Genomic DNA, 55152 nt, shown 5'->3' with positions numbered 1-55152 from the left:
GGTCGCCATGACTTCCACCCTAACCCTCGTTAGTACGAAATCCGACCTTCTCAGTTGCTTTCTAGGACTAGCTGTGAGTAGGGTTACGAGTCAACGACGTCAACGCGGACAGAATTCCGAGGAGTGCTGGTGGCCAGGGTCAGTGAGGCCGGGTCGCCGGACATTTCCCCCAGAACTCGGATTCTGTCCCGATTCTGCGTTCCGCTCCGCCGTGGCACCCCCCAGCCCGCCCGAGCGGAACGTGAGGGCGGCGCACAAGTCCTGTTGGACTGAGCGACCGCCTCAACCGCGCGGGTGGGCTGGGCCCGGCCCACCCGCGCGGTCCGCCCACGCCGGGACGGCGTTACCGTCGAATTGTCGAACAAAGAACCGCGGAGCGCCGGAAAGGCGTCGTGCCGCTTTATCCGGCTGTCGTCTTATCCGGCTGTCGTCGAACGTCAATCGTCAATATCGAGTCTGCCTCGTCATCGCCCGTTTGTCACGGGCGATCCGGCCGACTTCGCCGAGCTGTCCCGCACCCGTCGACCCCCGGCGGGCGCGCCGGTCGCGCGGCCGCGGTCGGGTGCGCCACCACGAACGTCCACACGGGACTCGCGGGTGCCACCGCCGCCGAGCACATCACTCACCCGGTCGTGGAGCCGCGGGGGTCGGTGCGGTGACCGGTCGTCCGTCCGGAACGGGCGACTGTGCGTTCTGCCGGTTCTGGCCCCACCGAAACGATCACGGTGGGGCCAGAACCGGTGGTACGTCAAGACAAACGCGATGCTAGTCGTACGCGTTGGCCTCGAGCAGAACCAGCAGTCCGGGCGCCGCCAAGCGCTCGACGCCGACCACGGACGTCGTGAAGCGGCTGTTGGACTTGCCGAAGCGGTCGGTGAGCTGTCCCCAGTTCTTGATCAGCTCGTCGACGTCCGTGCTGTACACGGTCAGCCGCACGACGTTGCCGAGGGTCATGTCGGCACCCGAGAGGACAGCCTCCAGGTTGTCGAGAGCTAAGGTCAGCTGAGCCGCCATGTCGCCGGGGTGCACCGGGGTTCCGTCGGCATCCACCGAGTCCTGGCCGCTGCAAATGAGCTGCCTGCGGTAGCCCTCGATGATCTGGGCCTGGTCGAATCCCAACGGACCGGCCCAGGACCAGGGGTTGACTGACGTTCGTTCCATCTAACGCTCCTAAACACCAACAGGTGGTGCGATTGATAACTCAACTGCGCCGGGACTGCGGAACTCCGCGCGCGTACCCGATATCGCACTAGCACCGTAGCACGCTAACGGGAAACGTGTGGGTCAATCACCACCGTCCGGATGAGTCGCGCGGAGCCGAACGTTCGCAATCACTCGATCGGTCGGCCACCGGTGCGGTAGGACAGTTGGTCCGCACCGGTGCGTCCCGTTGGAGGTGAACAGCCGGTGTCGATCAGATGTAGTTGGTGTTGGGCTCCAGCCCGACCAGCACGCGACCGTAGATCTCGGCGTTGACGTCGGGAACCATCAGCGCGTGCAGGCCGTGGGTCTGCATGTCGTTGATGATGCGCTGGATCGGAACCCTGGTGTAGGCCGAGGAGCCGCCGCTGTTGGCGGCGAAGATGTCGGCCGCCTCCTTGGCGAGCCGGAAGGCCGCGCCCACGTCCGCCCGGCAGCGGGCGCGTTCGAGCATCGTCCACTCCTCGCCGGAGGCGGCCTTGGAGTCCACCGTGGTGGCGATCCGCTGGGCGTGGAACTCGGCCTCGTCGATCTTCATGACCGCCTCCGCGACCCGCAGGTGGGTCACCGGGGCCTCGCTCTGGGCCGCGTACTCGGTGTAGGTGAGCTTGCGGCCGGGCAGCCGCTCGAAGAAGAGGTCGCGGACCGCCTTGGCCATGCCGACGGAGATGCCGACGATCGACGCCGCGGACGCGGAGATGAACGGCGGCTGGTAGATCTCCCGGCCGGCGTTGACCTTGGAGACCGACTGGCTGGTGGCCACCATGTAGGCGGGGAGCGTGCGCTCGGTCGGGATGAACAGGTCCTTCGCGGTCACGCCGACGCTCTCGGTGCCGCGGAAGCCGTTGGTGTACCAGTCGTCGCTGATCTCCAGGTCGGACAGCTTGACCGGGCTCATCACCGGGTAGGGCTCGCCGTCGGGCGGCAGCACGATCGCGACGATCTGCTGGTACTGGCCGCTCATCGCGCCGCTGATGCACGGCCAGGTGCCGTTGACCAGGATGCCGCCGTCGACCGGGACGGCGGTCGCGGAGCCGGGTCCGATGGTCGTGCAGACCTGCACGTCGGGGTTCCCGAACACCTCGTCCTGGATCTCGTCGGGGAACAGGCCGATGCCCCAGGTGGAGATCCAGGAGCACGCCACCACCCACGCGGCCGACCCGTCGGCCTGGGCGATCGCGTCGGCGACCTCGACCATGGTGCGGGCGTCGCTCTCGTACCCGCCGTGACTGCGCGGGACCCGCATCCGGAACACGCCCGCGTCGGTCAGCGCCTTGACCGTCTCCTCGTGCAGCCTGCGGTGCTCCGTCGACCACTCGACGTTTGCCCGAAGCGTCGGCGCGATCTCGGACACCCGCCTTACCAGCTCTTCCCGGGACGGGACTACCACAGTTGACATGTCTCTCCCCTACCGGATGTCGGACTCACCTGGAAGGCTCCACCAAGCCGCCCGTTCACGCATCTCCCCAATTGCTGCACACACAGAGTGACTATATTCGGCGTTTGGTACGTCCGATCGGGTGTTGCGCTCCTCTTCGCCGGGAGGTCGACCGGAACCGACGTCCAAGCGTCGTCCGACCAGCGGTTATTCCGCGAACCTCCGCAGAGAGCACGATTGAAGTAGTCGTGAGAAGCCTTCGGGTGACACCATCGAGTACCGCACGATTGAAGTAGTGGGTGTTGGTCTTGCGATGCAACGATCGGGATCAGGCAGTGTCACAGGCGTGTCTTAGCGGCGTGTCTCACTGCGCAAAACCCCCCCGAAGTTAAGTTGGAGGATCGACATGAACCCAGCCGCGTCAGCGGTGGGTCCCAGCCCCCACAAGGGTTGGACGATCGCGCTCGCGTCGCTCGGTTTGTTCATGGCTGCCTTGGACGGGCTGGTCGTGACGACCGCACTGCCGGCCCTGAGGGAAAGCCTGAACGCAAACCTTGGCGACTTGGAATGGATCGTCAACGGCTTCACCCTCGCACTCGCCTGTCTCCTGTTGTTCGGCGCCGCTCTAGGTGACCGCTTCGGTCGCGTGCGCATCTACGCCCTCGGCCTCGCCATCTTCACCGTGTTCTCGGTCGTGGCCGCCCTGTCCCCGGACGTCACGGTGCTGATCGTGGCCCGCATCGGCCAGGGCATCGGTGCGGCGATCCTGATGCCGCTCAGCCTCACGCTGATCAGCGAGGCGTTCCCGCGGGAGAAGCGCGGCGCCGCGATCGGCCTCTGGGCCGCCGTCGGTGGCGCGGCCGTGGCGTTCGGCCCGGTCGTCGGTGGCGCCGTGGTCCAGGGCCTGAGCTGGGAGTGGATCTTCTGGCTGAACGTCCCGATCGGCATCGTGCTGATCCCGCTGTCCCTGATGAAGCTGACCGAGAGCAAGGGCCCGGACGGGAACCTCGACTTCGGTGGCGTGGTGCTGTCCAGCGTCGGCCTGTTCGGCCTCACCTGGGGCCTGATCAAGGGCAGCCACGCCGGCTGGGGCAGCTTCGAGGTCCTCGGCTCGATCATCGGCGGCGTCGTGGTCCTCGCGATCTTCCTCGCGTACGAGGCGCGTCGCCGCAACCCGATGTTCCACGTGAGTCTGTTCCGCGGTCGTGCGTTCTCGGCCGGTGTGCTGGTGAACTTCTTCATGTTCGCCGCGCTGTTCGGCGCGGAGTTCCTGATGGCGCAGTTCCTCATCACGGGTCTGGGCCACAGCCCCCTGATCGCCGGTCTGATGCTGCTGCCGTGGATGGCGACCGCGATGGTCGTCTCCCCGATGGCGGGCTCGCTGTCCGAGAAGTACGGCAACCGGCCGTTCATGGTGGTCGGCCTGCTGCTCTCGGGCATCGGCATGCTGTGGATCGGCCTCATCGCGGAGCCGGGCATGGGTTACCCCATGATCGGTCTCGCGCTGCTGGTCAGCGGTATCGGCATCTCGCTGGTGTTCCCGACGGTCGCCGGCTCGGTGCTCAGCGCGGTCCCGCCGCCCCAGATGGGCATCGCGTCGGGCATGAGCACCATGATGCAGCAGGTCGGTGGCGTGTTCGGCGTCGGCCTGATCGCGACGGTGTTCGCCCAGGGCAACGAGTACGCCTCGTCCGAGGTCTTCGTCGACAACTTCAGCGACGCGATCATGGTCCCGGCCGTGCTGTCCGGTCTCGGTGTGATCGCGGCGCTGGTGTCGCCGGGCCTGGCCGCGGCTCGCGCCGCGATGGCCCGCGTGCACGGTGCTCCGCCGGCGGGCGTCGCTCCCGAGGGTGAGCTGGCCGCCGAGAAGGGCTGATATCCGGCCTTTCCCGACCTGCGGGAAGTCGTAGGTCGAAGGAAGCGGTAGAACGGACGAAGGGGCTGGGTGTCGTCGCCACGGTGACGACACCCAGCCCCTTCGTCGTGGCCGAGGTGGGTGCCGCTCGCGCGGTGTGCCTGCGCGCGTCGGCGCGTGGACGCCACGAGTCGACGTCCGCGCCGAAAACCCCATGGCGTCAAGGACACCAAGGCCCAACGGCGTCAAGGACACCGAGACGCCGACACGGCGAGGACTCCCGCGGCCGCGGCCGCTCTCGGGGAGTCCCCGCCGTGTCGGCGGTGGCTCGAAGGCTTGTCAGGACAGCTTGAACTCGGGCTTGTAGACGTCCAGCCACATGGCCAGGTCGAGGGTCCGCTCCAGGGAGAGCCGGGTCAACCGGTCCACCGCGGTCGGGTCCTGCCCGGTCGCGCCGTCGAGCCAGCTCCGGTCGATCAGCTCGAACACGTCGTGGCTCCGGTGCGTCAGCAGTTCCTTCGCCTGCAACTGCAGTTCCCGGACGTAGAACGGGTCCTGGGTGGAGGGGTAGGGGCTCTTCGGCCGCCAGGCGACCGACTCCGGCAGCATGTGCGCGACCGCGCCGCGCAGCAGGCTCTTCTCCCGGCCGTCGTAGGTCTTCAACGCCCAAGGGGTGTTGTAGACGTAGTCGACGAGCCGGTGGTCGGTGAACGGCACCCGGACCTCCAGCCCGACCGCCATGCTCAACCGGTCCTTGCGGTCGAGCAGGAACCGCATGAACCGGGTGATGTGCAGGTAGAGCATGGTGCGCATGCGGTGGTCGGCGTCGTTGTCCGAGTCGAGCCGGTCGACCTCCGCCGCCGCCCGGTCGTAGGCGTCCTGGCGGTACTCGTCCAGCTTCAGCTCCGCCGCCAGCGCCGGGTGCAGGCCGCTGGTGTCGGTGGCCATCGGGCCCGCGTTGACCGCGATCCACGGCAACGCCCGGGCGCTCTGGATGCCTGGGTCGTGCATGTGCCGGTAGCCGCCGAAGACCTCGTCCGCCGACTCGCCGGACAGGGCGACCGTCGTCCGTTCCCGGATCGCCTTGAACAGCAGGTACAGCGAGAAGTCCATGTCGCCCAGGCTCATCGGCGCGTCGCGCGCGGTGAGCGCGGCCTTGCGGACCTCGGGGTCGGCCAGTTCCTTCGGGTTGAGCACGATGTCGGTGTGGTCGGTCCCGACGTGCTTCACCACGTCCTGGATGTAGGGCGTGTCCGGGGTGTCGCGCAGCTCGTCCGGCACGAAGTTCTCGGCCTGGCCCATGAAGTCGACCGCGAACGTCCGCACCTGCTCGTCGCCCAGGTGCGCGGCGGCGAACGCGGTGAGCGTGCCGGAGTCGATGCCGCCCGACAGCAGCACGCCGCGCGGCACGTCCGCGACCAGCTGCCGGCGCACGATGTCGTCGAGCAGGTCGCGGACGTGCGCGACGGTGGTCTCCTGGTCGTCGGTGTGCGGCTTGGACTCCAGCTTCCAGTAGGTGCGCACCCGCAGGCCGTCGGCGTCGACCGTGACCACGGTGCCGGGCTCGACCTGGTGCAGGTCCTGCCAGACCGCGTGACCCGGCGTCATGGCGAACGCCATCGTCTCGCGCAGACCGTCCATGTCGACCACCCGCTTGGCGAACCGGTTGGCCAGGATCGCCTTCTGCTCCGAGCCGAACATCACGCCGTCGGGCGTGCGGTAGTAGAAGAGCGGCTTGATGCCGAGGCGGTCCCGGACCATCACCAGCTTGCGGTCGCGCGCGTCCCAGATGGCGAACGCGAACATGCCGTTGAGCCGCTCGGCCAGCGCCTCGCCCCAGCGCAGGTAGCCGCGCAGCACCACCTCGGTGTCACTCGACGTGGTGAACCGCTCGCCCTGCTTGACCAGCTCGTCGCGCAGCTCGACGTAGTTGTAGGCCTCGCCGCTGTAGACGAGCGTCACGTCGCCGTTCGGCGTGCGCACCGTCATCGGTTGCACGCCGCCGGACAGGTCGATGATCGCGAGCCTGCGGTGGCCGAGGGCGGCGTGCCGGTCGACCCACGTGCCGGAGGCGTCCGGGCCCCGACACGCCATCGTCTGCGTCATGGCGTCCAGGGTCTCCCGCTCGTGATTGAGGTCACGGTCGTACGAGACCCAGCCGGTAATTCCGCACATCTGTTGTCCTCCGGTGCGTTCAGAAAGGGTTTCCGTCTTCCGGATTCGTCATCCGGTCCGGCCGCGCCTCCCGGTCGGCCGGTTCACGTCGAGTCTCGCAGCATCGCGGCCAGGCGTTCGCCGATCATGACAACCGTGAGGTTCGTGTTGGCGCACACCATGTTCGGCATCGTCGACGCGTCCGCGACGTAGAGGTTCTCCACGCCGTGCACCGCGCAGTGCTGGTCGACGACCGCGCCGGGATCGTCCTCGGGCCCCATCCGCGCGGTGCCCACCGCGTTGTAAGTGGTGTCGACCGCGCGATCGATGTAGCCGCGCAGCAGTTCCTCGTCGTCCATGACCCGTTCGTCGACACCGACGATCCGCTCGCCCTTGTCCGCGATCTTCGGCGAGCGCATCAACTCCCAGCAGCCCCGCAGGCCGTCCGCGAACAGCTTGTAGTCCCGTTCGTCGGAGAGGTAGCCGAGGTCGACACCGGGTGCGGTGCGCGGGTCGGTGGAGGCGAGCGTGACCCGGCCGCGCGAGAACTGCTTGCGCAGCACGACCATCACGCCGAACACCGTCGCGGCGCCGACGTCGTGCCGCAGTTCGGGGAAGTGGTGGGTCAGGTCGAAGCGGTTGACCATGGCGTAGTACAGGTCGTTGAACCGGTCGCCCGTGGTGCGGAGCACGATCTGCCCGGTCGACTTGCCGGTGTTCTCGTTGCCCGGCTTGGGCGTCATGAACACGCCGATGCGCGGCTGGTCGGTCAGCTCGGCGCCCACCCCGGGGAGGTCGGCGACCACGGGGACGCCGAGGGAGCGCAGGTCGTCCGCCGGTCCGATCCCCGAGCGCAGCAGGATCGCGGGCGAGCCGACGGTGCCCGCGGCCAGGATCACCCGCTTCGCCTTGATGGTCTCGTACGTGCCACCGGCGACCGACGCGACGATGCCGACCGCGCGCGAGCCCTCGAACACGACCCGGTCGACCGAGGTGTCGGCCAGGATCGTGAGGTTCGGGCGCTGCTCCGCGGGCCACAGGTACGACATCGCGGTGGAGACGCGGACCCGGGCGTCGCGCCGGTTCGACGGGATGGGCCCGACGCCGGTGGAACAGGGGTCGTTGTGGTCCTCCGCGTACGCGTGGCCGGCCGCGAGGCACTCGTCGAAGAACACCTGCTGCACCGGCGTCAGTTCCTCGGGGCGCCAGCGGCGGATCGGCACCGGGCCACCCACGCCGTGGTGGTCCCGGTCGCCGAAGTCCAAATCGTCCTCCAGGGCGCGGAAGTGCGGCAGCACGTGCTCCCAGGACCACAGCGGGTTGCCCGCCTTGGCCCACTCGTCGTAGTCCTCCGGGGTACCCCGGATGGCGACGGTGTTCCCCACCGCCGAGGAGCCGCCGGTGACCTTGCCCTGGGGGAACCTGACCTCCCGGTCGCGGCTGACCCGTGCGGACAACCCCCAACCGTGGTGGACCAGCGACATGGTGTTGGCGTCGAGGATGTCCTCAGGGGTGGTCCCGGTCGCCGGGTAGTGGGGCCCGGCTTCGACCAGGACCACCCGTCGGCCCGGATCCTCGCTCAGGCGGGCGGCCAGCGCGGCGCCTGCGCTGCCCGCCCCCACGACGATGTCGTCAACAACGGAATCCGATCCCCGCATGTGCGTTCCTTCTAGTTCCGGCCCCCGTCGATCAGCTGTGCGTAAAGCCCACATCGCCGGCTCCCCGCCGGCCTCGGCGACCGAAGCACTCGGCGCCTGTCAACGCTTGCGTGCGACGCCGACCCACATGGGCAGCGGCTTGGGACCACTGGTGTCGGTGGGGCGCCACTCGTGGGTGCCCACCACACCGGGCTCGACGATGTCCATGCCGGCGAAGAACTCCTCGACCTCGCCCCGGGTCCGGCGCACCACGGCCTCGCCCATCTGCTTGTCCATCGCGTCCAGCGTCGCGTTCATCGCGGTGTCCTCGTCGTCCTTGGCGAAGTGGGACACGGCGATGTAGCTGCCGGAGGGCACGGCGGCCAGCAGTTCGGCGAAGATCCGGTGAGGACCGTCGGAGTCCTCCATGAAGTGGAGCATCCCGTAGAGGACGATCCCGACCGGTTGGCTGAAGTCGAGCGTGGCCGCGGCCCGGCGCAGGACGTCCTGCGGGTCGCGGAAGTCGCCTTCGAGGAAGACGGTCTTGCCCTCCTCTTCGGACGCGAGCAGGTAGTGGGCGTGGGCGACCACCTGCGGGTCGTTGTCGACGTACACGACACGGCAGTCGGGGGACACCGCGCGCACCGCCTCGTGCGTGTTGTTCTCGGTCGGCAGACCGGAGGCGAAGTCGAGGAACTGGCGGATACCGCCCTCCTCGGCCATGTGGCGCACGATGCGCACGAGCGAGTCGCGCGCCTCCTTGATGTCGACGCGCACGCCGTCGACCCCGCCGACCTCGCCCGGCCAGCCCGCGAACGCCTGCTCCGCGACCACGCGGTCGATCTCGAAGTTCGCCGTGCCGCCGAGCAGGTAGTCCAGGATCCGCGGCACGTGCGGCGCCGCGGGGTTCACCCCGGCGGGGGCCTGTTCCGGACTCATGGTCGTGGGACTGCTCTCAGCCATGGTGCACCCTTCCGACGCGGGACCGAAGCTCACGATGTGACGGCAACAGCATGACCAGCCGCGTGTACGGGGTCTTCTTTCCTGTTGCTCATGCGGACGAGCGGTACGGCCGGCCGGGTGGTCGCCGGTACCTGTGGGTAACCGAGGCCGCGGACGCTCGGTTTCCCGACCCGCCGGGACCGGCGCCCGGCTTGTCCCGCCGGTCGTCCCGCGGCCGGGCGCACCCGCTGCGGGCAACCCCTGCCCGGTGAATTGCGATACCGGTAATCAATGCCCCGCGCAGGATTCTTCATGCCCGCAGGAAATATCCGCTTTGCACCGATCGGTGGTCCCGCCGCCGGGGCGGAGCGGGTCGTGGCGAGGGTGTGGACGCGGGTGTCCGACCATTCCACTCCCTCTGGAACCGGAACTGCCGGTCACGCTCCGGCCCGGTGTCGAACCCGTCGAACGGTCGAACCTTACCCGGAACGGCGCAGGCCAGGGGTCACTCCAGGTGACGGATCCGGCTGTTGATACTCCTTTGGAGGGAAAAATGTTCGGGTGCCGAGAAGTGTCACGTTCTGTGTAAAGTTGGGCAGCGGCAAAGCACCGGCACCGGCTCCGACGGCGTGGTCAGTGCGGGGGTTGATCACGCGGTGCCGCGCATACTGGAGCTCGCCAACTCTGGACCTCTGGGGGGATCGGCGTGATGCCGGGATTTGGTATGGGTAATTTAGCCGACAAACTGCGATCCGCCATCGCCGATGATGTGATCAAGACTACCGTCCGTGTTTTCGAGAAGAATGAGCACGTCTACAACTGGGGCGATCAGGACGATTGTGTCTACCTGGTGGAGCAGGGTCGGGTGAAGGCGACCAGGTTCTCCGAGGGCGGCAAGCAGTGCCTGCTGAGCATCCACGGGCCCGGTGACGTGTTCGGCGAGTTGTGCCTCATTTCCGAGTCGCGCGCGGAGACCACCACGGCCATGACGGTGGTGGTCGCGCGCGAGATCCCGTGCCTGGCCTTCCGGTCCCTGCTGGCCCACGAGGGCCTGTCCGAGGCGTTGTTCGGGCACCTCGCGGGCAGGCTGGCCGAGCAGCAGCAGATGATCACGTACCTGGTCACGATGGACTGCAAGCAACGGCTGGCGGCCGTGCTGCTGCACCTCGGCCGCAAGCTGGGTCGGCGATGTCCGGCCGGGCTGCGGTTGGAGGAGAAGATCACCCACGAGGAGCTGTCCGCGATGGTGGGCACGACCCGCTCGCGCGTCGGCTACTTCCTCAAGTCGTTCCACGAGGAAGGTCTCATCCGTCGCGGCCACGACGGCGCGGTGATCATCGAGGAGGAGGGCTTGAGCGCGCGGGTCGCGGCGTGGCAGGGGCAACTGACGCCGAGGGGCGTGGGCGCCACCTCCTGAGGCGGTGCGCAAGCTTGAGCAGACCGGCGTCATCCCCCGTGGTTACGGTGCCGCGCACTCGGCAGTCGACGCGGGGGTAGCGGCACTGATGACCACCATGTCCGGACACGCCACCGGCGAGGGACCGCTCGTGGACGGCACGGTCGACCGGGTGGTCCGGGTGGTGCTCGGCCGCGTGGCCGGTGACGCCGACGACGCCCTGCCCGACGCCGGCACCCGGTTGGCGGACCTGGGGTTGTCGTCGCTGGCGACCGCACGGCTGCTGGTCGAGCTGGAGACCGAGTTCGGCCGGGAGGTGACGCCCGCCGACCTGGCGCTGTGCGAGACGGTGGGCGACCTGGCCGGGCTGGTCGGGCACGCGACGCGGGCGGGCGCCAGGCCGGTGGCGGCCGATCCCGCCGCACGGCACGAGCCGTTCCCGCTCACGCCGATCCAGGAGGCCTACCTGGTCGGCAAGTACGTCGAGCTGGGCCCGGACGCGATCGGGTGCCACCACTACCGCGAGTTCCTGGTGCCCGACCTCGACGCGGACCGGCTGGTCGCGGCGTGGCGCCGGCTCGTCGGGCACCACGACGCGCTGCGGCTGGTGGTCGGGGACGGCTCCGCGCAGCGGGTGCGACCGGACGTGCCCGAGCAGGTCGCGGTGGTCCACGACGGCCCCTTGGACGTGCTGGGAACGCAGGTGCGCCAACGGCTCTCGCACCGCCGGTACGCGCCGGGGGAGTACCCGCCGTTCGCGGTGGAGGTCGTGCGGGACCGCGGCGCCGGGTCGGTGCACGTGAGCTTCGACGGCGCGGTGATCGACGGGCACGGCATGGACCTGGTGTTCGGCCAGTGGTGGCGGCTCTACCGCGAGCCCGAGGCCGGGTTGTCGGGTGGGGCGATGGCGGGACCGGTGATGTCCGGGCACGTGATGTCGGGTCAGGCGACGTCTGGGCGGGTGGTGCCGGGACCGGTGGTGCCGGAGCAGGCGTTGTCCGTGCGGGACTGCGTGGTCGCGCTCGCCGACCGCCGGAGCGGTCCGCGACGCGACGCCGACCTCGCGTACTGGCGGGCACGGCTGCCCGAGGTGCCGCCCGGTCCGGAGGTCGTGGCGGCTCCGGAGGCGATGGCGGACAAGCCGCCGCCGGCCGGGCTCGAGTGCCACCTCCGCACACCGCGCACCGGGTTCCTCGACCCCGCGCGGTGGCGGGCGTTGCGGCGGCGTGCTGCGGCGCTGGGCGTGTCGCCGTCCTCGCTCGTGCTCACGGTGTTCTGCGAGGTGCTGACCACCGCGCCGCGGCCGTGGTCGCTGGTGCTGACGACCACCGACCGGATGCGGCTGGACCGCGTGGCGGCCGAGGTCGTCGGACCGTTCACGTCGACCTGCCTGCTGGTGGTCGAGGACGTGGACCGGCCGCGCCCGGAGCTGGCCGCCGCGCTGCACCGCCAGGTGTGGGACGCGTGGGCGCACAACTCGGTGTCCGGTGTGGAGGTGGTGCGCGAGCTGCGCCGCGCCGGTGTCGCGGTCCCGGAGCTGCCGGTCGTGTTCACCAGCATGCTCGACGTCGGCGAGCCGGACGCGGGCAGCCTGCTCGACCACCTCGCGCACGGGGTCGGCCAGACCTCCGGGGTGGCGCTGGACCACGTCATGTGGGAACGGGGCGGCGGCCTGCACTTCCGCTGGGACGCCGTCGACGCCGCGTTTCCTCCTGGCGCGGTGGACGCGGTGTTCAGCCGGTTCACCGCCGCGATCCAGGCGGCCTGCGCCGAAGTCGCCCCGGCGGTCGACGTCGGGCTGAACGAGCTCCAGCAGGCCTACCACGTGGCCAGGGCATCGGGTCGCACCGCCGGGTGCCAGCTCTACCAGAGCTTCCACGTCGCCGAGCTCGACGTCGGCCGGCTGGAACGGGCCTGGCTCGACCTGGTGGAGGAGCACGAGGTGCTGCGCACCGTCGTGGACCACGACGGCCGGACCGCCGTGCCGCCCCACGCGCCACCCGGGTGGCGGATCCCGGTCGTGCCGTCCGAAGTGGACGAGGCGGTCGCCCGCGACATGGCCGACCGGCCGTTCCGGCTCGGTCGTGGGCCGCACGCGGACCTGAGGGTGAGCCGCGCGGCCGGGGGGTCGGGCACGGTGCACCTGGCGATCGACCTTCTGGTGGCCGACGCGCCGAGCGCGCTCGCGCTGGGACGCGACCTGCTGCGCCGGTACGGCGACCCGGGCGCGGTGACCGTCCCGCCCGCCGCGCCGCGCCGGTCCGCGGTGGATCCCGCGCACCGGGAGCACTGGCGCACCCGGCTGGCGGACCTCCCGCCGGGGCCGTTCACCCCGGCCGGGCCCGGTCCCACGACCCGCACCCGGTTCGCCGTCGACCCGGCGGTGGTGCGGCGGTGGGCGGCGCGGCACGACGTGACGGTGGACGCGGCGCTGCTGGCCGCGTTCTGCGACGCCCTGGCCCACGCCTTCGACCCGCCGTTCACGGTGCCGGTGGTGCGCTGGGCGGCGGGACGCGAGGCGCACCGGCCGGGCGAGCAGACCGCGCTGAGCTGGGTGCGGGTGGACGACCGCGACGTGGCGCTGCCCGGCCGGGCGCGCCGGCTCGCGGCGCTGCTCGCCGAGGACGCGGGCGCCGACGGCGCGAGCGGGCTGGCCGAGCTGCGGGTCACCGTGCTGCGGGAACGCCGTCGCGGCCGGCCGTTCGCGCTGCCGGTGGTGTTCACCAGCGTGCTGGACGTGTCGGGGCAGCCGCTCCCGCCGGGCGTCACGGCCGGGCCGTGGCGCACCACCACGTCGGACGTGTCGCTGGACTGCGTGGCGATCGACGACGGCGACACCCTCGACATCGCGTGGGACGTGGCGCCCGTGCCCGAATCGGCCGAGGTGCTCGACGCCGCCTTCGCGCGGTTCCGCGCCGCGGTCGCGGGCTTCGCCGACCCGCCGGCCGAGCGGGTGCGTCCCGGTCGGCTCGGCGAGGCCGAACGGCGCAAGGTGCTGTACGAGTGGAACCGGACCGCGACGCCGTACCCGGCGGACGGCCCGGTGCACCTGCTGCTGGAGGAGCAGGCGCGGCGCAGGCCGGCCGCGGTCGCGCTGCGGTGGCGTGGCGGCACCGCGACCTACCGCGAGGTCAACCAGTGGGCCAACACCATCGCGCACCGCCTGCGCGCCGAGGGCGTCACGGCCGAGACGACCGTCGCCGTCGCGACCCGTCGCGGCCCGGAGCTGGTGGCGGCGGTGTTCGGCGTGCTCAAGGCGGGCGGCGCGTACCTGCCGCTGTCGCCGACCCTGCCGCGCGACCGCGCGCTGGAGATGCTGGAACGCACCTCCGCGCGGGTCGTGCTGACGACGGCCGGCGCGCCGGAGTGGTTGTCCGACGCCCCGGTGGTCGAGGTCGACCGGCTGCTGGCGGACGCCGTGGACGACCCCGGTGACCCGGAACCGGTGACCGGCCCCGACAACACCGCCTACTACATCTTCACCTCGGGCAGCACCGGGCGGCCCAAGTGCGTCGCGGTCGCGCACCGGCCGCTGTGGAACCTGCTCCACTGGTGCTACCGGACGTTCGACTTCGGGCCCGACGACGTGGGGCTCGGCGTCACGTCGCTGGGGTTCGACCTGTCGGTGTTCGACCTCCTCGGGCTGCTCGGCCGCGGCGCGGGCCTGTACGTGGCCGACGAGCGGGAGCAGCGGGACCCCGAGCTGCTGGCCGACGTGCTGGTCGAGCAGCCGATCACGTTCTGGAACTCCGCGCCGACCTCGTTGACGACGCTGCTGCCGTCACTGCGCCACCGGAAGGGGATCGACCTGAGGTTGGTGTTCCTCAGCGGTGACTACACGCCGCTCGGCACGCCCGCGGACCTGTGGGCGGTGTCGCCGGGGGCGCGCCTGATCAGCCTGGGCGGCGCGACCGAGGCCACCGTGTGGTCCAACTGGTTCCCGGTCGAGCGGGTCGACCCGGAGTGGCGCAGCATCCCGTACGGCCGGCCGATCGACAACGCGCGGTACTACGTCCTCGACGACGAGGCGCAGCCGTGCCCGGTCGGGGAGGAGGGCGACCTCTACATCGCGGGCGACTGCCTCAGCCTCGGCTACCACGGCGACCCGGCGCTGACCGCGCACGCCTTCCCTCCCGACCCGTTCACCGACCGGCCGGGCGAACGGATGTACCGCACCGGGGACCGGGCCGCGTTCCGGCCCGACGGCGTGATCGTCTTCCGGGGACGCCGCGACGGCCAGGTGAAGATCCGCGGCTTCCGGGTGGAGCTGGGCGAGGTCGAGCACCGGATGCGCGAGCACCCCGCCGTGCGGGAGGCCGTGGTGCTGGCCCGCGAGGACGGCGGCGGCGACCGCAGGCTGGTCGCGTACCTCCAGGCCGAGCCCGGTGTCGCGCGGCCGTCGGTGCCGGAGCTGCGCGCGTTCGCGGCGGAGAGGTTGCCGGACCACATGGTGCCGAACTTCGCCGCGTTCGTGCCGTCGTTCCCCGCCACGGCCAACGGCAAGCTGGACCGCGACGCCCTGCCGTGGCCGTTGGAACGGGCCGCGCCGGTCGCGTCGGACGACGACCTGACCGCCGAGATCGCGGCGCTGGTCGCGGAGTACCTCGGTGTGCCCGAGGTGGACCCGGCCCGCGACCTGTGGGACCAGGGCGCCACGTCGTTCACCATGGTGCGGCTGTCGGCCGCGTTGCGCGAGCGGCACGGGGTGCGGGTGCAGGTGTCCGCGTTGTTGGCGGACCCGAGCGTGCGGGGCATCGCCGCGCACCTGGCGCGCGAGCGGCCCGCCCCGGCGGTCGAGGTGGACTTCTTCTCGCCCGACGACCGCGCGGCGTTCAAGGCGGGTGCGGCGCACCTGCGCCCGGTCTCGGCCGACGAGCCGGTGACGCCGTTGGGTCACGACGTGCCGCCGGTTGAGGCCTACCGGGACCGTGCGACCCGACGGGACTTCACCGGCGCACCCGTCCCGCTCGACGTGCTGGACGCGTTGCTGCGGGTGTTGAGGTCGCGCGAGGTGGACGGCAAGCGCCGACACCTCTACGCGTCGGCGGGAGACACCTACAGCGTGCAGGTCTACGCGCACGTGCGGCCGGGTGGCGTGACGGGGCTCGAACCGGGCATCTACTACTACCGGCCGGATGAGCACGCGTTGCAGCGGGTGAGTGGTGGGTCGATCGGCGCCGGGGCGCACTTCCGGTACAACCGCGAGGTCTTCGACCGGTCCGGGTTCGAGCTGTACCTGATCTCGGAGCCGCGCGGCGTCGAACCGCTGTACGGCGAGGAGTCGGAGCTGTACCTGGCGCTGGAGGCCGGGTACGTCGGCCAACTGCTGATGACGGCGCGGGCGGACCTGCCGCTGGGCCTGTGCCCGATCGGCGCGATGGCGTTCGACCAGGTGCGCGAGCACTTCCGGCTGCACCCGGGCCAGCGCCTGCTGCACTCGTTCCTCGGCGGCACGGTGGACCGGCCCGCCGACACGCACCCCGCCGCTGCTCACCCCGCCGCTGCTCACCCCGCCACGCCGACCGCCGACAACACGGCCGCGCCGGACACGGGGCTCGCACCGGCTACCGCGCGGGCGGAGGTGATCGTCGCCGAGCCCGCGGTGCGGTCGTCCGGCGAGCACCGGCGGACCGCCGACGTGGCGGTCGTCGGGATCGCCGGTCGGTACCCGGGCGCCGACGACGTGACCGCGTTCTGGCGCAACCTCCGCGCCGGCCGCCGGTCGGTCGGCCCGGTGCCCCGTGGTCGCACGGCCGCCCTGGGCGACGGGCTCACGCCGCCGCACGGCGGGTTCCTCACCGACGTCGAGACCTTCGACGGGCTGCCGTTCCGGATCTCGCCCAAGGAGGCCCACTCGCTCGACCCGCAGCTGCGGACGCTGCTGCCGGTCGCGTGGCAGGCGTTGGAGGACGCGGGCCTGGCCGCGCGGCCAGGCCCGCGGGTCGGCGTGTACGTCGCGGTGATGTGGCACGACTACCGGCACGTCGGGGAGGCGCGGTGGCGGTCGGGTGACCCGGCGCTGGTCTCGGCGGCGGCTTCGGACCTCCCGGCACGCGTCGCGCACGCCTTCGACCTGCGCGGACCCGGCCTGGTGGTGGACACCTCCTGCTCGTCGTCGCTGACCGCCGTGCACCTGGCCGTGTCGGGCCTGCGCACGGGCGAGTGCGACGCCGCGCTCGTGTGCGGCGTCAACCTGATCACCCACCCCTACCACCTGGCGGTGCTGCGCGACCTCGGGCTGTCCGCCGCCACGCCCGCGGACGGTGCGTACGCCGCCGACGGCGACGGCTGGTCGCCCGGTGAAGGCGTCGGCGCGGTCGTGCTGCGCCCGCTGACCGACGCGCACGAGGACGGCGACGTCGTGCACGGCGTCATCGACGCCACCGGTGTCGGCGGCACGGGCAACCGCGGCCGCTTCGGCGTGCCCGACGCCGCCGCGCTCGCCGAGTCGATCGCCGAATCGCTGCGGCGGCACGGCTTGCGCGGCCGGGACGTCGGTTACGCGGAGACCGGCGCGTCGGGCTCGGCGATGGCGGACGCGGCCGAGCTGGAGGGTCTGCTCGCCGCGCTGAGGCCCGACGGCGGCGGCCCGCTCGCCGTCGGCACGGTCAAGCCGAACGTCGGGCACGCGGAAGCGGCCTCCGGCATGGCCCAGCTGACCAAGGCGTTGCTCCAGCTGCGCCACGGCGTGCTCGCCCCGACGCTGGTGAGCGCGCGCCGCACACCGTTGGTCGACTGGAGCGACCCGCGGCTGGACCTGGTGGCCTCGCCGCGTCCGGCCACTCCCGACCGGCTGCTCGTGCACTCGGTCGGCGCCGCCGGTTCCCACGCCCACGTCGTGCTGCGCTCCGGGAACCACCGATGACCGGCCGGTGGGTGAAGCCGACCCCGGAGGCGGCCGACGCGCCGCTGCGCCTGTTCTGCTTCCCCCACGCGGGCGGCGGCGGCGCGTTCTTCCGGGCTTGGCGGGACCGGCTCCGCCCGCGGGTCGAGGTCTGCCCGGTCGTGCTACCGGGCCGGGAGTTCCGCATCGACGAGACGCCCTACCGGCGGATGGAGGACCTGATCGGCCCGCTGTGCGACGGGCTCCGGCCGCACCTGGACCGGCCTTACGCGTTGTTCGGGCACAGCATGGGCGCGCTGGTCGCCTACGAGGTCGCACGTCGGTTCACCGCCGAGGGACGCGCCCCGGTGCGGCTGGTCGTGTCCGGGCGCCGCGCCCCGCACGCGGCCGCCCTCCGCAGACCTCTCGCGGACATCCCGGACGACGACCTTGTGACGGCCGTGAGCCGCCTCGGTGGCACGCCGGACGTGCTGCTGGCGGAGCGGGGCCTGTGGCGGCTGCTCCTGCCGTGCCTGCGGGCGGACTTCGCCGTGGACGAGGGGTACCGGCCGGCCGACGGGCCGCGGCTGGGCTGCCCGGTGTCGGCGTTCACCGGCGACCGCGACCCGGAGGTCGAACCCGCGCAGGCCGACCTGTGGCGGGTCACCACCGACGCCGGGTTCCGCCTGCACGTCCACCCGGGCGACCACTTCTACCTGACCGGGCTGCCGGACGCGGTGCGCGACGACCTGGTGGCCGACCTCGGAGGGGACCACGCATGGCACTCGGCATCGAAGCCCTGAACTGCTACGTCGGCCGGGCCTGCGTCGGGGTCGAGGACGTGTTCCGGGCACGCGGCCTGGACGTCGCCCGGCTGGGCAACCTGATGATGACCCGCAAGTCGGTGAACCTGCCGTGCGAGGACGCGGTGACCAACGCGGTCAACGCCGCCCGCCCCCTGCTCGACGCGATGGACGAGCGCGACCGGGCCGACATCGAGCTGCTGGTCGTCGGCACCGAGTCGGGCGTGGACCTGAGCAAGCCGATCAGCACCTACGTGCACCACCACCTCGGGCTCGGGCCGCGGTGCCGTTCGTTCGAGGTCAAGCACGCCTGCTACGGCGGCACGGCGGCGCTGCACGCGGCGGCGGGCATCATCGCCAACTCTCCCGTGCCGTCGGCCAAGGCGCTGGTGATCGCGGCCGACGCGGCGGGGCCGGCGTCGCGCGGCACGTACTGGGAGCCGTCGGAGGGCGCGGGCGCGGTGGCCATGGTGGTGGGCCGGGACTGCGAGGTGCTCGAACTCGACGTGGGCGCGAGCGGCCTGCACACGTTCGAGGTGATGGACACCCTGCGCCCCAGCGCCGACGTGACCGTGGTGGACTCGGACCTGTCGCTGCTGTCCTACCTGGCCTGCCTGGAGCACAGCTTCGCCGCGTACCGGGAGCGGGTCGTCGGCGCCGACGTCGTGGACACGTTCGACCACCTGGTGTTCCACACGCCGTTCGCCGGCATGGTCAAGGGCGCGCACCGCACGTTGCTGCGCAAGCAGGGCGCCCTGGCGAAGGTGGACGCCGAAGCCGACTTCGGGCGCCGGGTGGCGCCGTCGGTCGAGCACGCCACCCAGGTCGGCAACCTGTTCTCGGCGTCGCTGTACCTCGCGCTCGCGTCGTTGCTGGACAACGCCCCGATCCGGGCGCCCGCGCGGATCGGCCTGTTCTCCTACGGTTCCGGCTGCGCGTCGGAGTTCTTCAGCGGGGTCCTCGGACCGGGCGCGGCACGGGCGGTGGGCCGGTTCGGGATCGGCGACCGGATCGCCTCGCGCCGCCTGCTCGGCATGGCCGAGTACGACCGGGTGGTCACCCTCGGCGGCGACCGCGGCCACGGCGTGGCGGACCACGTGGTCGACACCACCCCGTACGCCGAGCTGTACGGCGAGCTGTTCGAGGGCGCCGGGCTGCTGGTGCTCGACCGCATCGACCGCTACCACCGCGCCTACCGGTGGAGCTGATGGTGGGCACCGTCGAAGTCGAGTGGGCCGCACCGGTCCTGACCGTCACGCTCGCCCGCCCGGACCGGGGCAACACCGTGGACGGCGCGTTCATCGCCGACCTGCACGCGGCGCTGGACGAGGCCGAGGAACGCCCGGACTGCCGGCTCGTGGTGCTGCGCGCGCGGGGCTCGGTGTTCTCGGCGGGCATGGACGTGGTCGAGGCCGCCCGCGAGGACGCGTCGGGCGGCGACCCCGCCGACCGGGGCGCGGCGTTCTTCGAGCTGCTGCACCGCTTCACGACCGTGCCGCGCCTGATCTTGTGCTGTGTGGACGGTCGGGTGTCCGGTGGTGGGGTCGGGCTGGTGGCGGCCTGCGACCTCGTGCACAGCACCGAGCGGGGCGTGTTCAGCCTGCCCGAGGCGATGTGGGGGCTGCTCCCGTTCAGCGTGCTGCCGTTCCTGGTCCGGCGGGTCGGGTTCCAGCCCGCGTACGCCATGACGTTGACGACCCTGCCGGTGACGGCCGCCGAGGCCGTGCGCAGCCGGCTGGTGGACGAGCTGTCGGCGGACCCCGCCGTGCTGGTGCGCAAGGTGACGGCGCGGCTGGCCAAGGTCGACGGCACGGTGGTCGGCGACGCGAAGCGCTACTTCGCCGCGCTGCACCCGATCACCGAGGAGGCCAAGCGGCACGCGGTGGCCGAGTTCGACCGGCTGGCGGGCGCGCCGCGGACGCGGGAGCGCTTCGCCCGCTTCGCGGCGACCGGGCGTTACCCCTGGGAGTGAACGACGGCGGTCGGGTGACCTGGTGGAGGAGCAGGTCGGGGGCTCAGGACTGAGCAGACGGGTCGGGCCGGCGTGCGTACGTTCTGCCCGAACGCGTGAAGGAGGCGGGATGCAGTCGACCGGAGGCCCGGTGAACCCGACCGTCGTCCTGGTGTCCGCGGGCGACGCCGAGCGGTTGGCGCGCTACGCCGAGGCGCACCTCGACCACGTGCTCGACCTGGCCGACGACGACCCGGACGAGCTGCTGTCCGGTCTGGCGTGGAGCACGCAGACGGCGCGAACGCCCATGGCGCACCGGCTGGCGGTGGTGTGCGCGAGCCTGGACGACCTGCGGGCCGGGCTCGCGGCGTTCCTCGCGGGCCGGTCGGACCCGCGGGTGCGCACCGGTCACGCGGACGGCGACGCGCCCGGCGCGGTGCCCACGACTGCGGCGGAGGCGGCCGAGCTGTGGGTCCGCGGGCACGACGTGCCCTGGCGCGACCACTGGCAACGGCGTCCGGTGCGGCAACCGCTGCCCGCCTACCCGTTCCACCTGCCCGAACCGGTCCACGACGAGGTGCTGGAACGCCTCACCGCGCACTACCGCGAGGTGTCCGGCATCCCCGCGGACCGGCTCGACCCGCACACCCCGTTCGAGGAGTACGGGCTGACCTCGTTGCAGATCACCGAGCTGAACGCGGCCCTGGAACGGGACTTCGGCGTGTCCGACCGCGCGCTGTTCTTCCGGCACCGCACGCTCGCCGGGGTCGCGGAAGAACTCGGTGGAGCCGGCGTCCAGGTGCCACCGACCGTGATGTCACCGTCGGCGCCGCACGTTTCGGTGGTACCGACTCCGGCGCCCCAGACCCCGGCGCCACCGCCGCCCGCCGTTGCGGGTGGGGGTGCGATGGCGATCATCGGGATCGCCGGCCGCTACCCCCACGCGCCGGACCTCGACGCCTTCTGGACCAACCTGGTCGAGGGCCGCGACTGCGTCGGCGCGCTGCCACCGCAACGGCACCGCCCCGGCTGGCCGGTCGACCGGATGGTCGGCGGCTTCCTCGACGGCGTCGACGAGTTCGACCCGCTGGTGTTCGGCATCACCCCGCGCGACGCGGCCCTCATGGACCCGCAGGAACGCCTGTTCCTCCAGGCCTGCTGGGAGGCGCTCGACGACGCGGGCCTCACCCGGGAGCGGATGCGGGGGTCCCGGGTCGGTGTCTTCGCCGGGGCGATGTACTCCGACTACCAGTTCTTCGGCGTCGAGGAGACCGCGCGCGGCAACCCGTCCTACAGCGGCGGCGGCATCGGGCACATCGCGAACCGGGTGTCGTTCTTCTTCGACCTCGACGGCCCCAGCCTGACCGTGGACACGATGTGCGCCTCGACGTCCACCGCGCTGCACCTGGCGGTGCGCGCCCTCCGCCAGGGCGAGTGCGAGGTGGCCGTGGTGGGCGCGGTCAACCTCTCGTTGCACCCCAACAAGTTCCTGGAGCAGAGCGGCATGTCGCTCACCTCCCGTTCGGGGCGGTGCCGCGCCTTCGGCGAGGGCGGCGACGGGTTCGTGCCGAGCGAAGGCGTCGGTGCGCTCGTGCTCAAGCCGCTGGCCCAGGCGCTGGCCGACCGGGACCGCGTTCGCGCGGTGGTGCGCGGCACGGCGGTCGCGCACGCGGGCCGCACCAACGGCTACCTCGTGCCCGACCCGGTCGCGCAGAGCGAGGTGATCCGAAGGGCGCTGGACGACGCGGGTCTTACACCCGACGACATCGACTGCGTGGAGGCGCACGGCACCGGCACCGCGCTGGGTGACCCGATCGAGGTCGACGGCCTGACCAGGGTGTTCGGTGGCCGGGCGGCCGGCGGTATCCCGATCGGGTCGGTGAAGTCGGTCATCGGGCACGCCGAGGCGGCGGCCGGCATGGCGTCGTTGACGAAGGTCCTGCTCCAGTTCGAGCACCGCACGCTCGCGCCGACCCTGCACGTCGACCGGCTCAACCCCGACGTCGACTGGGCCGCCTCGCCGTTCGCGGTGCAGCGGGACGCCGCGCCGTGGCCCGACCCGGGGCGGCCGCGGCGGGCCGGGATCAGCTCGTTCGGCGCGGGCGGCGCGATCACGCACGTGGTGGTCGAGGAAGCACCGCCGCGCACCCCCGGCCCGGGCACGGGCAGGCCGCAGCTCGTCGTGCTGTCGGCGTACAACGAGGAGCGGTTGCGCGCGGTGGCCGGCCGGCTGGCCGGCGGGCTGCCCGCCGACGCCGCCCTCGACGACATCGCGTGGACGCTCCAGGTCGGCCGGGCCCACCTGAAGGAACGGCTGGCGTTCGTGGCCGCCGACCGGGAGGAGTTGCGGGCGCGGCTCAGGGCGTTCCTGGCCGGTGACGCGGGTGTCGGCGTGCGGGGCCGGGCCGAGGCGGCGAGGTCGGCGGCGCGGCTGCCGACCTCGGACCTGGACGTGCTGGCCCGGCACTGGGTGGCGGGCGGCTCGGTCGACTGGCCCGCGCTGCACCCGGAGCCCCGGTGGGTCGTGTCGTTGCCGTCCTACCCGTTCGCACGGGTGCGGTACCACTTCGAGGGGACGACCGCCGGTGCGACGCCGACCGGGGTCGAGCTGATGGCACGGCGGTGGCTGGAGGCCGGTCCCGTCCCGTCGGGTGACGCGCCGGTCGACGGCACGGTCCTGTGCCTGCACCGGCCCGGGACCGCGAGCCTCGCCGCGAGGATCGCGCGGGACGCCCCGAACGTCGTCCCGGTCGCCGAGCAGGACCTCGCCGAGCAGGACCTCGCCGGGCACGACCTCACCGACCTCTTGGCCCGCCACCCGCGGATCACCGGGTGGCTCGACCTGACCGACCTGGACCGGACCGAGGACGACCCGGTCTCGACCGGACGGCGGCTCTCCCTGCTCCGCGCCGTCGTGGCGAAGGGTCGCACCACCGGGTTGCGCGGCCTCGCCGTCACCCGCGGCCTCCAGGACCTCGACGGCGTGCCGGCGGGCTCGGCGGGCGCGCGGATGGCCGGATTCCTGCGGGTGCTCGGCGCGGAGCACGCGAAGGTCGCCGCCACCGTGCTGGACACCGACGTGCCGCCCGAGCGTGCGGGGGAGTTCCTGTCCGCGCTGTGGGGCGAGTGGCACGAGCCCGCGGCGACGGCCGAGGTGTGCCACCGCGCCGGGCTGCGGTACCGGCCCGTGCTGCGGCCGGTCGCCGCCCGGCACGAGCCGCTGTCGGTCGCGCCGGAGCTGACCTACGTGGTGACCGGCGGTACCCGCGGGCTCGGCGCGCGTGTCGCGGCGCACCTGGTCGAGCGCGGAGCGCGCCGGATCGCGTTGCTCGGCCGCCACCCGCTTCCGCCCGAGCACGACTGGGACGGTCCGCTCGACCCGGTGACCGCCGAGCGCGTGCGCACCGTGCGCGACCTGCGCCGGGCCGGTGCGCGCGTCGAGGTGCACGCGGGCGTTCTGACCGATCGCGTGGGACTCCGGTCGTTCCTGGACCGCGTGCGTCGCGAACTGGGCCCGATCGGCGGCGTCGTGCACTGCGCGGGCGGACTGTCGGACCGGCCGGCGGCGTTCACCAGCGGCACCGCGGGGTCCGTCGCGGAGCGGGCCGCGCCGAAGGTGGACGCGGTCGAGCACCTGCTGGACCTGACCTCGGACGACGAGCCGGCGTTCTTCCTGGCGTTCTCGTCGGCGTCCGCGCTGGTGCCGAGGCTGGCGGTCGGGGTGTCCGAGTACGCGGCGGCCAACGCGGCGATGGACTTCGTCGTCGCACGGCACGCGCGGTCGGGCAAGCCGTGGTTGCGGTCGGTGGCCTGGCCGATGTGGCGGGACAGCGGGTCGGGGCGTGGTGGGCCGAACGTCGGAGACTTGGTCGGCCTCGGGTCGTTGACCGACGCCCGAGCGCTGCACGCGTTGGAACAGGTCTTGGCCACGCCGTGGAGCGGTGTGGTGCTGCCGGTCGAGCCGCTCTCCGGTGACCTGGACGTGACGTCGTTGCTGGACGCCAAGTCGGCGCCTGTTCCGCCGGTGCCGGTGCCGCTCGTTCCGGCGGGTTCGGATCGGGTGGTGGCACGGCTGGTGTCGGTGTTCGCCCCGGCACTGGGCATCGCGGAGGCGGACTTCGACGCCGACGCGGACTTCCAGGACATCGGCGTGGACTCGGTGGTGCTGGTCGAGCTGCTGGGACTGCTGGAACGCGAGGCCGGGCGCAGCCTGCCGCCGTCGGTGCTGATGGAGTTCCCGACCGTGACCGGCCTCGCCCGTCACCTGACCGAGGAAGGCATCTCCCTCGAAGACCCGACCCCCGTTGCGCCGACCCCCGTCGTTTCGGCCTCCGTTGCGCGACAGCCCGTCGTGGCGGGCGGAACGACCGCGCGCGGCCGGGGTGGAGGCGACAACAGGATCGCGATCATCGGCATGGCCGGCCGGTTCCCGGGCGCGCCGGACGTCGCGGCGTTCTGGCGCAACCTGCTGGACGAGCGGTCCGCGATCGGCGACGTGCCGCGAGACCGCTGGGACGTCGAGCGGCTGTACGACCCGGAGCCCCGGCTCGGCCGCAGCGTCGGCAGGTGGGGCGGGTTCGTCGACGGGCTGGCCGACTTCGACCCGGAGCCGTTCGGCCTCACCGACGAGGAGGCCGCGGCGATGGACCCCGGCGTCCGCCTGATCCTCGAATCCACCTTGGACTGCCTGCACGACGGCGGCTACACCCGTGACGAGGTGTGGGGTCGGCGGGTCGCGGTCGTGGTCGGCGGGCGCACCTCCTCCTACGGTCAGCGGGCCGCGCTGAGGCCGAGCGTGTTGCAGTCCGACCAGAACTTCCTCGCCGCGCAGGTGGCGCACCGCTTCCACCTCACCGGTCCCAACCTCGTGGTGGACAGCGCGTGCTCCTCGGCGCTGGTGAGCGTCCAGGTGGCCGCGCGGATGCTGCTCGCGGGCGACGCGGAGATGGCCGTCGCGGGAGGCGTGGAGATCCTGCTGGACGAGCGGACCTACCTGGAGTTCAGCGCGGCGGGTGCGCTGTCGCCGACCGGCGTGTGCCGCCCGATGGACGAGCGCGCCGACGGCATCGTGCCGGGTGAGGGCGCCGGCGTCGTGCTGCTCAAGCCGCTGGCGAAGGCCTTGGCGGACGGTGACCGCGTGCACGCCGTCATCGAGGCGGTCGCGGTGAACAACGACGGCCACACGATCGGCGTCACGACACCGAGCGTCACCGCGCAGGCCGACGTCATCCGGTCGGCGCTGCGGGCCGCCGGTCGTGACGCCGGGGAGATCGGGTTGGTCGAGGCGCACGGCACGGCGACCGCGATCGGTGACCCGATCGAGCTCCAGGCCCTCACCCGGGTCTACCGGGAGAGCACCGACCGCACCGGTTACTGCGCGATCGGCAGCGTGAAGTCCAACGTCGGCCACCTGCTGTGCGCGGCGGGCCTCGCGGGTCTGGTCAAGGTGGCGCTCGCGGTGGAGCACGGCCGGATCCCGGCGACCCTGTCCTGCGACCGGCCCAACCCGAGGTTCGACTTCGGGCGGTCGCCGTTCCGGCCGGTGACCGCGACGACGGACTGGCCCGTGCCGCCGCAGTCCCGGGTCGCGGCGCTGAGCTCGTTCGGCTTGGGCGGCACCAACGCGCACGTGATCGTCAGCGGTCTGCCGGACAGCGCGCGCTCCGGGCAGACCCGCGCACCCCTGCCGCCCCCGGTCTACCGGCGGCGCAGGCTGTGGCTGGACCGGCCGGACGACGTGCGCGCACCCGCCGTCACGCGCGGTGCGCCGACCGGGCTGCTGGAACTCCGGTTCGTCGACGCGGCGCCGGGCGGTCCGGGGAGCGGGCGATGAGGGCCTGGACGTTCCCCGGCCAGGGATCGCAGCGCAAGGGGATGGGCGCGGAGCTGTTCGAGCGGTTCCCGGAGGAGGTCTCGGTCGCCGACGACGTGCTCGGTCTGTCGGTGCGCGAGCTGTGCCTGGAGGACCCGCGGCGCGGGCTGGCCGACACCCGGTGGGCGCAACCGGCGATCTTCGTGGTCAACGCGCTCGCTTACCGGGCCTTGGCCGACCGCGAGCCCGCGCCCGACTACCTGGCCGGGCACAGTCTCGGTGAGTACAACGCCCTGCTCGCCGCCGGGTGCTTCGACTTCGCGACCGGCCTGCGGCTGGTGCGGCGGCGTGCCGAGCTGATGGCCGAGGCGGTCGGTGGTGGGATGGCCGCCGTCGTCGGGCTCGACCCCGACGAGGTGGCCGCCGTGCTGCGGCGGTCCGGGCTGGACGACCGGGTGGAGATCGCCAACGAGAACTCGGCGACCCAGGTGGTCGTCTCCGGTGAGGCCGAGGCGGTCGCGGCGGTGCGCCGGGCGGTGCGCGAAGTGCCGGGTGCCCGCTGCCTGCCGCTCAACGTCAGCGGTGCGTTCCACTCCCGGCACATGGCGGCGGCGGCGCGGCGGTTCGGCGACCACCTGGCCGGCGTGGAGTTCCGCGACCCGGTGGTGCCGGTGATCGCCAACGCGACCGCCGAGCCCTACCCGGCGGGCGGCGTCGCGCGGCTGCTGGCGAGGCAGGTCGACAGCCGCGTGCTGTGGCGGCGGTCGATGCGCGAACTGATCCGGCGCGGTGTGACCGAGGTGCGGGAGGTCGGCGGCACCACCGTGCTGGACCCGTTCTGGCGGTCGGCATTGGCGGAGGGCGCGATCACAGCCCCCACGAGCCGCGCGACCGGCGACGCGGGAACGCGCGGGAACGGCGCGGCGCTCGGCAGCGGGGCAGGCGGCAACGAGGCGCTCGTGACCGGCCAGCCAGTCGCCACGGTGCTGCCCGGCGTGCCGGGGAGGCCGGGCGTACCGGACGCGGCAGGCATGCCGGGCGCGGCGGATTCATCCGACTTGGCGGGCGTGCCCGGCTCACTCGCGTGTGACACCGACCCGGGTGCCGCCGCGTTGGGCAGTGCTCGGTTCCGGTCGGAGTACGGCGTCCGGTACGCGTACCTGGCCGGGTCGATGTTTCGTGGGATCTCCTCGGTCGAGTTGGTCTCCCGCATGGGTGCCGCCGGGCTGTTGGGCTACTTCGGGTCGGGTGGGCTGGGACTGGCCGAGGTGGAGCGTGCCGTGCGACGCCTCGCCGGCACGCCGGGCCTGCCCTTCGGCGTCAACCTGCTGCACGACCTGACCGATCCCGCCGGCGAGGAAGCGCTGGTGGACCTGTTGCTGCGCAACGACGTGCGGTTCGTCGAAGCCGCGGCGTTCACCGCGGTCACCCCGGCGGTCGTGCGGTTCCGGTTCTCCGGCGCCCACCGCCGGTCGGACGGCACGCCCGTCGCGGTCCGCCGCGTGCTGGCCAAGGTGTCCCGGCCGGAGGTGGCGGCGGCGTTCATGGCCCCTCCACCCGCCGACCTGCTGCGCGGCCTGGTCGACCGGGGCGCGTTGACCCCGTCGGAGGCGGACGTGGCGCGGCGCCTGCCCGTGGCCGGCGAGGTCTGCGCCGAAGCCGACTCGGGCGGCCACACCGACGGGGCGGTGGCGTTCACGCTGGTCCCGTCGCTGGTCCGGGCGCGCGACCGCGCGGTCGCCGAGCACGGGTACCCCGACGGCGTGCACCTCGGCGCGTCCGGCGGCCTGGGCGCACCGGAGGCGGTCGCCGCGGCGTTCGTCCTCGGCGCCGACTTCGTGGTGACCGGCTCGGTCAACCAGTGCTCACCGGAGGCGGGCACCTCCGACACCGTCAAGGACCTGCTGTCCACGCTGGACGTCCAGGACACCGCCTACGCGCCGGCGGGCGACCTGTTCGAGCTCGGGTCGAAGGTGCAGGTGGTCCGCAAGGGCACGCTGTTCGCGGCCCGCGCCAACAAGCTCTACCAGCTCTACCGGCAGCACGCGGGCCTGGAGGAGCTGGACCCGCGGACCCGTGCGGCGCTGGAGCGCGACCACTTCCGCGCACCCCTGGACGAGGTCTGGGCGCGCACCCGCCGGCACTACCTGGACACCGGCCGCGCGCACCAGGTCGAACGCGCCGAACGGGACCCGAAGCACCGGATGGCGTTGGTGTTCAAGGCCTACTTCGCCCGCACCAGCCGGCTCGCCGCCGCGGGCGACGAGGCGGAGCGGGTCAACTTCCAGATCCACTGCGGCCCGGCGATCGGCGCGTTCAACCGGTTCGTGGCCGGCACGCCGTTGCAGGACTGGCGAGCGCGCCACGTCGACCTCGTCGCCGAGCGGCTGATGGCAGGAGCGGCCCGCGTGTTGCGGGAACGACGCGCGGCGCCCACCGGCGCCGCGCCCAGACCGGTGGAGGAGTACCAGTGACCGGAGCAGGTACCGGCGGACCGGGAGTGCTTCCCGCGATCCATCAGCTCGACCGGCCGACGGACCGGGTGCTGCACTCGGGCAACTGCGGTGTCCTGGTGCAGCGCTCGGCCCAGATCGCCGCGGGCCGGGGCGACGAGGCCCGCCGCCTGGCCCGCGAGGCGGCGGAGCACGTCAACCGGCGGGACGACCTGGCGACCGTGTTCGTCTACGAGGAGACGTTCGGCGTCAAGGACCGCGTGCACTGGCTGATCCACCTGAGGTCCCTGGAGGACTACGAAGCGGTGGTCCGCGTCGGCGGCGCGCCGGACCTGCGCGACGGGGTCCTCGGCGGCTACGTCGCCCATCGGCAGCCGGTGGAGTGGGGTAGCGCCTTCGTGCCCGGCAGCGTCGAGGAGCGCGTGCTGTTCCCCCACCGGTGGGGGATGTTCGGGACCGCGACCGACGTGATGGCCGCCGACCCGTCGCTGAGCCCGCTCAAGGCCGGCTCGCCGGTGCCGTGGTTCGACGTGCTGCCCGCCGCGCACCAGACCGCGCAGGACCCCGAGTGCGTCCTGACCACCGCCACGGCGGGCGTGGTCATGCACCGCGTGATCGACTTCAGCTACGAGTTCCGCGCCGAGGCACGGCTGTTCGCCCGGACCGTCGCGGAGAACATGAACCTCAACGCCTCCGGCCACGCCACCGCGCTGGTGTTCGAGGAGCTGTTCGGCCCGATGGAGCGCCTGCACTTCCTCATCCACATGAAGCGGCTGAGCACCATGTACGTCCTCATGGGCATCGACGCGCGGACCGACCCCGACGCGCCGCGCGCCGCCTACCTGCGGGACTGGGTGTCGCCGGAGCGGGGCGCGGGCGGGTGGGACCGCATGATCCGCGACGGCGGCTGCCGGGACCACGCGCTGACCGCGCAGCAGTGGAGCTGACCCGGCCGAGTCGCCGGCGACCGGCGAACCTCGGCATGCCGTGCCGGGCACGGGTCCGACACGGCGCGGTCAACCCGGGACGGTGGCCGGCCACCGGACCTCGCCCCGGGCGGCGGGCGTGGCGTCGGGGTCGCGCACGAAGTCGGCGATCAGGTCGGCGACCAGTCCCGGCCGGTCGTGCTGCGCGTAGTGGCCCGCCAGCGCCAGTTCGGCGTAACGGGCGCGCGGGAACAGCCCTGCGGCACGCACGGCCCGCGACGGCGACGCGACGGTGTCCCGCTCGGCACCGATGAACAGCACCGGAACGTCGACGTGCGGCGCGTCGGACGCGGTGTCGACCGCCCACAGCTCCCGCAGCTGCCGCGCGTACCGGACCAGGGCCTCGGGCGTGCGGAACGGTCGCAGCACCTCGTCCCGCAGCACGGTGCTGAGCACGTCCAGCGGGGCAGCCCCGGCGCCGCCGCCGCGGAAGAGGCCGATCAGGCGGTCGGCCTTGCCCGGGTCGTCGGCGACGGCGCGCACCACCAGGTCGAGGTTGCGCTCGTAGCCCAGGTCCAGCTCCGCCCACCGGCCGTCCTGCCGGAACGCCCCGTTGAGGAACACCGCCGACGCGACCGACCCGGGGTGTCGGCGCTGGTACGCCGTGGCGATCTTGGCGCCCGCGCACCAGCCGACCAGGTGGACGCGGTCCCCGCCCGCGTGCGCGATGACGTCGCCGAGGTCGTCGAGGTGGCCGTCCAGGTCACGCGGCCGGTCGCCCGCCTCGACGCCGAGCAACCGCCACGTCACCACCCGGTGCCGGGCCCGCAGCCGGTCGAGCAGCCGCGCCAGCAGGTCGAGGCCCTGCCCGAGCGCGTTCACCACGACCAGCGTCGGCCCGTCGTCGCCCGCCCCGGACACGGTGAGGTCGTCGGCCTCGCGCGCCACGGTGGTGGTCCGCAGCCACCGGTCGGGCCGGGCGGCCCGGTCCCGCGCCGCCCGCAGCTCCCGGTCCTGCGCCTCGCGCACCCCGTCGACCAGCGCGTGCAACTCGTCGCGCGGCAACGGACCCGTGCCGTGCGCCGGGACGGTGGCGAGCCCGTCCAGCCGCAGCGCCAGCAGGCGGTCCACGTCGGTCGGCTCGCCCGTCGGGGTGCACGTCACGCCGTAGCCGGCCGCGACCACCGGCCACAGCTCGGCCAACGGGGTCGGCTCGGGCGCCGGCACGGCGTGGAAGCCCTCACCGGTCGTCCCGGCCAGGTCGGCGACGTCGCCGGCGCGGATCACCGGCAGCCCGCCACCGCCCGTGCCCACGACCAGCGGGACGTCGCTGAAGTGGTCGGGGAGCCGGTCCCGCACCTCGGCCAGCACGGAGTGCACGGCGTCGAGCAGGTGGTGCGGACCCGGTGGCGTCTCGCCCAACGCGACCGCCCAGGGGTCGATCACCGGCGGCACGCGGACCACCCGCCACGCCACCCCGGCCGACAGCGCGCCCTCCACGGCCTCCCGGTCCAGCGCCGGGTGTCCGTGCGGGCCGACGTGGACCAGCCTGGTCGCGCACAGACCGGGCAATGCGGCCGTCACCGCCCTGAGCACGGCCGGGTGCGGTCGCAGCGCCACGCACCACACCTCGTCGGCCGGCGGGCCGGTCAGCGGGTCGGGCAACCGCGCCGGGTCCACCACCTCACAGCTCAGCTCACCCCACCGAGCGGCACCGCCGCCGAGCGTGGCGGCCGTGGCCGAGACGAAGTCCCGCAACGTCGTCGCCGAGCCACGCAGCGCCAGCAGCCGCACGTCGGCCGTGCGCAGGCAGCGCGCCGCGAAGTGGCCCGCCAGCACGGGCGAGGCGCCGACGATCAGCACGCGGGGCAATCCGTTCCTCCTCTACGGACGTCCGCATGATGGCGTCGGCGGCGGCGCGGGTGCTGCTCAAGAGTGCGCAGCCCGGCCGCACGCACCCCGCTAGCGTCCCGCGTCGTGGACGAGCCCTGGGACGAGACCTTCGAGGAAGTGGTGCGGGCGGCGCTCGTCGCGTACCCGCCGGACGCGCCGCTGGAGCCGGGCACGCCGCTGCCGGCGCACGGCGTCGACTCGATCGCGATGGTCGGCCTGGCGATGGTGTTGGAGAGCTCGTACGGCGTCACCTTCCCGGCCCGGGCGCTGGTGCCCGCCACGTTCGCCACGGCGGGCGCGCTGTGGGACGCCGTGCGGGCCGCGAACTGAGGGTCGGGGACTGAGGATCGGGGGCGGCACGTGGCACATCCGGGCTCGACCAGGCTGCTGGACGACTGGTTCCGGGACGGCCTGCGCCGCAACCCGGACGGTCCCGCGCTGCGCGTGTTCGACCGCGTCCTGACCTACGCCGAGGTGGACCGCTCGGCCACCGCGTGGGCGGCGGCGATCACCTCGGCGGTCGGCAGGCCGACGGCGGTGGGCGTGGTCGCGTCCAAGACGCCCGAGGCGTACATCGGTTTCCTCGCCGCGCTCTACGCGGGGGCCGCGGTGGTGCCGCTGCACCCCGAAAACCCGGTGCGCCGCAACCGGTCCGTGCTGCGGGCCGCCAGCTGCCAGGCCGTGATCGTGGACCCGGCGGGCGCGGCGCGGACGGCGGAGCTGCTGCCGGGCACGGCCGTGGCGGCGGTGCTCGCGCCGAGCGGCCCGGTCGACGTGCCCACCGGGGTGGCCGCGCCCGCGGTCGACGCGGACGCCGCCTTCACGCCACCGGACCGGTCCGCGGACGACCTGGCGTACGTGCTGTTCACGTCCGGCTCGACCGGGCGGCCGAAGGGCGTGCCGATCACCCACCGGAACATCTCCACCTTCCTGGAGGTGAGCCTGCCCCGGTACGACGCGGGCACCGACGACCGGTTCAGCCAGGTCCACGAGACCACGTTCGACCTGGCCCTGTGCGACCTGTTCCCGGCGTGGGCCTCCGGCGCGTGCGTGTGCGTCCTGTCGCCGCTGCAAGCGCTCGACCCGGTGCGCTGGGCGCGCGAGTACGGGCTCACCGTGTGGCACAGCACGCCGAGCCTGGTCCGGGCGTTGCAGCTGCGGGACGCGCTGCGACCCGGCAGCCTCGCGGGGTTGCGCCACACGGGGTTCTCCGGTGAGCCGCTGTCGGTGGACACGGCGCGCTACTGGCGGCGGGCGGCGAGCGGCGGGGTGATCGACAACCTGTACGGGCCGACCGAGGCGAGCGTGGCGGTCACCGCGCACCGCTGGGACCCGGACGGGGACGAGGTGGGCGACGTGCCCATCGGGCGGGCCAACGACGGCACGTCACTGCTGGTCGTGGACGGTGCCGGGAACGCGGGCGCCGAGGTCGGCCGGCTGCTGGTGCGCGGACCCCAGGTGTTCGCGGGCTACCTCGACCCGGCCGACGACGCCGGGCGGTTCGCCACCCGTGACGGCGTGCGCTGGTACCGGACCGGCGACCGGGTGCGGGTGCGCCCCGACGGCGCGCTGGTGCACCTCGGGCGCGAGGACGACCAGGTGAAGGTCAACGGCTACCGGGTGGAACCGGGTGAGGTCGAGGTGGTGCTGCGCGAGGTCGCGGGCGTGGACGCGGTCGCGCTGGCGGTGCCGGGCGGCACCGGGCACGTGCTGGTCGCCTACCTCCTCGGCGGCGACGAGCCCGACCACGTGGCGTTGGCCCGCGCGCTGGCCGACCGGCTGCCCGCCTACCTGCTGCCCCGACACGTGTGGTGGTCGCCCGAGCCGCCGTTGAACGCGCACGGCAAGGTCGACCGGACCGGGCTCCTCGCCGAGGCCGGCCGGAGGCTCGCACCCGCCTCCCACCCCGACCGGGAGGGAACGCGGTCATGAGCGACGACCGGATCGAGGTCCGCTTCGCCCTCGGCGACGACGACATGGTGCTGGGCAACCACCGCGTGCACGGTGTTCCGGTGCTGCCCGGCGCCGTCTTCCTCGATGTCGTCTGCCGCGTGCTGAGCGCCCGCGGTGTCGACCCCGCGCGGAAAGCGCTGCGCGACGTGCTCTTCACGACGCCGATCGCCGTCCGGCCCGGACCGGCCCTCGACGTGCGGGTGGTCGTCGAGCCACCGTCCGGTGCGGCGCGCGCGGTCTCGGCGCGGAGCAGGCCCGCCGGCGGCGAGTGGCGCACGCACTTCACCGGGACCCTGGTCGACGCGGACGAGCCGGAGCCGCCGCCGATCGACCCTCAGGCGCTGGTCCGCCGTGCCTCGGGGCGCAAGGACATGGAGGACCTGTACCGGCAGGCGCGGGACGAGGGCATCGAGCACGGCAGGCCGATGAAGGCTTCCGGCCCGGTCCACCTGCTCGACGGCGGCCTGCTGGCCCGCCTCGACCTGCACCCGGAGGAACGGGAGCGGGACGGCTTCCACCTGCACCCGGCGCAGCTCGACGCCTCGACCCTGGTGGCGTTCGGCCAGGCGCCGCCGCCGGGTGGCGACCCGTTCATCCCGGTGCACATCGAGAGCTTCCGCTCGTTCAGGCCGCTGCGCGGGCCGATGTGGGTACGGGTGCCCAGGATCGAGACGGTCGCCGGTTCGGGTGACGTGATGCGCAACGACTTCGAGCTCTACGACGACGGCGGCCGACCGGTGGCGGTGTGCCGCGGGTTGACGTGCAAGCGGATCCGGCACTCCGGACTGATCACCGGGCTGGTCACCGGGCCGGTCGGCGACGCGGACCGCGCCGCGCCGGACCTGGTGGGCCACCTGCGGGGTGTGGTCGCGGCCCGGCTGGGTCGCGACGCGGCGGGCGTGGACGTCCGGACCGGGTTCTACGAGCTCGGCCTGGACTCGATGGCGATGCTGCGGATCAGCGCCGAGCTGGAGGAGCTGGTCGGCGCGAAGCTGTACCCGACGCTGCTGTTCGAGCACAGCACCGTCGAGGAGCTGGCCGCGCACCTCGGGAACCACTACACCGTCACGCTTCCCGCGCCCACCACCCGACCACCCGCCGGGCCTTCCCCCGCCGTCACGTCCGGCGCGTCCGCTTCGCCGCACGTGTTCCGCCCGGTGTGGGTCGAAGTGCCGAACCTGCCCGGCGGCGAGCACGTCGGCGCGATCCTGGTCGTGTCCGCCACCGACGAGCCCGCGACCGCGTTGACCGCCCGCGGCCACCGGGTCGTGCGCGTCGAGCCGGACCGCGACGCCGTCGCCCGCGCCCTGGCCGGTGGAGCAGAGCCGACCGCGGTCGTGGTGGACCTGCCACCGACGAGCAGCGCCGCCGACACCTTCGCCACCTGCACCGCCGTGACGTCGGCCCTGGTCGAGCACGGCGGGGGCACCGAGAGCCGCGTGCTGTTCGTGCACCACCTCGACGGCGGCCGGGAGCGGCCGGGATCGGCGGCGGTCGCCGCGTTCGCGCACACGGTCACCGCCGAGACGCCCCGCGTGCGGTGTCGCGCGGTCGGGGTGGACCGGGCCGTCGACGTCGCCGACACCGTGCTCGCCGAGTTGCGGGACGGCGGGGACGACACCGACGTCCGCCACGCGGGCGGGCGGTTCGCGCGGAGGTTGGCACCGCACTCGCCGACGGGAGCGCCCCTCGCCGACGGCGCGGTGTGCCTGGTGACCGGTGCGGCGGGCGGTGTCGGCGCACGGCTCGCCGAGCACCTGGCCCGGCGGCACCGGGCGCGGCTGGTGCTCAGCGGTCGCGGTCCCGCACCGGACGACCTGGTCGAGCGGTGCCGCGCGCTGGGCGCCGAAGCCGTGTACGTGCGCGCGGACGTGACCGTGCGGGACGAGGTGGAGGCGCTCGTCGCCCACGCGCGTGACCGGTTCGGCACGGTCGACGCGGTGTTCCACTGCGCGGGTGTGGTGCGCGACGGCCTGCACTTCCGCAAGCAGCCGGCCGACAGCGCGGCCGTGCTGGCCCCGAAGGTCACCGGAACCGTGCACCTGGACGCGGCCACGGCGGACCTGAGGCCGCGGCTGGTGCTGTTCTCGTCGCTGTCGTCGGTGGTGCCCAACCCCGGTCAGGCGGACTACGCCTTCGCCAACGCCTTCCTGAACGCCTTCGCCGCCGCCCGGGGCGACGCGGTCGCCATCGCCTGGCCCTACTGGGCCGACGGCGGGATGCGGAGCACCGACGACGCGGTGGCGCGCGCCGCGGCGGAAGGACAGCACCCGCTGCCCGCCGAGACGGCGTTCGACCTGCTCGACCACGCGTACGGCGACGGCCCGGTGCTGGTCGCGGTCCACGCCGAACGGCCGCTGCGCGCCGCCGCCGTGACGCGCCTGATCGCTCCCGCCGCCGTGCCGCGGCCGGCAACCGCCGAGGTGCCCACGAACGCCGCCGTGGCCGGAGACGCCGACGTTGATGCCGACGCCGGCGTGAACGCTGACGTGAACGCTGGCGACGTCGCGATCATCGGGCTGGCGGGCCGTTACCCGGGCGCGGCCGACCCGGACGAGTTCTGGGCGAACCTCCTCGCGGGCCGCGACAGCGTCACCGAGGTGCCCACCGACCGCTGGGAGCACCCGAACGGGCGCTGGTGGGGTGGTTTCGTCGACGGCGTGGACCGGTTCGACCGGGCGTTCTTCGGCATCTCCCGCCGCGACGCCGAGCGGATGGACCCGCAGGAACGCCTGTTCCTCACCACCGCGTGGCAGGCGCTGGAGAACGCGGGCCACCCTCCCTCGGCGCTGCGCGACCGGCGGGTCGGGGTGTTCGTCGGTGTGATGTGGAACCACTACCAGCTGATCACCGACCCGGACGGCGTGGCGCCGACCGCGCTGCACGCCTCGGTCGCCAACCGCGTGTCCTACGCGTTCGGCCTCGACGGCCCCAGCATGGCCGTGGACACCGCCTGCTCGTCGTCGCTCACCGCGCTGCACCTGGCGGTGGAGAGCATCCGGCGGGGCGAGAGCGGACTGGCGATCGCGGGCGGGGTCAACCTGGTGGTGCACCCGCAGAAGTACCTCCAGCTGGCCCACGGCCAGTGGCTGTCGGGCGACGGGCGCTGCCGGGCGTTCGGCGAGGGCGGCGACGGGTACGTCCCCGGCGAGGGCGTGGGCGCGGTGCTGCTCAAGCCGTTGCGCGCGGCGTTGGCCGACGGCGACCACGTGCACGCGGTGATCAAGAGCACCCGGCTCAACCACGGCGGGCGGACCAGCGGCTTCACCGTGCCCAGCCCGACCGCGCAGGCGGCCGTGGTCGGCGACGCGGTGCGGGCGTCCGGCGTCGACCCCCGCCACATCGGCTACGTCGAGGCGCACGGCACCGGCACGTCGCTGGGCGACCCGATCGAGTTGGCCGGGTTGCGGCGGGCGTTCGCGGCGTTCGACGGAGGTGGGTCGGCCGGGCCGTGGCGGTGCGCGATCGGGTCGGTGAAGTCCAACATCGGCCACCTGGAGAGCGCGGCGGGGATCGCCGCGCTGACCAAGGTGGTCGCGCAGTTGCGGCACGGTGTGCTGGTGCCGTCGTTGCACGCGGAGCGGTTGAACCCGCAGCTGGACTTCACCGGGTCACCGTTCGAGGTGCAGCGGGACGTGCGCGAGTGGCCACGTCCGGCGGGTGGGCGGCGGGCGGCGGGCGTCTCCGCGTTCGGCGCGGGCGGGTCCAACGCCCACGTGGTGGTCGAGGAGGCGCCGGACGTGTCGCGGGCCGAGCCCGTCGGCGGGTCGACGTTGTTCGTGCTGTCGGCGAAGGACGACGAGGCGTTGCGCGAACAGGCACGGTTGCTGCACGCGCACCTGGAGCCGGCGGCCGGCGGTGGTCGCGAGGTGGTGGCCGCGTACCTGGGCGTGCCGGTCTCGGCGTTGTCGGGTGCGGAGACGTTGGGGGAACTGGGCTTCGACGCGGTCGGCCTCGCCGCACTGCGGTCGCGGGTGGCGGGCGATCCCGACCTATGGTCCACAGTGGACGAATTGGTGGCGGTTGAGGCGGTCCGGTTGGACGACGTGGCCCACACCTCGCGGGTCGGGCGGGAGCCGATGCGGCGACGGCTCGCGGTGGTGGTCGACAGCGTGGCGGGGCTGCGCGCGGCGCTGGACCGGGTGGCGCGCGGGGACGGGCCGGAGCCGGGGGAGTACTGCGGGGTGGCGGACGCCGAGACGCCCGGCGACTGGGTCGCGGAGTACGACGCGGGGCGGTTGCACGAGGTGGCGCGCGCGTGGGTCGCGGGCGCCGAGGTCGACTGGGCGCGGTGCGCGGTGCCGTCCGGTCCGGCTCGCCCGAGGCGGATCCCGCTGCCGGGCCACCCGTTGCGGGAGGAGCGGTGCTGGGTGGGCGGCTGGCAGTCCTCGTCCGCGAGCCGCGCACCGGCGGCTCCCGTCGAACCGCCCGGACGAGGGGTGGAGCTGCGGGTGCTCGACGGTGGTGTGGCGCTGGTCCGGTTGCTGTCGCCCACCTTCGACGCGGAGCAGGTGCGGCTGCTGGGCGAGCGGTTCGACCGGATCGCCGAGGACCCCGCGGTCAAGGCGGTGGTGGTGACCGGCGACGGGCCGGTGTTCTGCATGGGTGCGGACCACGCGGCGTTGGCCGACCTGGCGGGCGGCCGCAGTCGCTTCACCGACCAGGCGTTCCTGTACGAGGGGATGCTGCGGTGCGACCTGCCGGTGATCACCGCGATGCAGGGCCACGCGGCGGGTGGCGGGTTGGCGTTCGGGCTGTACGGCGATCTGGTGGTGATGGCCGCGGAAGCGTCCTACAGCGCGAACTTCGTGAACTACGGCATCACGCCGGGCATGGGCGCGACCTACGTCCTGGAGCGGCGGTTCGGCGCGGCGGTCGCGGCCGAGCTGATGCTGACCGGCCGGTCGATGACCGGCGCGGAACTCGGACGGCGGGGGGCGGAGGTCCGGGTGGCGCCGGGTGCCGAGGTCCTGTCGGTGGCGCTCGACCTGGCGCGCGGCATCGCGGCCAAGCCTGAACGAGCCGTGCGCGCGCTCAAGCGGGAACTGGCCCGCCGAGTGCTGGACGCCCTGCCGGCCGTGGTGGACCGCGAGGTCCGGCTGCACGACGAACTGGTGGGCGAGCAGGTGGCCGAGCGGGTGCGCGACCACGCGAACCGCATGCGCCCCACCCCACCCGAACCCACCGCCCTTCCCGTGCCCACCGCCCTTCCCGTGCCCGCCGCCCTACTGGAACCCGCCGCCCAGCCGGAACCCACCGTCCAGCCGCAGCCCGCCGCCCAGCCGCAGCCGACCGCCCTGCCGGAACCCGCCGCACCTGACGCCTCGGCGGCGCGGTCCGAGCCTGCCGAACCCCGCGAGACCACCTCTCCGGCCCAACCTGCCCGACCCCCGGCGGCCGGTGCCGTGCCCAGGCTCGACCACGACGAGGCAAGCGGAGCCGTGACGGCCGCCCTGTGCGCCGTGCTGTACCTGGACGAGTCCGAAGTGGACAGATCGCTGACCTTCGCCGAGATGGGCCTGGACTCGATCGGCGCGGTCGAGCTGGTGCGCGGGTTGAACACCCGGTTCGGCACCAACCTGGACGCCGTGGCGGTCTACGACCACCCCACGGTCGGCTCCCTCGCCGAAGCCGTGGTCTCCGACGCCGCCGAGCACGCCCGCCTGGTCGAGTCCGCGACCGCCGCAGCGCCGCAACCGGAGCCACCACCCCGGATGACGACGCCCCAGGTGACGACGCCCCAGGCGACCAGTCCCCGGAACGTGACGCCCGCCGCCCGGACCGTCCCGCGGCTGACCCTGTCCGTGCCCGCGGACCGCCGCCGCGAACCCGCTCGTGCCGACGCCGAACCGGAGCCCGCACCCGCAGCGGAGTCCGCACCCGCACCGGTCCACCGGCCCCACGACATCGCCGTGATCGGCATGTCCGGCCGGTTCCCGGGCGCGCCCGACCTGACCACGTTCTGGCGCAACCTGGTCGAGGGTCGCGGCGAGGTCACCGACGTGCCCGCCACCCGCTGGGACGTCGACCCCTGGTACGACCCCGACCGGAACGCCCACGACCGCACCGACAGCCGGTGGGCGGCGATGCTGGACCGGGTCGACGAGTTCGACGCCCCCTTCTTCCACCTCTCCCCGGTGGAGGCCGAGGCGATGGACCCGCAGCAGCGGCTGTTCCTCCAGCAGGCGTGGCAGTGCCTGGAGGACGCGGGCTACGGCGGCGACCGCACGCCGGACCGGTGCGGGGTGTTCGCCGGCTGCGGCGCGGGCGACTACGACCACCTGCTCGCCGAGGCGGGCCGGGGCGACACGGCGCACGCGTTCCTCGGCCTGTCGCCGTCGATCCTGCCCGCCCGCATCGCCTACCTGCTCGACCTGCGCGGCCCGACGCTGGCCGTCGACACGGCGTGCTCGTCGTCGCTGACGGCCGTGCACCTGGCGTGCGAGAGCATCCGGCGCGGCGAGTGCGAGACCGCGCTGGCCGGCGGTGTGGCGCTGATGCTGACGCCCCGCCTGCACATCCGCTGCAGCAACGCCGGGATGCTGTCGCCGACGGGGCGCAGCGCGCCGTTCACCGCCGACGCCGACGGGATCGTGCTGGGCGAGGGCGTCGGCGTCGTGCTGCTCAAGCGCTTGGACGCGGCGCTGCGGGACGGTGACCACGTGCGGGCCGTGATCCGCGCCGGCGGCATCAACGGCGACGGCCGCACCAACGGCATCACCGCGCCCAACGCCGCCTCCCAAGCGGAGCTGATCCGGTCGGTGCACGAGGCGGCGGGTGTGACGCCCGCCGACGTCGGCTACGTGGAGGCGCACGGCACCGGAACCCCGCTCGGCGACCCCATCGAGGTCAAGGCGCTGCACCGGGTGTTCGGCCGGGACCCGGCCCGGGCCGGCCGCACCGTGCTCGGCTCGGTGAAGGGCCTGATCGGGCACACCACGATGGCCGCGGGCATCGCGAGCCTGCTCAAGGTGGTGCTCGCGCTGGAGCACGGGACGCTGCCGCCCTCGCCGTGGTTCGACGCGCCCAACCCGGAGATCGACTTCACCGACAGCCCGTTCCGGCTGCTCACCGAGGCCGAACCCTGGCGCGCCGCGCGGCGGGTGGCGACGGTGAGCAGCTTCGGCTTCAGCGGCACGAACTGCCACGTCGTGGTGGAGTCGGCGCCCGCTCGGGAGGCCGGACGACCTCGGCCGGCCCGCCAGGCGGTGGTGGTGCTCTCCGGCCGCACCGACGAGGTGCTGCACCAGCGGGTCGACGACCTGGTGGCCGCGCTGGACGACCCGGTCGATTTGGCGGACATCGCGTTCACCCTCGCCGTGGGGCGCAGGCACTTGGGCCGCCGGCTCGCCGTCGTGGCCACCGACGTCGACGACCTGCGGGCCAAGCTGACCGCCGTGCGCCGCGGCGAACTGCCGCCGGGCTGCTACCGCGGCACGACCGCCGCCGAGACGCGGGACGACCTGACCAGCGACAACCTGACCAGGGCGGCCGCGTCGTACGCGGCGGGCGACGACGTGGACTGGTCGGCGCACCTGCCCACCGGACGCCGGATCCCCCTGCCCACCTACCCGTTCGAACGCCGCTCGCACTGGCCCGCCGGGGCGTCCGCACCGGCAGCGCACCCGCTGGCCGGCACGATCACGCCGGACCACTGGGTCGTCGCCGACCACCACGTGGCGGGCGTGCCCGTGCTGCCCGGCGCGGCGGGCGTCGAGCTGGCGGTGGACGCGGTGCTGCGCGCCGGCGGCGAACTCCCGGTGCGACTGCGGGGTGTGCGGTGGCTGCGACCGTTCGTCGTGGACGGTCCGAGGCGGGCGCGGGTCGAGGTGTCCGGTGACGAGTTCACCCTGGACGCGGGCGACGGCGAACCGACCGCCGTGCAGGGGACGGTCGGACCGACCCCGCCACCCGTGTCCGCGCTCGCTCCCGACGAGATCGCCCGCGCGCTGCCGAACACGCGCGACGGAGCCGACCTCTACTCGGCCTTCACCGCCGCCGGCCTGACCTACGGCCCGGCGTTCCGGCTGATCCGCTCGGTCCGGCACGACCACGACACGGCGGTCGCCGACCTGGCCGCACCACCGCACCGGCAGGGCTTCACCGCGCACCCGGCGCTGGTGGACGCGGCCCTCCAGGCCGTGGCCGTGCTCGCGACCGGTGACGACGGGCCGTCGCTGCCGTTCGCGGTCGACCACGTGGACGTGCTGGGGCCGGTGTCCGGTCCGGCCCGGTCGATCGCGCGGCGGCGTGGCGCGGTGTTCGACGTGGACCTGGTCGACCCGGACGGCACGGTGCGCGTGCGGGTGCGTGGCCTGGCGTTGCGGCCCTACCGCGATCCGCTGGCCGGGTTGGTGCGGGTGCCGGACTGGCGGGAGGCACCGGTCGCCGCGACCGCGAGCCACCACGGGACGGCGGTCGTGGTGCACGCGGGGACGGGCTCGGACGTCGCGGAAGCGCTGGCCCGAGCGTTGCCGGGGGCCGGGCTGGTCGCCGCCGGGCAGCCGGTCGACCCGGACTGCGACGAGTTGTACTTCGTGGCCGACCCGACGGCCGCGGCGCGCCCGGACGGCCGCAGCCGCAACGTCGAGGCGCTGTTCCCCCTGCTGCGCGAGCTGGCGCGGGCGAAGCGCGGCGGGCGACCGCTGGCACTGCGGGTCGTCACCAGGGGCGCGGTGGCCGTGCCGGGCGACCGGGGCCGACCGGATCCCGACCAGGCCGCCCTGCTGGGGCTGCTGGGCTCGGTGTCGGCGGAGTGGCCCGACTGGTCGGTGTCCCTGATCGACTTCGACGCGGTCGACGTGGCCCGGGTGCCGGCCGAGCCGGGCACGGATCACGTGGTCGCCTGGCGGGACGGCGTCCGCCGGGTGCGGGTGTTCCACCCGCTGCCGGTCCGCCCGGGCCGGCCGTACCGCGAGGGCGGGGTCTACCTGGTCGTGGGCGGTGCGGGCGGCCTCGGCCGGGCGTTGACCCGGCACCTCGTCCGCACGGTGTCGGCGCGCGTGGCGTGGATCGGCCGCAGCGCCGGTGTGGACGTGCCCGAAGGCGTCGAGTACTTCCGCGCGGACGTCACCGATCCCGTGGCGCTGGCCGACGCCGTGGCCGCCGTGCGCGATCGGCTCGGCGTGCTCACGGGCGTGGTGCACGCGGCGATGGTGCTGCGCGATCGGACGGTCGCGAACCTCGACGACGACACGTTCCACGAGGTCTTCGCGCCCAAGGCGACGGGCGCCGCCGCGTTGTTCGCCGCGGTGCGCGACGACCCGCTGGACTTCCTGGTGTTCTTCTCCTCGGCCGCCGCCGTCGTGCGCAGCCCTGGTCAGAGCGCGTACGCGGCGGGTAGCGCCTACCAGGACGCATTCGCGCTGGCGGTGGACGCGGACTTCCCGGTGTTGAGCGTCGACTGGGGCTACTGGGGCAGCGTCGGAGCGGTCGCCGACGACGAGCACCGCGCCCGGCTCGCCGCGCTCGGCGTCGGGTCGATCGAACCGGCCGAGGGCATGGCCGTGCTGGACGCGGTGCTGGCCGCACGCGTGCGGCAGGCCCTGGTGGTCAAGGCTTCCCCGCAGTGGTGGGCGGCACTGCACGGCACCGCACTCACGGCGTCGTCCGGTGCTCGGCCCCGAGCGGGGACGGTCCGGGACTACGTCCGCGAGGTCTTCGCCGACGTGCTCAAGCACCGCGCGGAGGACTTGGACGACACGGTCACGTTCGACCGGTTCGGGGTGGACTCGCTGATCAGCCGGCAGATCGTCACCCGGCTGGAACGCGACCTCGGCGACCTGCCCGCCACGCTGCTGTTCCAGCACCTGACCATCGAGGACCTGGCCGCCCACCTGGGCCGAGAGCACGGTGCTCGACTGGCCACCGTCCTCGCCGGCCGCCCACCCCACCCGACCGACGAAACCGAACCCGCGTCCGCGCGCCCGACCTGGGCCGAGACCGGATCCGCGCGCCCGATCGCAACCGGGGCCGAAGCCGCACGCCCGACTCCGACCGAAACCGGGACTGGGGCCGGGGCCGAGACCGGGGTCGACGCGGCCGGGGCCGGGGCCGTGCGGTCCGCTGTGACCGGACCCGCGTCCGCGCGGGCGATTGCGACCGGGGTGCCGGGTGCGCAAGGCGTTGCCGCGCGGGTCGAATCGCGGCCGGGACGGCCGTCCGGGGACATCGCGGTCGTCGGGGTCACCGGGCGCTATCCCGGCGCGCCGGACGTGCGGGCGTTCTGGCGCAACCTGGCCGCGGGCGTGGTCAGCGTGACCGAGGTGCCGGCCGACCGCTGGGACTGGCGGCCCACCTACGACCCCGCGCCCGGTGTGCCGCAGCGCACCCCGAGCAAGTGGGGCGCGTTCCTGGACGGTGTCGACCTGTTCGACCCGGCGTTCTTCTCGATCCTGGGCCGCGACGCCGTCGCGATGGACCCGCAGGAGCGGCTGTTCCTGGAAACCGCGTGGAACCTGCTGGAGGAGGCCGGCTACCTCGGCGACCACACCCGTGAACCGGAGACCGGCGTGTTCGTCGGCGCCATGTACGGCACGTACGGGCAGCTCGGCGCGACGAGGTGGGCCGACGGCGAACTGTCCGGCGCGCACTCGTCACGCTGGTCGATCGCCAACCGGGTGTCCTACTTCCTCGACCTCTCCGGTCCGAGCTTCGCCGTCGACTCGGCGTGCTCCTCGTCGCTGACGGCCGTGCACCTGGCGTGCGAGAGCATCCGGCGCGGCGAGTGCCGGATGGCCATCGCGGGCGGCGTGAACCTGGTGCTGCACCCCGCGCACCACGTGTCGCTGAGCGCGCTCAACATGCTGTCCCCGGACGGCCTGTGCAAGGTGTTCGACGAGAGCGCCGACGGGTTCGTGCCGGGCGAGGGCGTCGGCGCGGTGCTGCTCAAGCCGCTGGAGCGGGCGATCGCCGACCGCGACGACATCTGGGGCGTCATCCTCGCCTCGGCGGTGAACGCGGGCGGTCGCACGGCGGGCTACACCGTGCCGAACCCCAACGCGCAGGCCGCGCTGATCTCCGACGCCCTGCGCCGCGCGGACGTCGACCCGGCGACCATCGGCTACGTCGAGGCGCACGGCACCGGCACCGCGATGGGCGATCCGATCGAGATCGCCGCGCTGGCGCAGGCGCTGGGCGCCGGCGGCCCGCGCGGGATCGGGTCGGTGAAGTCCAACATCGGCCACCTGGAGGGCGCGGCGGGCATCGCGGGCCTGACGAAGGTGCTGCTGCAACTGCGGGCGGGACGGCTCGCGCCGACCGCGAACCTGGACCGGCTCAACCCGCGCATCGACTTCGGGCGCAGCGGCCTGGCACCGGTGCGGGAGTTGCGCGAATGGACCGGGTCACCCCGGCGTGCCGGGGTCAGCTCGTTCGGCGCGGGCGGGGCGAACGCCCACGTGGTGGTGCAGGAGCACGTCGCCGCACCCGACCCCGAGACTGTCGACGGACCGGCGCTGTTCCTGTTGTCGGCCCACTCCGCCGAGCGGCTGCGCGCGTACGCGCGGCTGGTCGCCGACCACGTGGCCGGCGTGCCGGGGATCGCCGGGCTCGCCCACACCAGCCAGGTCGGCCGCAGGCACCTCGCCGAACGCCTGGCCGTGACCGCGCGCGACACCACCGAGCTCGCCGACCTGCTGCGGCGCTTCGCCGACGGCTCACCCGCGCCGGGCGTGGTCGCGGGCACGGCCGTCCCGGGAGAGCCGATCGACCGACCCGAGGACCTGACGACCGCGGAGCTGGCCCGGCGCTGGGTGTCCGGCGCGCGGACCGACTGGCGGCGGCTGTGGCCCGAGCCCGCGCCGCGCCGCGTGCCGTTCCCGACCTACCCGTTCGAGCGACGCCGGTTCTGGCTCGACACCCCGGCACCGACGGCGACCGTGGACTACCTGGAGCCGGTGTGGCGCGAGGTGGAGCCCGGCGCGCGCGGCGAGGTGCGCGAGGTGGCGGTCGTCGGTGACCCGGATGCGCGCCGAGCGGTGGCCGAGGCGTTCCGGGCGGCGGGGGCGCGGGTCACCGAGCCGGCCGACGTCCGGAGCCTCGCGTCGGGACCGGCGCCGGACACCTTGGTGGTGCTCGGCCCGGTGGCGGACGACCCGGCGTTCCCCGATGCCGGTACGGCCGCCCGAGCGGTGAGCACGCTGCTGTCCGGTGCGACCGCCGTGCTCGGGCGCGACAAGCGAGTGCCGCTGCGGCTGGTCGTGGCGCACCGGGACGACGAACCGCAGCACTCGGCGCTGGGCGGTGTGCTGAAGACCCTCGCACTGGAGCACAGCGCCGTGCGGGCGGTGCGACTGGTCGTCACACCCGGCGGCCCGTGGGCGGACCTGCTCGTGCGGGAGGCGCGGCACGCCGCGCTCGGCGTCACCGAGGTCCGCTACCGGGACGGCGCGCGCGAGGTGCGCGAGCTGACCGCGTTGCCCGCCGCGCTGCCGACCGACGTGCGGCTGCCGGTCCGCCCGGGGCACACCTACCTGGTCACCGGCGGGTTGGGCGCGCTCGGGCGGCGGTTCGCCGACCTGCTGGCCGACCAGGCGCCGGTGAACCTCGTGCTGGCCGGGCGTTCGCCGGGTGACGACGCGGCGGTGTCCCGGTTGTGGCGCGGCGGCGGCACCGCCTGGTACCGGCGGACCGACCTCGGCTCGCCGTCCGATGTGGACGGTCTGGTCGCGGAGGTGCGCGCCAGGTACGGCGCGTTGCACGGCATCGTGCACGCGGCCGGCGTGACGCGCGACAGCCGTGCGGTCCGCAAGACGCCGGAGGAGGTGGCCGACGTCCTCGCCGCCAAGGTGACCGGGAGCCTGCTGCTCGACCAGGCCACCAGGGACGAGCCGCTGGAGTTCTTCGTCATGTTCGCCTCCCTGGTGGGCGAGACCGGCAACGTCGGCCAGGCGGACTACGCCTACGCCAACGCCTTCCAGCTCGACTTCGCGCCGACCCGGGAACGGCTGCGGGCGCGGGGTCGGCGTCGCGGTCGGACGGCGGCGATCGGCTGGCCGCTGTGGGCCGAGGGCGGGATGACCGTGGACGCGGCGACCGAGCGGCTGTTCGCGCGGCGGTGGTCGATGGCGCCGATGCGGTCCTCGGTCGGGGAACGCGTGTTCGCGGCCGTGCTCGACGGCACCGCGAGCCGGTACCTGGCCGTCGAACGCGCCACCGAGGCCCCCGCGCCGGAGGTCCCGCCGACCGTCGTGGCACTGCCGGCCCCGGAGCTGCGGGTCGCCGTGGAGCGCGAACTGCGGGAACTGGCGGCGGAGTTCCTGCTCGTGCCGGCCGCGGAGGTCGACGTGACGGCCGAGCTGATGGACCTCGGCTTCGACTCGATCGCGCTGACCGAGACGGTGGCGCGGCTCAACCAGCGCTACGGCCTGGACCTGCTGATCACGGCGTTGTTCGAGCACCCGACGCTGGCCGACGTCGCGGACCACCTGGTGACCGAGCACGGCGGTGCGGTCGCGACGGCCCACCCGGCTGCACCCGGATCGCCGGCTCCCACCGCCGTGGCGGTGGCCACCGAGGTCGAGCACCCAGTGGCGGGCGCAACGTCCGACACCCGGGTCGCGGTCATCGGCATGGCCGGGCGGATGCCCGGGTCCGACGACCTCGACGCGTTCTGGCGCGACCTCGCCGCCGGGCGCGACCTCATCGGGCCGGCGCCCGCCGACCGGGCCGACCTGCTCGGCGACCACCGCGGCGGTTTCCTGGACCGGGTGGCCGAGTTCGACCCCGAGTTCTTCGCGATGTCGCCGAACGAGGCCCGCCTGGTCGACCCGCAGCACCGGCTGTTCCTGGAAGCGGTCTGGCGCGCGTTGGAGGACGCCGGGTACCGGCCGGACGAGGTGTCCGGCCGTTCGGTCGGGGTGTTCGCGGGTGTGTCGACCGCCGACTACGGCGAGCTGGTCGTCCGGGCGGGCGGGCCGACGAAGGCGCACATGGCCACCGGCATCGCCCGCTCGATCCTGGCCAACCGCGTGTCGCACCTGCTCGACCTGCACGGACCGAGCGAGGTCGTGGACACCGCGTGCTCCAGCGCGCTGGTCGCGATCCACCGCGCGGTGCGGGCGCTGCGCTCGGGCGAGTGCGAGCTGGCGCTGGTCGGCGCGGTGAACCTGAACCTGAGCCCCGGCCTGTTCTCCGTGTTCACCCAGTCCGGGATGCTCAGCCCCGACGCCCGCTGCAAGACCTTCGACCGCGCCGCCGACGGCTACGTCCGCGGCGAGGGCGTGGGCGTGCTGGTGCTCAAGTCCCTCGACCGGGCCGTCGCGGACGGGGACCGCGTCCACGGCGTGGTGCTGGGCAGCGCGGTCAACCACGCGGGCAAGTCGCCGTCGCTGACCGCGCCCAACCCCCGTGCGCAGGCCGAAGTGCTGCACGCGGCGTACCTGGACGCCGGCGTGCCGCCCACCACCGTCAGCTACCTGGAGGCGCACGGCACCGGCACGGCGCTGGGCGACGTGGTGGAGGTCGAGGGGATGCGGCAGGCGTTCGCCCGCCTCTACGCCGACCACGGTCTGGAACCACCCACCGCGCCGCACGTGGCGATCGGCTCGGTCAAGACCAACATCGGGCACCTGGAGGCCGCCGCGGGCATCGCGGGCGTGTTCAAGGTGCTGCTGAGCATGAGGCACCGCACCCTGCCCGCGCACCTGAACGTGGTCGAGCCCAACCCGCTGCTGCGGCTGCCCGACTCGCCGTTCCGGATCAACGACCGCACCGCCGAGTGGCCGGGCGTGCCGGGGGAGGGCGGTGAACCCGTCTGGCGGGCGGGGGTGAGCGGCTTCGGTTTCGGCGGCACGAACGCGCACGTGGTGCTGGAGTCCTGGCACGACGGGCACCGCCCGCCCGGACGCGCGGCGCTGGCACCGGCGCGGATGAACCCGCGGCGCCTGTGGTTCACCGACACGGCGAACGGCGTGGCGGCACCCGTCCCGGTCGCACCGACCGGCGGTGCGCGCCGCAAGGTCGTGCTGGCCCCGCTGGACCGGTCGGCGCCCGCGGTGCCCGAGCCCGAGGCCACCCCGCCACCCGCCGCCTCCGCGTCCACCCCGGTCCCGGACGAGGTGGACGAGGTGGACGGGGTGGACGAGGTCGTGCGGCGGGTCGTGGCGGACGTCCTGGGCATCACGCCGGGGGAGGTGGGCGACAAGTCGTTCACCGACATCGGCCTGGACTCGGTGTTCCGGATGGACGTGGCCCGCACCCTGAACGAGAGGTACGGCGTCGACCTGCGCGGCGCGGACCTGTACGAGCACGACGACGTGCGTGCGCTCAGCGGCCGCATCATCGACCAGGCCCCGACCGACGCCGAACCGCGGCCGGTGGAGGCGCTGACCCGCTTCCTCGAAGGCACCCTCGGCCGCCCGCTGGACCCCGCGCACACGTTCGAGGAGAACGGCTTCTCGTCGTTCGACATGCTGCAGTCGGTCAGCGCGCTGGAGAAGCACTTCGGGGCGCAGCGCAAGACCCTGCTGTTCGACCGGCCCACCGTCGCCGAGCTGGCGGACCACCTGGCCGAGGGCCACGGCACCGCCGCCCTCCTGCGCGTCGCACCCGACACCGACACCGACGACACCCACGACGCCGCCGACACCGACGACGTGCCCGTGGTCGAGCCACCGACGGCCGACCCCGCGATCCTGGTGCCCCGGTCGCGGGTGGCGGTGGACCCGTCGTTGCGGGTGCTGGTCGCGGAACTCGACGCGGCGCACGGCAAGGAGACCGGCCTGGCGGGCCGCGACATCGCCCCGGTGCTGTTCTTCGGCCGCGCGCGGGACGGCTACTTCGCCTGCTCCCACCGCGACCGGGACCTGCTGGTGTGGAGCTACGTCGGCCCGGCGGACCGGTTCGCCGCGCTGGCCGACGAGTACGCCCGGTTCGCCCGCGCGCGGGGGCTGCGGCCGAACCTGCTGTCGCTGCTGCGCCTGGACGAGCTGGCCGGCGCGCCGTGCACGGCGACCCCGTTCGGCGCGTTGCAGCGACTGGAGGGCATCGACTCGTTCTCGCTGGACGGCGGCCGCCGCGCGAAGCTGCGCTACCTGGTCCGCCGGTTCGAGCGGACCGGGGACTGCCGGGTGCGGGAGTACGCCTGCGGTGCGGACGCGCGGACCGACGCGGCGCTGGCCGAGCTGCTCGACCGGTGGGCGGCGGCCAAGCCGATGGTCAACGCCTACGTGCGGCGGGTGCGTGACGAACTGGTCCGCGGCGCGCTGCCGGAGCGCAACCGGGTCTTCCTCACCTACCTGGACGGCGCCCTGGTGAACGCGGTGGTGGTGGCCAGGATCCCGTCCGAGCCCGGATACCTGCTCGACGTCGAGTTCTACCCGGACGACATGCCGCTGGGCGGCCTGGAGTTCGCGATCGTGCGGATCATCGGGGTGTTGGCCGGGGAGGGGCACCGGCTGTTCAGCTTCGGCGCCAGCTTCGGCGTCCGGGTGGTGGAGTCGCCGAACGCCTCGCCCGCGGCGGAGGCGGCGCTGGCGGAGTTGCGGTCGGTGGGCATCTTCGGCCGCGGGAACTACCAGTTCAAGAAGAAGTTCGGCACCGACGACCGGCCGCTCTACCTGGTGCAGCCGACAGGCCCGGACGTCACCCCGGTCGCCGACGTGATCCTGATGATCGCCGACCCCGAGGTCCCCGCCGGGCCGGGGCCGGACGCCACGAAGCCGGCACCGGCGGCGCACGGGACGGCCGCCGAACGGCATCGCGCGGCCGTGCTGCGCGCCCACGGGCACAACCCGGTCCGCATCCCGCACCACCTGGTGGAGTTCGACCTGATCACCGACTCGTGGGCCGAGCGGACGGACCCGTGGGTGCTGTCCCGCACGCGGGAACTCGCCGACCGCGTCGCCGCGGACCGGGCAGCCGCAGACCAAGCCGCAGACTCGGCAGCCACCGGCCAAGCCGCCGAACTCGCGGAGTGGTCACCGCTGCCGCACCGGGTGTTGACCGCCAGCGGCCGCTCCGCCGAATCGCTGCTGTGCCGGGCGTGGCCTGGTCCGCGCGGCACCGTCCTGCACAACTCGCTGTTCCCCACCTGGCTGTCCACCCTGGTCGAGGTCGGCTTCACGCCGGCCGCACCCCTGCCCACGCGGACCGGCACGGGACCGTTCACCGGCGACCTCGACCTGGCCGCGCTGCGCGAGGCGTTGAGCCGCCACGACGACGTGTCGTTCCTCGCCCTGGAACCGGCGTGCAACGCCACCGGCGGCTCGCCGATCTCCCTGGCCAACCTGCGCGCCGCCGCGGACCTGGCCGGGGCGCACGGCGTGCCGGTCGTGCTGGACGCCACCCGGCTGCTGGACAACGCGGTCCTGATCGGCGAGCACGAGCCCGAACACCGGGGCCGGGACGCGTGGGACCTCGCGGTGGAGGTGTTGCGGCTGGCCGACGCCGCCACGTTCAGCCTGTCGAAGGACTTCGGCGTCGACCTCGGGGGCCTGGTGGTGACCTCGGCCGGCGAACTGGCCGAGCGCCTGGACGAGCAGGTGCTGCGGCGCGGCCGGGAGCCGAACCTGGCGGCGCGCACCGCGCTGGCCGCCGCGCTGGCCGATCCGGCCCCGGTCGCCGAACTGGTGCGCGTCCGGGTCGACCTGGTCGCGCGGTTGCGGCGCCGGCTCACCGGAGCGGGCGTGCCGCTGATCGACGGCACCTCGGCGCACTGCGTGCTGCTCGACGTCGCCGCCGTGCCGTGGTTCGCCGGTTTCGTCAACCCGGTGCAGGCCTGCCTGGCGTGGCTCTACCAGGGCACGGGGACGCGCGGCGGGCCGCACCTGTCCGGCAGCGGCACCACCGTCCGCCTGGCGGTGCCGGTCGGCGCGGACGCGGCGTTCGTGGACGAGGTCGCCGAGCGGCTGGTCGCCCTGTTCGCCGATCCCGGCGAGGTCACCGACCTGATCGCGGTCGACGGGAGGTCGGGTGGGCTGGTGGAGTCCGCCGTGGCGCGCTACCACCCGGCGACCGGCGTGCCGGCGGACGTGCGGCAGGCGGTGCGGGAGACGGTGCGGGAGGGGCGTCGACCGCCGTCGGCCAACCTGGAGGTGCTGCGCGCCGCCGCGCCGGGCACCCGCCGACACCTGTTCACCGTGCCCGGCGGCGAGGTCGAGGTGCTGACCTGCGGACGCGGGCCGACGGTGCTGATGATGCCGCCGTTCAACATCGGGGGCGGCGTGTTCGCGGGCCAGTTCGCCGCGCTGGCCGACCGGTTCCACCTGGTCGTCGTGCACCACCCCGGCGTGGGCGCGACGACGGGCGGCGAGGTCTCGCTGGCCGGTGTCACCGAGCTGCACCGCACGGCGCTGGACCGGTTGGGCGTGTCCGGGCCGGTGCACGTGGTCGGCTCGTCGTTCGGCGGGCTGCTCGCCCAGAACTTCGTGCTGTCGCACCCGGACCGGGCCCGGTCGCTGACGCTGCTGTGCAGCTCCTACCGCTACGCCAACCGGGTCGGCGGGATCAACCGGCTGGAGCTGATCGCCGCCGAGGACGTCGACGCGCTCGTGGCGGCGGGGGTCGACGGCGCGGCCGAGCACCGGGACGAGCACGTGCGGCACCTGCTGCGGTGCGAGAGCATGGCGCCGCACATCGGCCTGCGGTACCTGGACGTGTTCGCCGAGGAGCCCGACCTGCTGCACCGGTTGCCCGACATCGCGGTGCCGACGCTGGTGGTGCACGGCCGGCTGGACGGCATCGTGCCGCTGAAGACCGCGCACCTGATGCACGGCGCGATACCCGACGCCCGCTACCACGAGCTCGCCGACGCCGGCCACTTCCCGAGCGTCACCAACCCGCGTGCGGTGTCCGACGTGCTCGCGGGGTTCCTGTCCGGGTTCGAGCCGTTGGAGGACGCGTGACGGGCTTCGGGATCGAGGCGCTGGACGTGTACGGCGGCAGCCTGGCCGTGGACGTGCGCGCGGTGTTCGAGGGCAGGGGCCTGGACCCGCAGCGGTTCGGCAACCTGGAGATGCGCCGCCGGTCGGTCGCGCTGCCGTTCGAGGACCCGGTCACCAACGCGGTCAACGCCGCCGCGCCGCTGCTGGCGCGGCTGTCCGAGGCGGACCGGCAGGCGATCGGGCTGCTGGTGGTGGCCAGCGAGTCCGGTGTGGACTACAGCAAGTCGATCGCCTCCTACGTGCACGACCGCCTCGGTCTCGGCCACCGCTGCCGGGTGGTGGAGGTGAAGCAGGCGTGCTACTCGGCCACGGCCGCGGTGCAGCTGTGCCTGGGGTACCTGGCGTCCGGGTTCGCGCCGGGCGGCAAGGCGCTGGTGATCGCCACCGACGTGTCGGTGGCCGACGAGCGGGCCGAGTACGCCGAACCGGTCACCGGGACGGGCGCGGTCGCCCTCCTGCTGGGCGACCGGCCGCGGGTGTTCACCGTGGACCCCGGCGCGTTCGGGCTGCACAGCTTCGAGACGCTGGACTCCGCGCGGCCCGCGCCCGACCTGGACATCGCCGACGCCGACCGATCCCTGATGGCCTACCTGGAGTGCCTGCACCGCAGCTTCGCCGACTACGCGTCCACCGTGGCGGGCGCGGACTTCGCGACCACGTTCGACCACCTGGTGATGCACACGCCGTTCGCCGGCATCGTGCGCGCCGGCCACCGGCGGATGATGCGCACGCTCCACCGGGCCGACACCGGGGCGATCGACCGGGACTTCACCCGCCGCGTCGCGCCGTCGCTGGTCTACCCCGGCGAGGTGGGCAACCTGTTCGCCGGTTCGGTGTACCTGGCGCTGGCCGCGCTCGTCGACACCGCCCGACCCGCCGGACCGGCGCGGGTGGGCGTGTTCTCCTACGGCTCCGGCTGCGCGTCGGAGTTCTACAGCGGTGTCATCGGACCGGAGTCGGTGACCGCGGTGGGGGAGGCGCGCATCGCCGCCCGGCTGGCCGCCCGCGGCACGGTCGACTTCACCGAGTACCGGCGGTTGCAGGCCGAGGCCGCCGCGTGCCTGCGGCCCGTCGCGGACCGCGACGTCGACGTGGACGGCTGGGCCCGGCTGCTCGACCGGGTGGTCGACCGGCCCAGGCTGCTGGCCCTGACCGGGGTGCGCGGGTACCACCGGCGGTACGAGTGGATCTGAGGAGGTCCCTGTGACGGAACCGGACGGCGGGCACGACCGCCACGTCTTCGAAGCACTGCGGCGCAACGCGGTGGAGGTCGTGCCCGAGCTGGACGAGGGCGCCTTCACCCGGGACCGCACCCTGTCCCAGCTCGGGTGCAACAGCATCGACCGGGCCGAGATCGTCACCATGACGATGGAGGAGCTGGGCATCTTGGTGCCGGTGCACGAGTTCCAGCAGGGCCACGACATCGGCACCCTGGTCCGGGTGCTGCGGGCCTACTCGTGACCGTTGTCGTCACCGGCCTGGGTCTGGTCGGCGCGATCGCCCCGGACGTGGCCGGGTTCGACGACGCGCTGCGGTGCGGCCGGGTGGCGCTGACCGCGTGCCCGGCACCGGAGCCGCCCGACCTCGGCCCGGCGTTCGCCGCCCGGCTCACCGGCTTCGACCTGGAGCGGGCCGTGACGTCGGTGCCGGACGTGCCGGCCGGCCTGCGCGACCTCGCCGTGCGCACGGCCCGCCGCTCGCCGTTGCCGGTGCGTGCCGCGACCGCCGCCGCCGTGCAGGCGTGGGTCGACGCCGGATTGCACGTCCGCGCGCCCGCGGCCGAGCGGATCGGCGTCGTGGTGGCGGGCAACAACCTGACCGAGAGCTACAGCGAGGCGGCGCACGCCGGCCGGGTGCCCACCCGCTACGCCCTGCACCACTACGACACCGACCACGTGGGCACGCTCAGCCGGGTCCTCGGCGTGCGCGGCGAGGGCTGCACCGTCGGCGGTGCGTCGGCGAGCGGCAACCTCGGCCTGGTGACGGCCGCGCGGATGCTCGCCGACGGTGCGCTGGACGTGTGCCTCGTGGTGGGCGCACTCGCCGAGCTGTCCTCGGCGCAGCGACGTGGTTTCCTCCTCATCGGCGCGATGGCCGCGGCGGGCGCCGATCCGGTCGAACGGCCGGTGTCGCCGTTCGACCGCGGCCGGCGCGGGTTCCACGCCGGTGAAGCGGCGGCGTGCGTCGTGCTGGAGACGGCCGAATCGTCCACGGCGCGCTCCGCCACGCCCGTGGTGCGGCTCGCCGGCCACGCGGTCGTGCTGGACGGCAACCACCTGCCCGACCCGTCGGTGGACGGCGAGGTGCGGGCGATGCGCCTCGCGCTGGACCGGGCCGGCGTCGCAGCGGCGCGAGTGGACTACGTCAACGCGCACGGCACCGGGTCGCCGGTGGGCGACGACGTCGAGGTCGCCGCGCTGCGGGCGGTGTTCGGCGACGAGCCGGGGCCGCACGTCAACGCCACCAAGGGGTTGACGGGGCACTGCCTGACCTCGTCCGGCGTCGTGGAGGCGGTGGCGACGGCGTTGCAGGTGCGCGGCGGGTACGTGCACCCCAACCCCGGGCTGACCGACCCGGTGGACCCGGTGTGCCGGTTCACCGGTGCGCGGGCGGGGCGGGCCGGGCTGGGGTTCGCGCTGTCGGCCGGGTTCGCGTTCGGCGGGCTGAACACCGCGGTCGTGTTCGCGCACCCGGACGCCTGACCGTCGTTCCCGGACGGCCCCGCGCCCTCAGGCGGTCACGTGGCCGGGGCGAAGGGGAACAGGGTGACGAAGTGGGCCGCGAGGTCGGTGTCGCCGTGGACGGTGAGGTCCCCGGTGTCGCGGGCGTCGGTGAGGGCGCGACGTCCCTGGATGATGTTGTTCAGCGTGGTGGTGTCGGTGTGGACGGTCGCGTCCGGTTGGTGCGGCAGGTGGTCCTGGCCGGGGTCGCGGGTGAGGTCGAGGGCGTCGGTGCCGATGGTCGTGTGGACGGTGTCCCGGCCGAAGTGGAGGGTGATGTGGCTGGCGGGCCCGTGGGCGCGGTGGTCGTAGCGGTGTGGGTCGTAGAGGGTGTGGAGGGCGAGCATGAGGGAGTCGACGCTGATGGGTGCG

22 protein-coding genes are annotated in these 55152 nt (G+C 73.8%); 15 read left to right on the top strand and 7 right to left on the bottom strand.

All coding sequences use genetic code 11. The features are described 5' to 3' along the window. Nucleotides 1–765: 765 nt before the first annotated feature. Both ACYVLT_RS27370 and ACYVLT_RS27365 read right to left on the bottom strand, forming a co-directional pair. A complete protein-coding gene (locus tag ACYVLT_RS27370) occupies nucleotides 766–1161 on the bottom strand; it encodes a RidA family protein (protein ID WP_461123086.1) in 396 nt (131 codons plus the stop codon). 253 nt (nucleotides 1162–1414) lie between these two features. Then, entirely contained in the window at nucleotides 1415–2599 is a 1185-nt protein-coding gene (locus ACYVLT_RS27365) for an acyl-CoA dehydrogenase family protein (protein WP_461123085.1), read from the bottom strand. 385 nt (nucleotides 2600–2984) lie between these two features. On the opposite strand from ACYVLT_RS27365, the gene ACYVLT_RS27360 reads away from it, so the two are divergent. Then, nucleotides 2985–4454 carry an MFS transporter gene (locus tag ACYVLT_RS27360; RefSeq protein WP_461123084.1) on the top strand — a complete coding sequence of 490 codons (1470 nt, stop codon included), beginning with the start codon at nucleotides 2985–2987 and terminating at the stop codon, nucleotides 4452–4454. Nucleotides 4455–4772: 318 nt separating this feature from the next. Here the strand turns inward: ACYVLT_RS27360 and asnB are convergent, their stop codons facing one another. The 3 genes from asnB to ACYVLT_RS27345 form a co-directional block, all read right to left on the bottom strand. Further along, the gene (gene asnB / locus ACYVLT_RS27355) at nucleotides 4773–6608 is read right to left on the bottom strand and encodes an asparagine synthase (glutamine-hydrolyzing) (protein WP_461123083.1); all 1836 of its coding nucleotides are present in this window, start codon (nucleotides 6606–6608) and stop codon (nucleotides 4773–4775) included. An 83-nt stretch (nucleotides 6609–6691) separates the two neighbouring features. Then, entirely contained in the window at nucleotides 6692–8245 is a 1554-nt protein-coding gene (locus tag ACYVLT_RS27350) for a GMC family oxidoreductase (RefSeq protein WP_461123082.1), read from the bottom strand. A 99-nt stretch (nucleotides 8246–8344) separates the two neighbouring features. Next, a complete protein-coding gene (locus ACYVLT_RS27345; protein WP_461123081.1) occupies nucleotides 8345–9187 on the bottom strand; it encodes an SAM-dependent methyltransferase in 843 nt (280 codons plus the stop codon). Nucleotides 9188–9935: 748 nt separating this feature from the next. Between ACYVLT_RS27345 and ACYVLT_RS27340 the strand changes: the two genes are divergently transcribed. The 8 genes from ACYVLT_RS27340 to ACYVLT_RS27305 all read left to right on the top strand — a co-directional run bounded on the left by ACYVLT_RS27340 (nucleotide 9936) and on the right by ACYVLT_RS27305 (nucleotide 29351). Further along, complete coding sequence (locus tag ACYVLT_RS27340; protein WP_461123080.1) at nucleotides 9936–10583, top strand: Crp/Fnr family transcriptional regulator; 648 nt, start codon at nucleotides 9936–9938, stop codon at nucleotides 10581–10583. Nucleotides 10584–10671: 88 nt separating this feature from the next. Beyond that, the gene (locus ACYVLT_RS27335) at nucleotides 10672–17427 is read left to right on the top strand and encodes an amino acid adenylation domain-containing protein (RefSeq protein ID WP_461123079.1); all 6756 of its coding nucleotides are present in this window, start codon (nucleotides 10672–10674) and stop codon (nucleotides 17425–17427) included. Then, complete coding sequence (locus ACYVLT_RS27330) at nucleotides 17424–18188, top strand: thioesterase II family protein (RefSeq protein WP_461123078.1); 765 nt, start codon at nucleotides 17424–17426, stop codon at nucleotides 18186–18188. Before ACYVLT_RS27335 ends, ACYVLT_RS27330 begins: the two co-directional genes overlap by 4 nt. Beyond that, nucleotides 18164–19396 carry a hydroxymethylglutaryl-CoA synthase family protein gene (locus tag ACYVLT_RS27325; protein ID WP_461123077.1) on the top strand — a complete coding sequence of 411 codons (1233 nt, stop codon included), beginning with the start codon at nucleotides 18164–18166 and terminating at the stop codon, nucleotides 19394–19396. Before ACYVLT_RS27330 ends, ACYVLT_RS27325 begins: the two co-directional genes overlap by 25 nt. Further along, on the top strand, nucleotides 19396–20160 hold the full coding sequence (locus tag ACYVLT_RS27320) for an enoyl-CoA hydratase-related protein (RefSeq protein WP_461123088.1): 765 nt from the start codon (nucleotides 19396–19398) through the stop codon (nucleotides 20158–20160). The genes ACYVLT_RS27325 and ACYVLT_RS27320 overlap by 1 nt, the downstream gene beginning before the upstream one ends. A gap of 109 nt (nucleotides 20161–20269) precedes the next feature. After that, nucleotides 20270–25972 (top strand): beta-ketoacyl synthase N-terminal-like domain-containing protein, encoded by a 5703-nt coding sequence (locus ACYVLT_RS27315; protein ID WP_461123076.1) that lies wholly within the window; start codon nucleotides 20270–20272, stop codon nucleotides 25970–25972. Then, nucleotides 25969–28425: an ACP S-malonyltransferase gene (gene fabD, locus ACYVLT_RS27310; RefSeq protein ID WP_461123075.1), complete on the top strand. Its 2457-nt coding sequence runs from the start codon at nucleotides 25969–25971 to the stop codon at nucleotides 28423–28425. The genes ACYVLT_RS27315 and fabD overlap by 4 nt, the downstream gene beginning before the upstream one ends. Further along, complete coding sequence (locus tag ACYVLT_RS27305) at nucleotides 28422–29351, top strand: DUF6039 family protein (protein WP_461123074.1); 930 nt, start codon at nucleotides 28422–28424, stop codon at nucleotides 29349–29351. The genes fabD and ACYVLT_RS27305 overlap by 4 nt, the downstream gene beginning before the upstream one ends. A gap of 69 nt (nucleotides 29352–29420) precedes the next feature. Here the strand turns inward: ACYVLT_RS27305 and ACYVLT_RS27300 are convergent, their stop codons facing one another. Further along, entirely contained in the window at nucleotides 29421–31193 is a 1773-nt protein-coding gene (locus tag ACYVLT_RS27300; RefSeq protein WP_461123087.1) for an alpha/beta fold hydrolase, read from the bottom strand. A gap of 114 nt (nucleotides 31194–31307) precedes the next feature. Here ACYVLT_RS27300 and ACYVLT_RS27295 point away from each other — a divergent pair, with 114 nt between their 5' ends. Genes ACYVLT_RS27295 through ACYVLT_RS27270 form a run of 6 tightly spaced genes read left to right on the top strand, consistent with a single transcriptional unit; the run spans nucleotide 31308 to nucleotide 54762 of the window. Continuing rightward, the gene (locus tag ACYVLT_RS27295) at nucleotides 31308–31553 is read left to right on the top strand and encodes an acyl carrier protein (protein WP_461123073.1); all 246 of its coding nucleotides are present in this window, start codon (nucleotides 31308–31310) and stop codon (nucleotides 31551–31553) included. 30 nt (nucleotides 31554–31583) lie between these two features. Further along, entirely contained in the window at nucleotides 31584–33155 is a 1572-nt protein-coding gene (locus ACYVLT_RS27290; RefSeq protein ID WP_461123072.1) for an amino acid adenylation domain-containing protein, read from the top strand. Beyond that, nucleotides 33152–52021: an SDR family NAD(P)-dependent oxidoreductase gene (locus ACYVLT_RS27285; protein ID WP_461123071.1), complete on the top strand. Its 18870-nt coding sequence runs from the start codon at nucleotides 33152–33154 to the stop codon at nucleotides 52019–52021. Before ACYVLT_RS27290 ends, ACYVLT_RS27285 begins: the two co-directional genes overlap by 4 nt. Next, a complete protein-coding gene (locus ACYVLT_RS27280; RefSeq protein ID WP_461123070.1) occupies nucleotides 52018–53253 on the top strand; it encodes a hydroxymethylglutaryl-CoA synthase family protein in 1236 nt (411 codons plus the stop codon). The genes ACYVLT_RS27285 and ACYVLT_RS27280 overlap by 4 nt, the downstream gene beginning before the upstream one ends. Before the next feature lie 10 nt (nucleotides 53254–53263). Then, nucleotides 53264–53521: a phosphopantetheine-binding protein gene (locus ACYVLT_RS27275; RefSeq protein WP_461123069.1), complete on the top strand. Its 258-nt coding sequence runs from the start codon at nucleotides 53264–53266 to the stop codon at nucleotides 53519–53521. Beyond that, entirely contained in the window at nucleotides 53518–54762 is a 1245-nt protein-coding gene (locus ACYVLT_RS27270) for a beta-ketoacyl synthase N-terminal-like domain-containing protein (RefSeq protein WP_461123068.1), read from the top strand. The genes ACYVLT_RS27275 and ACYVLT_RS27270 overlap by 4 nt, the downstream gene beginning before the upstream one ends. Before the next feature lie 35 nt (nucleotides 54763–54797). On the opposite strand, the gene ACYVLT_RS27265 is transcribed toward ACYVLT_RS27270, so the two are convergent. Then, a partial coding sequence (locus ACYVLT_RS27265; protein WP_461123067.1) for an SCP2 sterol-binding domain-containing protein occupies nucleotides 54798–55152 on the bottom strand: 355 nt, incomplete at its 5' end.

It is taken from the genome of Saccharothrix stipae (assembly GCF_054781895.1).
This window is presented reverse-complemented; position numbering and strand designations above follow the sequence as displayed.

Coding starts and splice junctions, on each gene's coding strand:
- ACYVLT_RS27315 (WP_461123076.1), top strand. CDS start 20,270: ATGCAGTCGACCGGAGGCCCGGTGAACCCGACCGTCGTCCTGGTGTCC.
- ACYVLT_RS27285 (WP_461123071.1), top strand. CDS start 33,152: ATGAGCGACGACCGGATCGAGGTCCGCTTCGCCCTCGGCGACGACGAC.
- ACYVLT_RS27370 (WP_461123086.1), bottom strand. CDS start 1,161: ATGGAACGAACGTCAGTCAACCCCTGGTCCTGGGCCGGTCCGTTGGGA.
- ACYVLT_RS27365 (WP_461123085.1), bottom strand. CDS start 2,599: ATGTCAACTGTGGTAGTCCCGTCCCGGGAAGAGCTGGTAAGGCGGGTG.
- ACYVLT_RS27330 (WP_461123078.1), top strand. CDS start 17,424: ATGACCGGCCGGTGGGTGAAGCCGACCCCGGAGGCGGCCGACGCGCCG.
- ACYVLT_RS27360 (WP_461123084.1), top strand. CDS start 2,985: ATGAACCCAGCCGCGTCAGCGGTGGGTCCCAGCCCCCACAAGGGTTGG.
- ACYVLT_RS27345 (WP_461123081.1), bottom strand. CDS start 9,187: ATGGCTGAGAGCAGTCCCACGACCATGAGTCCGGAACAGGCCCCCGCC.
- ACYVLT_RS27335 (WP_461123079.1), top strand. CDS start 10,672: ATGACCACCATGTCCGGACACGCCACCGGCGAGGGACCGCTCGTGGAC.
- fabD (WP_461123075.1), top strand. CDS start 25,969: ATGAGGGCCTGGACGTTCCCCGGCCAGGGATCGCAGCGCAAGGGGATG.
- ACYVLT_RS27350 (WP_461123082.1), bottom strand. CDS start 8,245: ATGCGGGGATCGGATTCCGTTGTTGACGACATCGTCGTGGGGGCGGGC.
- ACYVLT_RS27320 (WP_461123088.1), top strand. CDS start 19,396: ATGGTGGGCACCGTCGAAGTCGAGTGGGCCGCACCGGTCCTGACCGTC.
- ACYVLT_RS27325 (WP_461123077.1), top strand. CDS start 18,164: ATGGCACTCGGCATCGAAGCCCTGAACTGCTACGTCGGCCGGGCCTGC.
- asnB (WP_461123083.1), bottom strand. CDS start 6,608: ATGTGCGGAATTACCGGCTGGGTCTCGTACGACCGTGACCTCAATCAC.